Annotated in this window: 61 protein-coding genes and 2 tRNA genes (2 of these 63 running past the window's edge); 19 read left to right on the top strand and 44 right to left on the bottom strand. The window is 65.1% G+C overall.

What is annotated here, in order from left to right; genetic code table 11:
* The 3 genes in view from I6F17_RS21650 to I6F17_RS21640 are tightly spaced (at most 25 nt apart) and all read left to right on the top strand, a layout consistent with a single transcriptional unit that may run on beyond the window.
* Positions 1-10, top strand: partial view of a ChrR family anti-sigma-E factor gene (locus I6F17_RS21650; protein WP_036039862.1) — the 3' end only. It extends 632 nt beyond the left edge of the window; 10 of the gene's 642 nt are visible here — the last part of the coding sequence; the start codon falls outside the window, past its left edge; it ends in the stop codon at positions 8-10.
* A 25-nt stretch (positions 11-35) separates the two neighbouring features.
* On the top strand, positions 36-674 hold the full coding sequence (locus I6F17_RS21645) for a sigma-70 family RNA polymerase sigma factor (RefSeq protein ID WP_346656988.1): 639 nt from the start codon (positions 36-38) through the stop codon (positions 672-674).
* A gap of 18 nt (positions 675-692) precedes the next feature.
* Complete coding sequence (locus tag I6F17_RS21640) at positions 693-995, top strand: hypothetical protein (protein WP_109145369.1); 303 nt, start codon at positions 693-695, stop codon at positions 993-995.
* A gap of 59 nt (positions 996-1054) precedes the next feature.
* Here the strand turns inward: I6F17_RS21640 and I6F17_RS21635 are convergent, their stop codons facing one another.
* On the bottom strand, positions 1055-1456 hold the full coding sequence (locus I6F17_RS21635; protein WP_225124402.1) for a DUF2177 family protein: 402 nt from the start codon (positions 1454-1456) through the stop codon (positions 1055-1057).
* 121 nt (positions 1457-1577) lie between these two features.
* Positions 1578-2381 (bottom strand): DUF1295 domain-containing protein, encoded by an 804-nt coding sequence (locus I6F17_RS21630; protein WP_225124401.1) that lies wholly within the window; start codon positions 2379-2381, stop codon positions 1578-1580.
* Positions 2382-2751: 370 nt separating this feature from the next.
* Between I6F17_RS21630 and I6F17_RS21625 the strand changes: the two genes are divergently transcribed.
* From I6F17_RS21625 to I6F17_RS21615, 3 genes are read left to right on the top strand one after another with little or no spacing between them, the layout of a single operon-like run.
* Complete coding sequence (locus tag I6F17_RS21625; RefSeq protein WP_225124400.1) at positions 2752-4065, top strand: FAD-dependent oxidoreductase; 1314 nt, start codon at positions 2752-2754, stop codon at positions 4063-4065.
* Between the two features lie 44 nt (positions 4066-4109).
* A complete protein-coding gene (locus tag I6F17_RS21620) occupies positions 4110-4859 on the top strand; it encodes a DUF1365 domain-containing protein (RefSeq protein ID WP_225124399.1) in 750 nt (249 codons plus the stop codon).
* Positions 4860-4862: 3 nt separating this feature from the next.
* The gene (locus tag I6F17_RS21615) at positions 4863-6080 is read left to right on the top strand and encodes a cyclopropane-fatty-acyl-phospholipid synthase family protein (protein ID WP_225124398.1); all 1218 of its coding nucleotides are present in this window, start codon (positions 4863-4865) and stop codon (positions 6078-6080) included.
* A gap of 6 nt (positions 6081-6086) precedes the next feature.
* Here I6F17_RS21615 and I6F17_RS37770 read toward each other — a convergent pair whose 3' ends face one another.
* From I6F17_RS37770 to I6F17_RS21530, 15 genes are all read right to left on the bottom strand, one after another.
* Positions 6087-8654: an EAL domain-containing protein gene (locus tag I6F17_RS37770; RefSeq protein ID WP_276573235.1), complete on the bottom strand. Its 2568-nt coding sequence runs from the start codon at positions 8652-8654 to the stop codon at positions 6087-6089.
* Between the two features lie 351 nt (positions 8655-9005).
* Positions 9006-9785, bottom strand: a complete 780-nt coding sequence (locus tag I6F17_RS21595) for a DUF2182 domain-containing protein (protein WP_225190444.1) — start codon at positions 9783-9785, stop codon at positions 9006-9008.
* 60 nt (positions 9786-9845) lie between these two features.
* A complete protein-coding gene (locus tag I6F17_RS21590) occupies positions 9846-10478 on the bottom strand; it encodes a DUF1326 domain-containing protein (RefSeq protein ID WP_057027610.1) in 633 nt (210 codons plus the stop codon).
* A 249-nt stretch (positions 10479-10727) separates the two neighbouring features.
* A tRNA-Phe gene (locus I6F17_RS21585) sits at positions 10728-10803 on the bottom strand.
* A gap of 186 nt (positions 10804-10989) precedes the next feature.
* Positions 10990-11172, bottom strand: a complete 183-nt coding sequence (gene yacG / locus I6F17_RS21580; protein WP_225124396.1) for a DNA gyrase inhibitor YacG — start codon at positions 11170-11172, stop codon at positions 10990-10992.
* A gap of 166 nt (positions 11173-11338) precedes the next feature.
* Positions 11339-11968, bottom strand: coding sequence for a Maf-like protein (locus I6F17_RS21575; RefSeq protein WP_225124395.1), 630 nt, complete (start codon positions 11966-11968; stop codon positions 11339-11341).
* Between the two features lie 154 nt (positions 11969-12122).
* Positions 12123-12590: an arsenate reductase ArsC gene (locus I6F17_RS21570; RefSeq protein WP_036039833.1), complete on the bottom strand. Its 468-nt coding sequence runs from the start codon at positions 12588-12590 to the stop codon at positions 12123-12125.
* Between the two features lie 5 nt (positions 12591-12595).
* Positions 12596-13093 carry a UPF0262 family protein gene (locus I6F17_RS21565; RefSeq protein WP_225124394.1) on the bottom strand — a complete coding sequence of 166 codons (498 nt, stop codon included), beginning with the start codon at positions 13091-13093 and terminating at the stop codon, positions 12596-12598.
* The gene (hisD, locus tag I6F17_RS21560) at positions 13090-14385 is read right to left on the bottom strand and encodes a histidinol dehydrogenase (protein WP_225124393.1); all 1296 of its coding nucleotides are present in this window, start codon (positions 14383-14385) and stop codon (positions 13090-13092) included. The genes I6F17_RS21565 and hisD overlap by 4 nt, the downstream gene beginning before the upstream one ends.
* A 139-nt stretch (positions 14386-14524) precedes the next feature.
* Positions 14525-14968, bottom strand: coding sequence for a DUF2948 family protein (locus I6F17_RS21555; protein WP_225124392.1), 444 nt, complete (start codon positions 14966-14968; stop codon positions 14525-14527).
* Positions 14969-15109: 141 nt separating this feature from the next.
* On the bottom strand, positions 15110-15934 hold the full coding sequence (locus I6F17_RS21550) for an alpha/beta hydrolase (protein ID WP_036039828.1): 825 nt from the start codon (positions 15932-15934) through the stop codon (positions 15110-15112).
* 150 nt (positions 15935-16084) lie between these two features.
* Positions 16085-16594, bottom strand: coding sequence for a hypothetical protein (locus I6F17_RS21545; protein ID WP_036014365.1), 510 nt, complete (start codon positions 16592-16594; stop codon positions 16085-16087).
* Between the two features lie 191 nt (positions 16595-16785).
* On the bottom strand, positions 16786-17094 hold the full coding sequence (locus I6F17_RS21540; RefSeq protein ID WP_036014366.1) for an EthD family reductase: 309 nt from the start codon (positions 17092-17094) through the stop codon (positions 16786-16788).
* A gap of 126 nt (positions 17095-17220) precedes the next feature.
* On the bottom strand, positions 17221-18927 hold the full coding sequence (locus I6F17_RS21535; RefSeq protein ID WP_225124446.1) for an FAD-dependent oxidoreductase: 1707 nt from the start codon (positions 18925-18927) through the stop codon (positions 17221-17223).
* Between the two features lie 39 nt (positions 18928-18966).
* Positions 18967-19155, bottom strand: a complete 189-nt coding sequence (locus I6F17_RS21530) for a hypothetical protein (protein ID WP_036039820.1) — start codon at positions 19153-19155, stop codon at positions 18967-18969.
* Positions 19156-19472: 317 nt separating this feature from the next.
* On the opposite strand from I6F17_RS21530, the gene I6F17_RS21525 reads away from it, so the two are divergent.
* The 3 genes from I6F17_RS21525 to I6F17_RS21515 all read left to right on the top strand — a co-directional run bounded on the left by I6F17_RS21525 (position 19473) and on the right by I6F17_RS21515 (position 20944).
* Positions 19473-19547 (top strand) — tRNA-Thr (locus I6F17_RS21525).
* A gap of 63 nt (positions 19548-19610) precedes the next feature.
* Positions 19611-19961 (top strand): RidA family protein, encoded by a 351-nt coding sequence (locus I6F17_RS21520; protein ID WP_036039840.1) that lies wholly within the window; start codon positions 19611-19613, stop codon positions 19959-19961.
* Between the two features lie 779 nt (positions 19962-20740).
* A complete protein-coding gene (locus I6F17_RS21515) occupies positions 20741-20944 on the top strand; it encodes a hypothetical protein (protein ID WP_036039819.1) in 204 nt (67 codons plus the stop codon).
* Between the two features lie 125 nt (positions 20945-21069).
* On the opposite strand, the gene I6F17_RS21510 is transcribed toward I6F17_RS21515, so the two are convergent.
* The 4 genes from I6F17_RS21510 to I6F17_RS21495 form a co-directional block, all read right to left on the bottom strand.
* The gene (locus I6F17_RS21510; RefSeq protein ID WP_225124391.1) at positions 21070-21546 is read right to left on the bottom strand and encodes a cyclic nucleotide-binding domain-containing protein; all 477 of its coding nucleotides are present in this window, start codon (positions 21544-21546) and stop codon (positions 21070-21072) included.
* Positions 21547-21593: 47 nt separating this feature from the next.
* Entirely contained in the window at positions 21594-22406 is an 813-nt protein-coding gene (locus I6F17_RS21505; protein ID WP_225124390.1) for a class I SAM-dependent methyltransferase, read from the bottom strand.
* A 99-nt stretch (positions 22407-22505) separates the two neighbouring features.
* Positions 22506-23144, bottom strand: a complete 639-nt coding sequence (locus I6F17_RS21500) for a ferric reductase-like transmembrane domain-containing protein (protein WP_225124389.1) — start codon at positions 23142-23144, stop codon at positions 22506-22508.
* A 13-nt stretch (positions 23145-23157) separates the two neighbouring features.
* Positions 23158-23661, bottom strand: a complete 504-nt coding sequence (locus tag I6F17_RS21495; protein ID WP_225124388.1) for a Twin-arginine translocation pathway signal — start codon at positions 23659-23661, stop codon at positions 23158-23160.
* Positions 23662-23913: 252 nt separating this feature from the next.
* Between I6F17_RS21495 and I6F17_RS21490 the strand changes: the two genes are divergently transcribed.
* Together I6F17_RS21490 and I6F17_RS21485 are read left to right on the top strand one after the other, a co-directional pair.
* On the top strand, positions 23914-24921 hold the full coding sequence (locus I6F17_RS21490; RefSeq protein ID WP_225124387.1) for an LLM class flavin-dependent oxidoreductase: 1008 nt from the start codon (positions 23914-23916) through the stop codon (positions 24919-24921).
* Between the two features lie 116 nt (positions 24922-25037).
* Positions 25038-25766, top strand: coding sequence for a LuxR family transcriptional regulator (locus tag I6F17_RS21485; protein WP_225124386.1), 729 nt, complete (start codon positions 25038-25040; stop codon positions 25764-25766).
* 73 nt (positions 25767-25839) lie between these two features.
* Here I6F17_RS21485 and I6F17_RS21480 read toward each other — a convergent pair whose 3' ends face one another.
* The 6 genes from I6F17_RS21480 to I6F17_RS21455 are packed head-to-tail and all read right to left on the bottom strand — an operon-like array spanning position 25840 to position 30455.
* A complete protein-coding gene (locus I6F17_RS21480; RefSeq protein ID WP_225124385.1) occupies positions 25840-26715 on the bottom strand; it encodes an amidohydrolase family protein in 876 nt (291 codons plus the stop codon).
* Between the two features lie 12 nt (positions 26716-26727).
* Entirely contained in the window at positions 26728-27123 is a 396-nt protein-coding gene (locus I6F17_RS21475; protein ID WP_225124384.1) for a RidA family protein, read from the bottom strand.
* A 25-nt stretch (positions 27124-27148) separates the two neighbouring features.
* Positions 27149-27952 (bottom strand): 2-oxo-hept-4-ene-1,7-dioate hydratase, encoded by an 804-nt coding sequence (gene hpaH / locus I6F17_RS21470; protein WP_036039801.1) that lies wholly within the window; start codon positions 27950-27952, stop codon positions 27149-27151.
* Between the two features lie 3 nt (positions 27953-27955).
* Positions 27956-28816, bottom strand: coding sequence for a fumarylacetoacetate hydrolase family protein (locus I6F17_RS21465; protein WP_225124383.1), 861 nt, complete (start codon positions 28814-28816; stop codon positions 27956-27958).
* Positions 28817-28868: 52 nt separating this feature from the next.
* The gene (locus tag I6F17_RS21460) at positions 28869-29486 is read right to left on the bottom strand and encodes a flavin reductase family protein (RefSeq protein WP_225124382.1); all 618 of its coding nucleotides are present in this window, start codon (positions 29484-29486) and stop codon (positions 28869-28871) included.
* Positions 29487-29489: 3 nt separating this feature from the next.
* A complete protein-coding gene (locus tag I6F17_RS21455; protein ID WP_225124381.1) occupies positions 29490-30455 on the bottom strand; it encodes a tripartite tricarboxylate transporter substrate binding protein in 966 nt (321 codons plus the stop codon).
* Between the two features lie 131 nt (positions 30456-30586).
* Here I6F17_RS21455 and I6F17_RS21450 point away from each other — a divergent pair, with 131 nt between their 5' ends.
* The 4 genes from I6F17_RS21450 (at position 30587) to I6F17_RS21435 (ending at position 34303) form a co-directional block, all read left to right on the top strand.
* Entirely contained in the window at positions 30587-31396 is an 810-nt protein-coding gene (locus tag I6F17_RS21450) for an IclR family transcriptional regulator (protein ID WP_036039794.1), read from the top strand.
* 193 nt (positions 31397-31589) lie between these two features.
* Positions 31590-32885, top strand: coding sequence for an O-acetylhomoserine aminocarboxypropyltransferase (locus tag I6F17_RS21445; RefSeq protein ID WP_225124380.1), 1296 nt, complete (start codon positions 31590-31592; stop codon positions 32883-32885).
* A 4-nt stretch (positions 32886-32889) separates the two neighbouring features.
* Positions 32890-33672: an alpha/beta hydrolase gene (locus tag I6F17_RS21440; protein ID WP_225124379.1), complete on the top strand. Its 783-nt coding sequence runs from the start codon at positions 32890-32892 to the stop codon at positions 33670-33672.
* A 127-nt stretch (positions 33673-33799) separates the two neighbouring features.
* On the top strand, positions 33800-34303 hold the full coding sequence (locus I6F17_RS21435) for a DUF6496 domain-containing protein (RefSeq protein WP_225124378.1): 504 nt from the start codon (positions 33800-33802) through the stop codon (positions 34301-34303).
* A gap of 195 nt (positions 34304-34498) precedes the next feature.
* On the opposite strand, the gene I6F17_RS21430 is transcribed toward I6F17_RS21435, so the two are convergent.
* Genes I6F17_RS21430 through phnG form a run of 9 tightly spaced genes read right to left on the bottom strand, consistent with a single transcriptional unit; the run spans position 34499 to position 41482 of the window.
* On the bottom strand, positions 34499-35110 hold the full coding sequence (locus I6F17_RS21430) for a pyridoxamine 5'-phosphate oxidase family protein (RefSeq protein WP_036026947.1): 612 nt from the start codon (positions 35108-35110) through the stop codon (positions 34499-34501).
* Between the two features lie 28 nt (positions 35111-35138).
* Positions 35139-35735, bottom strand: a complete 597-nt coding sequence (gene phnN, locus I6F17_RS21425; protein WP_225124377.1) for a phosphonate metabolism protein/1,5-bisphosphokinase (PRPP-forming) PhnN — start codon at positions 35733-35735, stop codon at positions 35139-35141.
* Positions 35732-36880 (bottom strand): alpha-D-ribose 1-methylphosphonate 5-triphosphate diphosphatase, encoded by a 1149-nt coding sequence (locus tag I6F17_RS21420; RefSeq protein ID WP_225124376.1) that lies wholly within the window; start codon positions 36878-36880, stop codon positions 35732-35734. The genes phnN and I6F17_RS21420 overlap by 4 nt, the downstream gene beginning before the upstream one ends.
* A 12-nt stretch (positions 36881-36892) precedes the next feature.
* Positions 36893-37591 carry a phosphonate C-P lyase system protein PhnL gene (gene phnL / locus I6F17_RS21415; protein ID WP_225124375.1) on the bottom strand — a complete coding sequence of 233 codons (699 nt, stop codon included), beginning with the start codon at positions 37589-37591 and terminating at the stop codon, positions 36893-36895.
* Between the two features lie 22 nt (positions 37592-37613).
* Entirely contained in the window at positions 37614-38411 is a 798-nt protein-coding gene (gene phnK / locus I6F17_RS21410) for a phosphonate C-P lyase system protein PhnK (RefSeq protein ID WP_225124374.1), read from the bottom strand.
* Complete coding sequence (locus I6F17_RS21405) at positions 38404-39300, bottom strand: alpha-D-ribose 1-methylphosphonate 5-phosphate C-P-lyase PhnJ (RefSeq protein WP_225124373.1); 897 nt, start codon at positions 39298-39300, stop codon at positions 38404-38406. The genes phnK and I6F17_RS21405 overlap by 8 nt, the downstream gene beginning before the upstream one ends.
* Entirely contained in the window at positions 39297-40400 is a 1104-nt protein-coding gene (locus tag I6F17_RS21400; RefSeq protein ID WP_225124372.1) for a carbon-phosphorus lyase complex subunit PhnI, read from the bottom strand. Before I6F17_RS21400 ends, I6F17_RS21405 begins: the two co-directional genes overlap by 4 nt.
* Positions 40401-40404: 4 nt before the next feature.
* A complete protein-coding gene (gene phnH, locus I6F17_RS21395) occupies positions 40405-41013 on the bottom strand; it encodes a phosphonate C-P lyase system protein PhnH (RefSeq protein WP_225124371.1) in 609 nt (202 codons plus the stop codon).
* Positions 41014-41017: 4 nt separating this feature from the next.
* Positions 41018-41482, bottom strand: coding sequence for a phosphonate C-P lyase system protein PhnG (gene phnG / locus I6F17_RS21390; protein ID WP_109145401.1), 465 nt, complete (start codon positions 41480-41482; stop codon positions 41018-41020).
* A 118-nt stretch (positions 41483-41600) separates the two neighbouring features.
* Here phnG and phnF point away from each other — a divergent pair, with 118 nt between their 5' ends.
* Positions 41601-42332, top strand: a complete 732-nt coding sequence (gene phnF, locus I6F17_RS21385; protein ID WP_225124370.1) for a phosphonate metabolism transcriptional regulator PhnF — start codon at positions 41601-41603, stop codon at positions 42330-42332.
* A 131-nt stretch (positions 42333-42463) separates the two neighbouring features.
* On the opposite strand, the gene phnE (I6F17_RS21380) is transcribed toward phnF, so the two are convergent.
* From phnE (I6F17_RS21380) to phnC, 4 genes are all read right to left on the bottom strand, one after another.
* Positions 42464-43312, bottom strand: a complete 849-nt coding sequence (phnE, locus tag I6F17_RS21380; protein ID WP_036041660.1) for a phosphonate ABC transporter, permease protein PhnE — start codon at positions 43310-43312, stop codon at positions 42464-42466.
* Complete coding sequence (gene phnE / locus I6F17_RS21375) at positions 43309-44193, bottom strand: phosphonate ABC transporter, permease protein PhnE (protein ID WP_225124369.1); 885 nt, start codon at positions 44191-44193, stop codon at positions 43309-43311. Before phnE (I6F17_RS21375) ends, phnE (I6F17_RS21380) begins: the two co-directional genes overlap by 4 nt.
* 71 nt (positions 44194-44264) lie before the next feature.
* Entirely contained in the window at positions 44265-45200 is a 936-nt protein-coding gene (gene phnD, locus I6F17_RS21370; protein WP_036041662.1) for a phosphonate ABC transporter substrate-binding protein, read from the bottom strand.
* A 68-nt stretch (positions 45201-45268) separates the two neighbouring features.
* Positions 45269-46078 carry a phosphonate ABC transporter ATP-binding protein gene (gene phnC, locus I6F17_RS21365; RefSeq protein ID WP_036041663.1) on the bottom strand — a complete coding sequence of 270 codons (810 nt, stop codon included), beginning with the start codon at positions 46076-46078 and terminating at the stop codon, positions 45269-45271.
* Between the two features lie 174 nt (positions 46079-46252).
* On the opposite strand from phnC, the gene I6F17_RS21360 reads away from it, so the two are divergent.
* The 3 genes from I6F17_RS21360 to I6F17_RS21350 are packed head-to-tail and all read left to right on the top strand — an operon-like array spanning position 46253 to position 48832.
* The gene (locus tag I6F17_RS21360) at positions 46253-46924 is read left to right on the top strand and encodes a chloramphenicol acetyltransferase (RefSeq protein WP_036041664.1); all 672 of its coding nucleotides are present in this window, start codon (positions 46253-46255) and stop codon (positions 46922-46924) included.
* Positions 46921-48114, top strand: coding sequence for an alpha-D-ribose 1-methylphosphonate 5-triphosphate diphosphatase (locus I6F17_RS21355; RefSeq protein ID WP_036041665.1), 1194 nt, complete (start codon positions 46921-46923; stop codon positions 48112-48114). Before I6F17_RS21360 ends, I6F17_RS21355 begins: the two co-directional genes overlap by 4 nt.
* A gap of 19 nt (positions 48115-48133) precedes the next feature.
* The gene (locus I6F17_RS21350) at positions 48134-48832 is read left to right on the top strand and encodes a DUF1045 domain-containing protein (RefSeq protein ID WP_225124368.1); all 699 of its coding nucleotides are present in this window, start codon (positions 48134-48136) and stop codon (positions 48830-48832) included.
* A gap of 3 nt (positions 48833-48835) precedes the next feature.
* Here I6F17_RS21350 and I6F17_RS21345 read toward each other — a convergent pair whose 3' ends face one another.
* The 4 genes from I6F17_RS21345 to I6F17_RS21330 form a co-directional block, all read right to left on the bottom strand.
* On the bottom strand, positions 48836-49429 hold the full coding sequence (locus I6F17_RS21345) for a hypothetical protein (RefSeq protein ID WP_225124445.1): 594 nt from the start codon (positions 49427-49429) through the stop codon (positions 48836-48838).
* Between the two features lie 83 nt (positions 49430-49512).
* Positions 49513-50913, bottom strand: a complete 1401-nt coding sequence (locus I6F17_RS21340) for a selenium-binding family protein (RefSeq protein WP_225124367.1) — start codon at positions 50911-50913, stop codon at positions 49513-49515.
* Between the two features lie 390 nt (positions 50914-51303).
* Positions 51304-52242 carry a dihydrodipicolinate synthase family protein gene (locus tag I6F17_RS21335; protein WP_225124366.1) on the bottom strand — a complete coding sequence of 313 codons (939 nt, stop codon included), beginning with the start codon at positions 52240-52242 and terminating at the stop codon, positions 51304-51306.
* A gap of 127 nt (positions 52243-52369) precedes the next feature.
* Positions 52370-54084, bottom strand: the 3' portion of a protein-coding gene (locus I6F17_RS21330; protein ID WP_225124365.1) for a methyl-accepting chemotaxis protein. Its footprint extends 367 nt past the window's final position; 1715 of the gene's 2082 nt are visible here — the last part of the coding sequence; the start codon falls outside the window, past its right edge; it ends in the stop codon at positions 52370-52372.

Raw genomic sequence — 54084 nt, 5'->3', positions numbered from 1 at the left:
GCGGCTTTGATTCTCCTTCCGTCCTTTCAGTCGGAGTGATCCGGGCCTGTACCCGAAGCGTTCAGAAAGAAACGCAAGGGAGACAGGACATGGCCTGTTCAAGCCTGGCAAGTCAGGTGCGGAGCGAGAGGTTACCCGAACTGCTGGCGCGCGTTTCCTCAGGTGAGGTGCGAGCCTTCGCGGAGCTTCATGCGCTGACACGTGCCAGGTTGCGCAGGATCGTGCTGGCCGTTGGCGCCGCGCCTGACGACGCCGACGACATCCTTCAGGAAAGCTTTCTCAAGATCTGGCGCAACGCTGCGCGGTATGATTCCAGGCGGGCCCCGGCTCTTGCGTGGATGTCCGCGATTGTCCGCAATACCGCAATCGACCATTTGCGGATTCGAAGACAGCCGACTTACGAACTGGACGAGGCGCTCCTGTTTGCATCGGCGTCCACTGCCTCGCCCGCCGAGGATTTCGATTACGCCAGCGCCGAACCGATTGCACGCGCAGTGCTGGCGCGGCTTCCGGAAGATCGCCGCAGGCTCGTCGCTCTGGCTTACCTCAAAGGCGAGAGCCGCGAGAGCTTGTCGCGACGCTTCGGTGTGCCGGTCGGCACCGTCAAGACCTGGCTGCACCGGACCATCGCGGCAGTACGCAAGGATTGCCTCGCGGCATCGGCCGCGGCCTGAAGCCGGAGAAATGCTGGCATGGCCGCGGACATCATCGAGTTTCCCGAGCGTGGGCGCGAGGACCGGCTTGTCGCTTCCGTCGCGCGGCTCGAAGCCATCATCAGTGAGGTCGAGCGGTTTGCGCCCGACGATCCCAGGGCCGGCCTCGATGGACTCCTTGCCGCCATGGAGCGCATGGGCCATCAGCTGGTCGACCTCGCATGCCTCCTGCTCGACGATGAGACGAGAGCGCAGGCCCAGAATGCACTCATATCCTTGACCGACAAGATTGCGGAAACCAGGGACACGTTCGACCGGCTCGGAGGGCGAAGCTCGACCTGACTTGCCCTGCACGATTGACCGAAATCAACTCGGCTTTGCGCGCGGCAGGCGGCCCATGTTCAGTGGGCCAGCTTCTGGGCGACGAGAAATCCAACCAAGGAGCTGACCCCGGCCAGCAAGGATCCCCAACAAACGTCTGCAATCGTCAATCCGGTCGACCAATTCCGCAAGGTCGCCTGATTGGTGAGGTCATAGGTCGCATAGGTGAAGCAGCCGAGCAGCAAGCCGGACGTGAAAGCGCGCAGCGCGCTTCCGTCATGATGCGCCGGCAGCACGGCGAACCAGATCAAGCCGACGGGATACAGCAGATAGAAGACGGCGGCGGCCGCCAGGTTGGGCTCGGCCCGCAACATATCGCCAAGCACCGGCCGGTAGAGCCGCGCAACCATGATGTTGAGCCAGACCATGTCGACTGCAACGAAGGTCACGGCCACGGCAAGATAGATGAAGAGAAGATTCATGTCCGCATACCCCGTGCACTGCATCTGGCCGATTGGCGAGCCGGCCAGCAGATAACGCCTGTGGATTCAAGCCGGATCACACGAGCGCAGGCATGTCCGTCATGGGCGCAGCGGCGAAAAATCACAGCGCCTGTTTGGGTGGCCATGGGAAGAAAGCGTTGGTCCGGGCCTGATACTGCCGATACAGGTCGCCGCGCGATTGCAGCATCTGCTCCTCAAGCGGCGGTATCCCGGTCACATGCACAAGGATCCAATACATGATCGCTGGCGCCGCCAGGCTGGCCCAGCCCCAGGCGTATCCGGGCGCGAGCGCGATGACGGGGTAAGCCAGCCATCCCAGCCATTCGAAGAAATAATTCGGATGACGCGACCAGCGCCAAAGTCCGACATTGCAGACCTTCCCCTTGCTCGACGCGTCGTGTTTGAAGCGCCGCAGCTGCCGGTCTGCCAAGGCCTCGCCGGCGACGGCAACCAGGATGATGACCACCCCGACATAATCCTGCAGCCGCAGTCCCGGCGCCGGCGCGTGGCCTGCGAGGAACACGGCGAATGGCAGCGGCAGTGAGACCAGCGCCTGCGATTGCTGGAAGAAGAACATCCGGCGCGGGGCATCCGCCCCCCATTCGCGCGCATATTTTGCGTATCTGGGATCGTCGATCCCGGCCGCGGAGCGACGCGCGATGTGCGTCCCGAGCCGCAACGACCAAAGCAGCACCAGCCCTGCAACAAGCGCTTGGCGAGCCGGCAGGGAGCCGTCAAGCGGCCACAAGGCAGCGGCCGCGCCGATGAGGCCGGTCGCGTAGGACCATATCGCATCCACCCATCCGGAATTGCCGGTGCGCTGCTGGACGACCCAGGCCAGTCCCATCAAGAGACAGAAGGCCAGCGCAATGAAGCCGATCGCCTGAACCTGCATGAGAACCATGCTTCACCCATATTAACCTGCCCTCGATACGTCCGCAGTGCAAACCGGTTTCGCGCCGCAAGAGGTAGAGCACTTGTGGCGGCTGCCTGCGCGCACGCCTCGTCCTTCGAGACGGCGCTTACGCGCCTCCTCAGGATGAGGCTAGTCAGCATCAGCGCTCGTTGACACTGCTGCCGCGCACTCCGCCCTCATCCTGAGGAGCCCGCCCAAAGCGGGCGTCTCGAAGGATGGCCGCAGGGGAAAATTCTCATATGCGATAGCCCTGGGGCGCACCGGGCGAGGTGATCCACGCCGTCGCGGCGAACGTTTCTATCGAAACCGATTGTTTCAACGACCGTAGCTGGCGTTACAGCACTGGGGGCGACAGGGAATGCGTTTGGCCGTGATCGGGACGGGAATTGCCGGCAACGCTGCCGCGTGGCTCCTGTCGAGGCGCTATGCGGTGACGGTGTACGAGCGGGAGCTGCGGCCGGGCGGGCACAGTCATACCGTTCGCATCGACTATGATGGAGAGGCCATCGATGTCGATGTCGGCTTTATCGTCTACAACGAGACGAACTATCCGCAGCTGACGGCGCTGTTCGCGCATCTGGGCGTGAAGACTGTCGAGACCTGCATGAGCTTCGCCATGTCGGCCGACCATGGTCGGTTCGAATGGCGGGGTGGCGGCGAGACGGCCCTGCAAACGGCCTGCGGCCTGTTTGCGCAACCGCGCAATCTCGTCTCCCCGTCGTACTTCCGCATGCTCGGGGAGGTCGCGCGATTCAACCGGCAGAGCGTGTCCGACTTGCGCGCCGGCAGGCTGCAGGGCTGGACGCTCGGCGAGTATCTGCGCAAGCAATCATTCGGACCCCGCCTGTTCGCCGATTATCTCGGACCGATGGGAGCGGCCATCTGGTCGTCCTCGTCGGCCGACATTCTGTCCTTTCCGGCAGAGAACTTCGTCGCTTTTTTCGACAATCACCGGCTCTTGCACCTTGACCGGCCGCGCTGGCGGACCGTCGAGGGTGGCAGCCGGCGCTATGTCGACAAGCTCACTGCTTTGTTCAAGGACAACATTCGGCTAGGCTGTGCCGTGACGTCGGTCAACCGGGCGGAGCATGGCGTGACCATCCGCGACAGTCATGGCGGGGCGGAAACCTACGATGCCGTGGTAATGGCTTGCCACAGCGATCAGGCCTTGGCTGCGCTGTCGGATGCCGATGCCCGCGAGCGGTCCATTCTCGGCGCGATCAGGTATGCTCCGAACGCGATCTATCTGCATCGCGATCGCAGTCTCATGCCCAGGCGCCGGCAAGCATGGGCTTCCTGGAATTTCCTGCAATGGCCGCGACAAACGCCGGCCCAGAACGACGTGGCGGTGACCTATTGGATGAACCGGCTGCAGGGCATCGACGACCGCAAGCCATTGTTCGTCAGCCTCAATCCTCCTTTCGAACCGGCGGCCCACCTGACGTTTGCAAAGTTCAGCTTTGCTCATCCTCAATACGACCTGGCTGCGTTCGCGGCGCAGCGACGGCTCTCCGCAATTCAGGGCCGGCGCCGGACCTGGTTCTGCGGTGCCTGGACCGGCTACGGCTTTCACGAGGACGGCTTGCAGTCCGGTATCTCCGCTGCCGAGGCACTGGGCGGTCAGGTTCCCTGGCGGCCGTCGGACCCGCTCATGGTCCAAGCTGCCGAGTAGCCCCGATGGTCCGAACGAACCCCGACAAAGCGGACGATGCGACAATGCCCGCCGCGCTCTACTGGGGAAAGGTGATGCACGCACGCTGGCGGCCTGTGCATCACAGGTTCACCTATCGCGTGATGAGCCTCTTGATCGACCTCGACCGCTTGCATGAAGCACCTCGCCAGTCCTGGCTGTTTGATGTCAATCGAGCAGCCGCCTTCAGCTTCCACGAGCGCGATCATGGCGACCGCAAGGGCGCGGGCCTCAGCCAATACGTCAGGCGAATCGCCGCGGAGCGCGGCATCGACCTCTCGGAAGGCCGCATACTCCTGCTGTGTTATCCCCGGGTTCTGGGCTACGTGTTCAACCCGCTTTCGATCTACTTCTGCTATGGGGCATCGGGCGATCTTGCGCTGCTGATCTACGAGGTCCGCAACACCTTCGGAGAGATGCATTCCTACGTGCTGCCCGTGCAGGACGCGCGACCGGACTGCGCAATCAGGCAGAGCCAGGCCAAGGAGTTCTACGTATCACCCTTCATGGAAATGGGGACGCATTACCGTTTCAGCATTTCTCCGCCGGAGCAGAATGTAGCGGTCAGAATCGTACAGACGGGCGATCAGGGCGCGATGTTCGCCGCAGCGTTCCGCGGACGACGCCGGGCGCTCACCAGCCGCGCGCTGCTGGCGGCGCTCGTCGGTCTGCCCTTCCTGACGTTCAAGGTGATCGCAGCCATTCATTGGGAAGCGATGCGGCTGTGGCTCAAAGGTGTGCCGTACTTGCCTCGTTTGAAACAACGCGGGATTTGATCCATGGACCTGGCAGCCGCTCATCAAGCCGCTCAATTCGATGGTGTCCCATTCCTTGCCCGGCTGGCCTTGCGCCTCGCATCGCAGCTCCGGCGCGGCACCCTCCATGTGCGCCTTCCCGACCAGCGAATGGTCACGTTGCGCGGCCAGCTTCCGGGTCCGTCGGCCACGATCGAGCTGAAGAATTACAGGTTTGCCCGCAGCCTCGTCATCGGCGGCGATATCGGCATGGCCGAGGCTTACGTCCGCGGCGACTGGACCACGCCCGATCTCGCCCAGCTTCTCTACGTATTGTGTCTCAACGACGATCTGGTCGACAATGCCTTTGCCGGAAGCATGCTGGTGCGCCTGTGCCGGCGGGCGCTCCATCGCCTCCGCCGCAACACCAAAGGCGGTTCGCGGCACAACATCCACAAGCATTATGATCTCGGCAACAAGTTCTTCGCTGCGTGGCTCGATTCGAGCATGACCTACTCATCGGCTCTGTTCTCGGCCGAGACGCCCGACCTGCCGGCCGCGCAACGGCACAAATACGAACAGCTGGCGAAGGCGATCGAATTGCAGCCCGGCCAGACCGTGCTCGAGATCGGGTGCGGCTGGGGCGGGTTCGCCGAATTTGCCGCAAAGACTTACGGCGCCAGCGTATTGGCGCTCACCATCAGCAAGGAGCAGCACGAATTTGCCAGTCGGCGAATCCACCAAGCCGGGCTCGCCGAGAAGGTCGAGGTGCGGCTGCAGGATTACCGGGATCAGGAAGGCCGATTCGACCGCATTGCCTCCATCGAGATGATCGAGGCCGTCGGCGAGCAATTCTGGCCTGCCTATTTCAGCCAGCTGTACCAGCGCCTGAAACCGGGCGGTCTGGCGGGCATCCAGGCCATTACGGTCCGCGACGAGCTCTTCGGCCTTTATCGGCAGCGCGTGGACTTCATCCAGAGATACATCTTTCCAGGAGGGATGCTGCCTTCGACCAACATCCTGCACGGGCTCGGCGAACGCTTCGAGCTGCCCGTGATTCGCGAGCGTGTGTTTGGACAGGATTATGCCAAGACACTTTCACTCTGGCGGGACAATTTCAGCCGCGCATGGATCGACCTGACCTCTCTCGGCTTCGACGAGCCGTTCCGCCGGCTGTGGGAATATTACCTGTGCTACTGCGAGGCCGGGTTCAGGGCCGGAAAGATCGACGTCAGGCAGCTGGTGTTTGCACGGCGGGGGTGAGGCAACTCACGCCACCCGCCGCTTCCGGCGCGCCGTGGGGGCTTGCCAGGAGAGTTCGGTGAGCGGCACGGGCTTGCTGAAGTGAAATCCCTGGCCGAGCGGGATGCCGAGCGATTGGAGCCGTCTGACCTGTTCGGAGGACTCCACCCCCTCGGCGACGATCGACAGCTTCAGCGTCTTTGCGAGCTGCACGATGGATTTCAGCACGGCGACGGTCTCGCAGCGATCGACCCTGTCGATGAAGGATTTGTCGATCTTGACCTTGTCGAAAGGAAAGGCCGTCAAATAGGACAACGACGAGTATCCGACACCGAAATCGTCGAGGGCAATGGAGACGCCGAGCGCCTTGAGGCGCTGGAGCGTCCTGAGGTTCTCCTCGGTGTCGGCGAGAAATACGCTTTCGGTGATCTCGAGCTCGAGTCGGGTCTGCGGAAGCCCGCTCTGCGTCAACGCAAAGGTCACGGTGTCGACGAGATTGGCGCTGGCAAATTGCAGGGCGGAGAGATTGACAGCGACCTTGATGTCGCCCGGCATGTTCATCGCATCGCGGCAGGCCCTGGCGAGCACCTGGTGGCCGAGCTCGACGATCAGTCCCCCCGCCTCGGCAACCGCAATGAACTCCGCCGGAGGGACGTAGCCCCTGGTGCCGTGATGCCAGCGCGCCAGGGCCTCGACCGATTTTACCCGACCGGTGCCGAGCTCGATCACAGGCTGATAAAACAGCTCAATCTCCTCACGCCAGATCGCTTCACGCAGCTCGATCTCGAGCACGTTGCGTTGATCCGCTTCCGCCTTGAGCTCCGGTGAATAGACGTGGAAGCAGTTTCTGCCGGCATTCTTCGACCTGTAGAGCGCAAGATCGGCGTTGCGAAGGATCTCGTCGACCCGCGTGCCGTGCTCGGGCACGAGCGCAAGGCCAATGCTACAGCCGCTCACGACGGGGTGGCCATCGATGTGAAAGGGTTCGGCAATGGCCTCGACCAGCCGCGCGGCCAGGCTTTCAGCGCCCTCGCGCATCGCGGCCCGGCCGGGTGCCACGATGACGGCAAACTCGTCGCCGCCGATTCGCGCCGCCGTATCGGCATCACGGATCTGCGCCATGATCCGGTCGGCAACCTGCTTCAGCAACGCGTCGCCGCATTGATGGCCGAGCGCATCATTGACCGACTTGAACTTGTCGAGATCGAGCAGGAGCACGGCGAAAGCGGGCTCCAGCCGGCGCGGGCGGGCCAGCGCCTCGTCGATACGCTCCTTGAACAGGTTGCGATTGGCAAGGCCGGTGAGACTGTCGTAATGCGCGAGCCGCTCGATGCGGTCCGCCGACGCCTTGCGCTCGGTGATGTCCTCATGCGTGGCAACCCAGCCGCCGCCCTCGCGCCGGCCGTAGGAGATGTAGACGACCCGGCCGTCCGGAAACTGCACGGTGTTCGAGATCTGCTCCGACTGGGCGAGCCGGTTCTTCAAATCGACGAGGTACGCCTCGACGTCGAGCACGGCGGTCTGCTTCGCGAACACCTCCCGGAAGTCCATGCCGATCCGGATGTCTTCCGGCACGAGGTCGTAAAGTTCGAGCCATTGCCGGTTGAACGCGATCAGGCGGTCACGGCCATCGAACATGCTCAAGCCCTGCGGTAGGTTCCTGAGCGCATCCTCGAACTTGCTGGCGAAATCGCGCCGCTCGCGGTGGGCGCGATCCAGCGCCTGCTGCCGCCGCCAATGAAATGTGGTCGCGGCGAGGATGATGAACGTGAGCAGCAGCGCGCCGCCGAGATAGACCTTCTGCCTGAAGGCGGAGCGGGAATAGATCTCCTGCTCCGAAATGCCGACGGTGAAGATGAGCGGAAACGCGCGCGACCTGCGCGCCGTGATCAGCCGGTCGCTGCGGTCCGGTCGGTTCTCGTTCCAATATTGCGCATAGAAGCCGTCGCCCAGTTCGCCCGCGACGCGGCTCGGCGCGCTTTGTCCCAGCACTGACCCCTGGTCCACGCCCCGGGCGGCGAGCACGACGTGGCTCGCATTCCTGAGCACCAGCGTTCCTCCGACGCCGAGCTTTGCGGTGTCGTAGAACCTGCCGACGACGTCGACGCTGATCGAGCCGACAACAACGCCGACCCGATTGCCGGCGAGATCGAACAGCTTTCTCGCGAGCTGTATCGTCCACTTTTTGGACGCGCGGCCCAGCACTGGCTTCGCCACGTAAAGGCGATCGTCGGCCTGCGCCATGGTTTGAATGAAGTGCTCGCGATCACCGAGATAGAGCGGCGGACCGGAATAGCCCGCCGTCGTCTCGATCATGTATCCGTCCGATCCGATCAGAGCGAACTGGACCACGTCGCCGGTGGCGAGGCGGGCCTTGTCGGACCAGAACTTCAAGCTGAAGGCCAGCGGATCCTGGGCGTAGAGTGCCTGTACCACCAGCAACGACTGATCCACGCGCTCGAAGATGCGCTCGGTGTTCTCCTCGAACAATTCGGCGACGCTGTTGCCGTGCGACCGCGCTTGCTGCATCGCATCCATCCGCTCGGAGGCGGTGATTGCGAAATAGCCGATCCAGACCAGGGGGAGAAAGAACAATGCGATCTGCAGCGGAGCATTCCGCAGGATCGCTCTTCCGGCTTTGCGGACTGCCCCTGCGGGAATCACGACCCGCACCCCCGCTTCGGCCGCCAGGGCAGAACTGCGCTCGGCCGCAGTATTGGCATCGCTTGTCTCCGCCTCGACTGCACAGGGGCACCCGCGGCTCGAAGCCGGGCGCGGTGCTGTTCATGGCGCAAAGCTAGCTGAAACAGCCTTAAGTTTTTGTTTGGAGGAAGCTCAATTCTTAGCTCAAAGCATCCGTATCATCACGGAGGTCGGCCGGTTTTGAGCAATCAGGCACATCGGCATGTCGAAAGCGGCACATTTTAACCGTCTTTGGACCGCTTTTCACATCGCGCGCGCAACAACGATCGTGCCGGAAAGGACGAGGAGCGCGCCTGCCGCATAACTCAGTCGTTGGCCGAACGGCAGCAGCTTCTCGGCGGCGACATAGAGCGCGATGCCGATGATCCAGACCAGGTTCATCACGCCGCCGACGAACAGCAATACCATCAGAAACCAGCAGCAGCCGACGCAGTAGCTGCCGTGGCGAAGTCCCATCCGGAATGCGCCGCGCGTGCCGGGCCGCCAATGTCGGCTGAGAAACAACAGCGGACTGTCGCAATAGCGCAGGCAGGCCTGTTTGAGCGGCGTGAACTGATAAAGCCCTGCTGCAATCAGGACGGTGCCGCCCAGAATCGCGCTGGTGCTTGCCATCGCCATCGACAGCAACCCGAAGCGTTCGAATGCTCCTTGTACCAGGACTGCGACGAGACTGAACCCGGCCCACGTCACGAGATAGCCGACGAGAAAGATCCAGCTATCGATTGCGGCGCGGGAAGCAGCCTCCTGCTTGCGCTTCACGGTCGCATACAAGAGAACGGTGGGCACCGCGCTCGGCGCCATCATCGCGACCATCATCACCCACCACATCACGAACAGCAGCGCGCCATAGAACGGTGTCCACGGCATCGGCGCCATGTCGGGCATGTCGGCCATCATCTCGGTGTCCATGCCGGCGCCGGCGGCGAGATAGGCCCAGGCGAGCGCCACCACTGCGGCGGTTCCGATCGCGACGATCAGCCGCTCGCGGTGGAGCAAGTGTTCGAGTATCGAGCGCTCCTGCATCGACTTGTCCATGGCGACGAGGAGCTGACACCGAGATCTTGTGTCGGTGTCAGCGCCGCATCATGCCGCAACGCCCTTGGGCGTCTGCACGACGTTGGCGAGCGAGCTATGCGTAGCGCGGGTCTCGAACCGGATCGCGCCGGTCGAGCGGATGTCGGCGGATGCGACCTCGGCCGCCCGATGTTCGAACCCTTCGGGCATGACCACCTGGATGCGGTGCGGATCACCGGTCACCGGATTCTTGATCGGCTCGACATCGGTCTCGAGCACGCCCTTGGCGACGAGTCTTGCGACGCGTCCGTCCTTGTCGAAGGAGAATTCGAACGGCACGAACACGGGATCATGGATCTTGGTGACGATCATGCTGACGATCTGGAACAGCGTGCCTTCGGCCGAATGCTTACCGGAGAAGATATCGAACAACGCCTGTCGCTGCTCCGCCGTGGCGCGTTCGTCGATGATGGGCTGGATTGTCCCGTTGCCCTCATGCAGCGGCCCGGGGAAATCGACCGTGATCGCAAAGCAGAGACCATCGAGCCTGGTCCCTTCAAAGTGTCCCTTGGCGATCCGCATGGCGACCAATCCCTTGCAATAGCCTTGGGTCGGCCGTGCGTTGAAATCGCAGGGGCAGCCGAACGCACAGGTGCAGTTCTTCATCCATTCGCCTTCGAGACGCCAGTCCGATGCAGTCATGGCACATCTCCTGATATGAGCGGGGACGCGGCAGCCGTTGACGAATTTGTTCAGCGTTCTTGTCGAAGCAACGCGAAATGGCGCGAGCGGGATCGAGGTCCGATCAGAAGGCCGGCATCGCAGAAAAGTATGGTGGCGAGCTGCCGTTTACCGTCGGAGGATCATATCAGTGGCCGCCGGCTACGTATAGCGAACGAGGGGAGTGCCTTCGGGGGGCCACAGCTCGGGGGATGTCCGACGTTAGGAGAATGGTGCCCAGGGGCGGAATCGAACCACCGACACTGCGATTTTCAGTCGCATGCTCTACCAACTGAGCTACCTGGGCGTGCTCCAAGAGAGGGGCCAAAGCCCATCGAGCGGGCGGTTTATAGTGGGCTCGAGGCGGCCTGTCCACCCGGCTTCGCCAAGTGGCTGCGCCGGGCGCGGCCCGTCTGTGCACAAGGTGGGGCGGGGTTGCTGCGGCTGGTGCGGGGCGCCTCAGCAAGGCCATTAACATCTTGATACGGCTTGACTATTCGACGTCGTCGGCTTCGTCGTCGCGGCCGGGGATGACGTAGGAGCCTTTCAGCCAGCGGTTCAGATCGACGTCGCGACAGCGCGAGGAGCAGAACGGACGGGTGGCCTGCGCCTGCGGCTTGCCGCAGATCGGACAGGTTTTGAGCGGGCCGGTGGGCTTGGTGACCTGGTCGTCCATGGATGTCGGCAGCTTACACGAGGTAACGGGGTTCAAGCGCCCGCGGGGAAACGGGTTCCCGGTGCAGCCGCGCATGCGCCGCTGGTCGGACCCGGCGGGGCCATTCTACTGTGCATGGGGTTGTTTTCGAGGTTTTTGTCGGCGCGGCCCTTGGGCTCACTTGAGCTCACACCGTGGTGGTATTGAGCCAGCCGAAGCGGATCGGAAAGCCCTCGCCGCCGAGCAGTGTCGTGGTCTCGTAGAGCGGCAGGCCGACGACGTTGGTGTAGGACCCCACCATCTTGACCACGAAGGATCCGGCGATGCCCTGCACGGCGTAGCCGCCGGCTTTGCCGCGCCATTCGCCGGAGCCGATATAGGCCTGGATGTCGTCCTCGGAGAGGCGCTTGAAGCGCACGCGCGTCTCGACCAGGCGCTGGCGGAAGGCCTCGCGCGGCGTGACCAGGCAGATCGCGGTGTAGACGCGGTGGTTGCGGCCCGACAGCAGCCGCAGGCACTGCGCGGCTTCGTCGACCAGATTGGCCTTGGGCAGGATGCGGCGGCCGACCGCCACCACTGTATCGGCGGCGAGGATGAAGGCGCCGCGCAGCTCGTCGTCGAGCTGCACCGACTTCAGCGCAGCGTCGGCCTTGGCCCTCGCTAGCCGGTTGGCGCAGGCGCGCGGCAGCTCGCCCCGCTTCGGCGTCTCGTCGACGTCGGCCGGCCGGAGCGCATCCGGCTCGATGCCGGCCTGGTTGAGCAGCGACAGCCGACGCGGCGAGCCGGAGGCAAGTACGAATTTGGGGCGGCCAAGCATCAGGTGATTTGGGAGACGAGGCAGGGGTGAATTGCGCGCGGAACCTATCGGAAGGGGGCTGATTTCACAACCCGGGAACCGGAGTTTGGTGATTCGAGGTATCCGCCACGGCTGTGCCTGCTCTCTGTGACGCGGGTGTTACGGCGGGCTGATGCTACCCGCTCGCCGCGCCGACCTTGGCGAAGCGCCGCCGGATGCGCATCAGGAGCTGATCGCAGACCTCGCGATAGGCAGCCAACTTCTGGTCGCGGCTGCCTTCGATGGTGGTGGGATCCTGCGTCGGCCAGTATTCGACCTCGGCCGCGAGCGTTCGCGTCAGCTCCAGCGCCTTGTGATGCGCCTCGGGCGAGAGCGTGATGATGAGGTCGAAATTCAGCCCCTCCCAATCCTCCAGTTCCTCGAAGGTCTGCGGCTTGTGGCCGGAGATGTCCTGGCCGAGCTCGCCCATCACGGCGACGGCGAAGGGATCGAGCTCGCCCTTCCTGGTGCCGGCCGACTTCACATAGAGCCCTTGCGGAAACATGTGGTGCAACAGGCTCTCGGCCATCGGCGAGCGCACGCTGTTCATCGCACAGGCGAACAGCACCGACTGAGGATCGCGTGCGCGTGGCGGATCCGCCATCGCGCTCAGCCCTTCCAGTGCAGGACTGTAATGAGCGTGAACAGCCGGCGCGAGGTCTCGAAGTCGACCCGCACCTTGCCTTTCAGCCGCTCCTGCAGCGTGCGCGATCCTTCGTCGTGGATGCCGCGGCGGCCCATGTCGATGGCCTCGATCTTATCGGGGGTCGCGGTGCGGATCGCCTGGTAATAGCTGTCGCAGATCATGAAATAGTCCTTCACGATCCGCCGGAACGGCGTCAGCGAGAGCAGATGCGCGACGACGGGCGTGCCGTCCTCGCGGCGAATGTCGAACATCAGCCGGTTGCCGGTGATGCCGATATGCAGCGTGAACGGGCCCTTGCCGTCCGCGCCCTCGGGCGCAAACAGGTTCTGCTCGATCAGATCGTAGATCGCGATCGCCCGCTCGTGCTCGATGTCGGGCCCGGAACGGCCGATCGATTCCTCGTCGAGCGTGACGCTGACGATGCGATTGGTCGAGTCGTCCTGTGCGGGCGGCTTTGTCATGACAGATTGAGGCGCAATCCAATCGAGCGGGAATGGGCATCCAGCCCCTCCGCCTTGCCGAGCGTCATCGCGGCGGGACCCAGCGCACGCAATTGGTCGGGCCCGCATTTCAGGATCGAGGTGCGCTTCATGAAATCGTGCACCGAGAGGCCGGAGGAAAACCGCGCCGAGCGCGCCGTCGGCAGCACGTGATTGGAGCCGCCGACGTAATCGCCGATCGCTTCGGGCGTGTGCGGTCCGAGGAACACCGCGCCGGCATTGCGGATCTTCGCAGCGAGCGCGTCGGGATCGACGCTCATGATCTCGAGATGCTCGGCCGCGATGGCGTCGGCAAGCGGGACGGCGTCGCCCAGGTTCTTCACCATGATGACGGCGCCGAAATCGGCCCAGGACGCACTGGCGATCGCGGCGCGCGGCAACGTCTTCAGCTGCGCCTCGACCGCCTTTTCGACGTCGGTAGCGAGGCGCGCGGAGTCCGTGATCAGGATCGACTGCGCGCTGGAATCGTGCTCGGCCTGCGCCAAGAGGTCGGCGGCGATCCAGTCGGCATTGCCGGTGTCGTCGGCAATGACGAGCACCTCCGAGGGGCCGGCGATCATGTCGATGCCGACCTTGCCGAACACCAGCCGTTTCGCGGCGGCGACATAGGCATTGCCCGGGCCGACGATCTTGGCGACAGGCGCGATGGTCGCGGTGCCGTGCGCGAGCGCGGACACCGCCTGCGCACCGCCGACACGGTAGATCTCGGTGACGCCGCCGAGATGGGCGGCCGCCAGGACCAGCGGATTGAGCTTGCCGTCAGGCGAGGGCACCACCATCACGAGGCGCGACACGCCGGCGACTTTCGCCGGCACGGCATTCATCAGCACCGAGGAGGGATAGGCCGCCGTGCCGCCGGGGACGTAGAGGCCGGCGGATTCGATCGCGGTGTAGCGCCAGCCGAGCTCGACGCCGAGCGGATCGGTGAAGCGCTCGTCCTTCGGCAGCTGGCGGCGGTGATAGGTCTCGATGCGGTCGCGCGCGAGCTCGAGCGCATCCAGCGTCGCAGGCTCGCAGGCCTTCACGGCGGCCTCGATCTCGGCGGCGGAGACGCGCAAGGAGGATGCGTCCAGCTTCAGGCGGTCGAACTTGGCCGTCGCCTCGAGCAGGGCGGCATCGCCACGCTTGGCCACGTCGTCGACGATCGCGCGGGCGGCGGTCTCGACGTCGGCCGACGCCTCGCGCTTGGCGGCGAGGAAGGCGGCGAATCGCTGGTCGAAATCGGCGCTGCTGCGGTCGAGGCGAACGGGCATGTTTCGCTTGGCTTCCGGCTGGTCTTGAGGGGCGGGTCGGCGCACCAGGTCCCCTGCTCAATGGCGCGGCGGGAAAGCTGCGTCAACCCTCGGCAGATGCCATCCCAGCCAGGGCCCATTCGGCTGGTATACGGCCTCTTCACCCCTCCCCCTGGACTCCCGTGCCCAGCGTGTCAGCCCCGAGGTCGGTCAGCTCGCATTCCAGACACTCGACGTCCAGGCGGATGGCGCAGCCCTGGGCGAACAAAAGCAGGGCGCTGCCGCCGGGCTCCTCGGCTCGGCCGTCCTGGGGGTGAAATTCAATGCCGACGAGATCCAGGATCTTGTCCGGCGCGGCGAGGTCAATGTTGCGCGACTTGCAGGCGAGCACACGGTCGAAACGGAGCGCTGCGACCAGCCGGCGCGGCTCGGTCTCGCCCTCCAAGGTCTGCTCCCAGTCCAGCCGGCTCATTCCGACCACAAGCCGTTTCTCGCCCTGCCGCCAGATGATATCGGAAGCCTGGACGCGGGCGTCCTGGACATGGGTCGAGATCACGGCGAGGTCGTCGGCGTCGAGAGCGATCAGTTTGAGCTGGGGCGACATCGCCGCGCCTCTCCTTGACTGGACGGGGCTCAACGCACACGAGCCCCGAAATTTCCACACAAGTTAGGCCCTGGACCGGCTCGCCGCTATGCGGCGAGCCACCCTTTCCCACAGCAAGGGAAGGGTTAGAGTCGTGAAACCTCACTCCCTGAAGAACGCCAGGAGATCCGCGTTGATCGTCTCGGCATGGGTGGTCGGCATGCCGTGGGGGAATCCCTTGTAGGTCTTCAGGATGCCTTTCTTCAGCAGCTTGGCCGAGAGCGGCGCCGAATCCGCGTATGGCACGATCTGGTCGTCGTCGCCATGCATCACCAGAACCGGCACGTTGATCTTCTTCAGATCCTCAGTGAAATCGGTTTGCGAGAACGCGACGATGCCGTCGTAATGCGCTTTCGCGCCACCCATCATGCCCTGGCGCCACCAGTTCTCGATCACGGCTTCCAGCGGTTTTGCGCCGGGGCGGTTGTAGCCGTAGAACGGGCCGGCGGCGATGTCGCGGTAGAAGGCCGAGCGGCCGGCGGCGAGCTGGGCCTGGAAATCGTCGAACACGCTTCTGGGCAGGCCGCCGGGATTGGCCGCGGTCTGCACCATCAGCGGCGGCACCGCCGAGAGGATCGCGGCCTTCGCGACGCGACTCTCGCCGTGACGGGCGATGTAGTGCACGACCTCGCCGCCGCCGGTGGAATGGCCGACATGGAGGGCGTTCTTGAGGTCGAGATGCGCGGTGAGCGCGGCGAGATCGTCGGCATAATGATCCATGTCGTGGCCGTCGGCGACCTGCGCCGAGCGGCCGTGGCCGCGGCGGTCATGGGCGATGACGCGATAGCCGCGCGTGACGAAGTACATCATCTGCGCGTCCCAATCGTCCGAGGACAGCGGCCAGCCATGGCTGAACACGATCGGCTGGCCCGAGCCCCAGTCCTTGTAGAAGATCTCGACGCCGTCTTTGGTGGTGATGGTGGGCATGGTGGGGCTCCTTTCAATGAGAGACGTCATTCCGGGACGCGCGTCAGCGCGAACCCGGAATCTGGAGATTGATAAATCGGGATTCTCTGGTGCGCGATTGCGCACCAGAGTTTATCGCTGTGCGATGGCCGGAATGACGAGAGGGGCCAATCAGGCAAACGCCAGGGGCTTGTAGCGGCGCCAGGCGCCGATGGTCAGCACGACGAAGAACACCAGCACGATGCCCTGCACCACGGCGAAGACCGGCCCCGATGGCGGCGCCGGGGGCACGGCGGGCGCGAGCGCGGCAAGTGCGGGCACCTTGAGGAACGACTGGATCACCAGCACGAAGACGTTGAAATAGAGCGAGATCATCGCGGTGACGATGTAGACCGGGCGCCAGACGCCGCCGAGCTTCATGCCGTAGAGCGCGAAACAGGCAATCGCGAGCAGCACCAGCGAGATGATGCCGATGATGTGCGAGGGCAGCAGCTCCTTGAATGGAAACAGGAAACCAGTCGCGCTGGTGAGAATGGTGAACAGCAGGAAGATCGCAGTCAGGCCCGGCATCGACTTCGAGCCAAGCAGGCCGAACATCACGACAAGCCCGGCGACGATGGCAATCAGGCTGATGATGACATGGATCAGCGTAAGGGCGGGCAGGCTTAGGCCAAGCACCATGACATCTCTCCTACTCTCGGCGTTGAGGTGACGAGAATAGTATTACGGTCCTCATCGGATTACCACCTGCGTTGTCGTCACATGCATGAGCGCAGCCATGCGTCATCGTGCGAAATCGAAAAACGCATGGCTGAACTTTTTGCAGCGCTGTCACAAACGACGGCAGGCTTTCGACGAAAGTTGAATCGAACTCACACGTTCTTGGTATCGAAGATCAGGATGTCGGCACCGCCGCTGGCGAATTTCGGCACGTCGGCGCCGGTCGCCTTGCCTTCCGGGCTGGCAAAGGCGGCCTGAACGTCGGCCACGCTGTCGAAGGTGAGGATGGCGACGAGATGGATTCCGGAAGGGCCTGCCGGAGATGCGACCGGCCCTTTGCTGACGGCGTAGTTCTTCAGGCCGGGAAGTTTCTTGGCGAGTGGAATGTGCGTCTCGGCATAGTATTTGTCGAAGGCGGCAGCATCCTTGGGTGTCTTGTAGAGCACGACGACTTCAGCCATTTGGTCCTCCCGTTGAATCGTTGTTTTTTCCGCGCGCGATTTGCCTCGCGACGAGGCGATAGTCTCGCGGGACGCAGCGCAATGGCAAGTCCCTTGCGGCTTGCCATTGCCTTGCCTTGTCCTTGACTAAAGCGCCGGTTTTGCGGCGTCGCCGAGATAGCCATGCAGGGAGGCAACGACCTGCGCGCCCTCGCCGATGGCGCCGCCGACGCGCTTGACCGAGCCGGAGCGGACGTCGCCGACGGCGTAGACGCCGGGCACGGAGGTCTCCAGCGGCGCCACCAGCTTGCCCTGGTTCTGCTCCGACTGCGCGCCCGTGACCACGAAGCCGCCGCGATCGAGCGTCACGCCGCAACCGTCGAGCCAGGACGTGGCGGGATCGGCGCCGACGAACAGGAAGAGATTGCGGATGTCGGCGGAATCCTCGTCATCCGAGAGCCGGCTCTTCCAGCGGATGCGCCGCAGCAGCGAGGCCTCGTCGCCCTCGAGCGCGGTGATCTCGGTGTTGAACATCAGTTCGATGTTCGGGGTCGCTTCGATGCGCTCGATGAGATAGCGCGACATGCTGGCGCCAAGGCCGCCGCCGCGGATGATCATCAACACGCGTTTGGCATGGCCCGACAGGAACACGGCCGCCTGGCCAGCCGAATTACCGGCGCCGACCAGAGCCACCTCCTCGCCGGCGCAGAGTCGCGCCTCCACGGGCGATGCCCAGTACCAGACGCCGCGGCCCTCGAACTTGTCGAGGTTGGCGATATGGGGACGGCGGTAGCGCGCGCCGCTGGCGACCACCACCGAACGGGAGCGCAAGGTCTCGCCGCAATCCAGCGCCAGCGCGAAGGTGCCGTTGGCGCGCGAGCAATCCAGCGAGCTCACCGACATCGGAATCATGATGTCGGCGCCGAACTTCTGCGCCTGGGTGAAGGCGCGGCCCGCCAGCGCCTGGCCGGAGATGCCGGTCGGGAAGCCCAGATAGTTCTCGATGCGCGCGCTGGCGCCGGCTTGGCCGCCGAAGGCGCGGGTGTCGACGACCGCGACCGAGAGACCTTCGGACGCCGCATAGACCGCGGTCGCGAGCCCCGCCGGCCCGCAGCCGACGATGGCGACATCGTAGATGCGGTTGTCCTTGGCCCCGCCGATCATGCCGATGGCGCGGCCGAGCTCGGTCTCGCTGGGATTGCGCAGCACCGTGCCGCCGGCCGTGACGACGAGCGGCCAATCCTCCGGCTTCGGCGAATAGCGCGCGATCAGTTCGGCGGCGTCATGCTCGCTCTCGGGATCGAGCAGATGATGCGGCTGGCCATTGCGGGTGAGAAAGCCCTGCAGGCGCACCACGCCCGCGGAGTTCGAGGGCCCGATCAGCACGGGGCCGCCGATGCCGCCCTGGATCAGATTGACCCGGCGCAGGATCAGCGCGCGCATGATGCGCTCGCCAAGCTCGGCTTCGGCCACCAGCAGCGCGCGCAGCCGGTCCGGCGGGACGAGCAGCACCTCGACATTGCCTTCGGCGCGACCGTCGACCAGCGCCGGCCTGCCCGAGAGCTGGCCAAGCTCGGCCAGAAATTGACCCGGCCCCTGATCGATCACCGGAGTGACGTGACCGAGACCGTCGCGCTGGGTGATGGCGACGTGGCCCGCCAGCACCACGAACATGCCGGGCCCGGGCTTGCCGGTCTCGAACAGCAACTCGCCGTCCGCATAGGTGCGGATTTCGCCGAAGTGCCTGATCCGTTCGATCTCGGCGGGCGTCAGCGCCGGAAAGGTCTGCTCGGGGCGGGTGAACCGCAACAGCTGCGCATCACGGTCGGTTCGTTGTGTTTCGTCCTGCCCCATGGCCACTGCATGCACTCCAAAATTTCCAGCCGCCGGCGTTCAACGAGAGGTCTTGCCGGCGGCCCCCTCATTTAGGGAACCATCGTCGTTCTGCGAGGGGTCGGTGCTTGCGGCGCGTTCGCGCGCCTGCAACTTCCGCCGCTTCAGGTTTTCGCGCAGCGCCGATTTCAGCCGGTCGTCCCGGGACGCCCTCGCCTGCCTCGCGCTCTTGTCAGTCTCGTCGCCCATCGCGGCTCCATCACAGCAACCGGCCACAGGATGCCATCGAAGTGTGGCAGCTCAAGAGGGTGAGGCGATAGGACCCTTGCGAAACGCGAGATGGATCGAATCCGGCCCCCAGGCCAACTGCCCAGTTGGGCAGGGATATCAGACCCCGAATCGGCGTGAAGTCGGTCAGTTCGGGCGAAAACGGGGATTTTGGCGCCGATATCGGCCCGATTTTCTCGTTTTGGCGGGGCTAGCAAGCTTGCGCAGGAGGGGGGCTTGTGGCAGATATCGGCCCGCTTGGTAGGCCCCTCGGGCGGCCGATTCTTGTCCCAGCACATGCTGCCGTAGCTCAGTGGTAGAGCACTCCATTGGTAATGGAGAGGTCGACAGTTCAATCCTGTCTGGCAGCACCAGCTTTCCTCATCGACGCGAGCCCTCCTCCTGGCAGCGAGCCCGCAACAGCCACGGATGCGATCGTGATCACCCGTTCCCTGCCCTATGAAGGACTGCTCCACGAGATCGTCGAGCATAATGGCGTGCTCTATCTCGGCGGCATCGTTCCTGAAGATGCCGGGCTCGACATGGCCGGCCAGGCCGACGACGTGCTGCGCCAGATGAAGACCCTGCTCGAGGGCGCCGGATCCGATCTCTCGTGCGTTCTGCAGGTGACGATCTTCCTGGCCGACCTCACGGAGAAGGCCGCGTTCAACCAGGTGTGGAAGCGCTATTTCACCGCGGAGCATCTGCCGGCGCGTGCCGCGATCGGCGTTGCGGATCTCGGCCCGGGCGTCAAGCTGGAGCTGACGGCGATCGCCGCGCGCCGCTGATACCCAAGCGACATCGGCGAGGCGAGCAAGTTCGGTCGTTTCGCCAGTCTTCCACACATGGCTCGGCATTCTCGCGGCCCGAAACGCCCGAGTTTTGCTGGTTTCCTTGTCCCTCTTTGAAGAGAGGGCGCAGGGAAGGCCGGGTGCCGGCTGGCACCCATGGTCCGCTGTGCGACAGCACACGCAGAAAACTGCACAGCGGCATACAGGTGAAGCCCAACACACGGCCTTCCCTGCGCAGTGGTTTGACGGCTTATGCCTGCTCTCCCCGGAGCCGAGTTCCTTCTGGCCTCCGTCACCTCGCGAATTGACGACGCCTCAGGACCCGGTCGAGCCCAGAAGCATCTCCGCAAGGCTTGACCGTAGCAACGACGGTCAGGACCACACGGTTTTGCCGTACGCAGCTTCCGGCTCCGCCAAGAGGCTTCGCCGGATGTTGGCGCCGTCCGTTCCGCACGCTGTGAGACCCCCGCGTGCCCGACGCAGCCGCGTCCACCGCACCCTGGCCCTCGTTCGTGACGACGTACGATCGCCCCTCTCCCTGGGCCGGGATGGGCGATGGATACCGCAATTCCGAATTTCGGTAAAGTGGAATATATTTGCGGGAAGGGATTGACGGGGGCTGCGCGGGAGAGGTGGTGTTTTGCCCGACGGGCCAGAAGCGTTGCGATCGGTGTCCTTCCGGTTGCGCCTCTTCGAAAGGTTGCGGCCACACGGCACGTTGACCCCTCATTTCATGGTGCTAGTCTTTTCGCTTGCGACCTGTCCGGGAGGACACGATGGGATGGTTCGACCGCCTGTTTGGAAGGATGTCGGAGCCGACGATTCCTTTCATTGCGAGATTTCGGCGAAAATCAAAAGCACCGACCGATCCTGATCTTCTGAAAATCGCCAAGGACCGGAAGGGGCATGTTTCCCGCAGAGCCGTCAGGGACGAGTATAATCGGCTGGTCCTGGAGAAGTACGCGCACGACAAGTCGTGATGCGCGTCGAGGATCTCAGTAGCCCGTAGGATGGGTAGAGCGTAGCGAAGCCCATCTGCTCCTTGTCGAGCCACGAAACATGACGGGTTTCGCAGGGCACTACCCATCCTACGCACAGCGCACCATCAATGGTCGCCATTCTTCTGCAGCGCCGCGAAACGATCGTCGGCCCGGCGCAACCGCCGGCATAGCTCGCGATTGATGTTCTGCAGGACGATCACATAGGCGTGGATGTCGGCCTTGTAGCAGGCATAGAGCTTTTGGGCCGTCAGCTCGTACAGCACGGTCGGCGCCTCCGCGATAACCGTGGCGGAGCGGTTCTGCATTTCGATCAGCGTCATCTCGCCGAAGAAATCGCCAGGCTCCAAACGCGATATCGGGATGACCCTGCCCGCATGCGTGCGTTTGCTCACCGCCAGCCGGCCGGACTTGACGATGAACATCGAACGTCCCGGCTCGCCCTCGGCCACAACGGTCGCGGCGGCTTCGAAGCGGCGCTCGACCAGCATCGAGATCAAGAGGTCGAGGCCTGCCTCCGAAAGCCCGCCGAAGAACGGCGTCGCCAGCAGGAACCCTTTCAGATCGGGGGACGTGACGAGCATTGGGCCAAGATACGCCCCGCCGCAATCTGCGGCAAGCAAGGCGCCGTTCACTGTCCCGCGACACTCTCCGCGCGCAGCGCCCTTCGCCCCCTGATCGCGTGCGCGCGCGCAGTGCAGGTGATGCGGCCGTCCGCATGCGCCGGCAGACCCGCACGCACCCGCGCTATGAGCGTCTCGACGTCTGCGGGCCTCATGGCGGCAACGGAAGGCCGGAGCGCGGGGGACTTCAGACTGATTGCCCAGAAGTCGTCGAAACCTGAAAACGTCCGTTGCACCGTAATCTCTCGCGTTTGCACGTCCTCGAGACCTGCTCCTCGCCACAGGTCCCGCAACGCTTCCATGCGAGAGGCGTCCATCCGCGGCGGCCGCGTTGCCGGAATGCCCATTGCCTTCATCTCGTCATAGATCGGGTCGAGCGGAAAGCCGCCACCCAACATGTCCCACATATACGTCATGACCGCACCGCCGGGGACAACGACCCGCACCATTTCGCTGACGCCCCTCGCGGGGTCCGGAACGAACACCAGAACCAACGCCATCACAGCCGCATCGAAGCTGGCGTCGGCGAAAGGAAGTGCCATCGCATCGCCCTGGTGAAACTTTGCCACGCGCGCCGCAGGTCGTGTGCGCGCAAAAGCGAGTTGCTCGGCCGAGGGGTCAATGCCCTGGACCTCGGCAGGGCTGCAGCGCTCGACCAGGAGTTCAGTGAAGGCGCCGTTGCCGCAGCCGATGTCGATCCACCGCAAGCCGGTAGGAGGTGCCAGCCAATCAAGGAATATCTCGCCGGCGAACCGGCTCCAGATTCCCATCATCTGCTCGTAGGCGGCACCATCGTCGAAGCGAATGGTCTGCTCTGCCATTTCGAGATCCTCCCGGCCCGATGACGATGCTTGGCGCGCGCCATTCTGCGCACAAGAGATGGGACTGGGGAAGTCCCGGAGGTGACCTGATCCGCCGGATTATTGCCGCGCGACATTCTCCCCGCGCGGCGTCTTTCGCTTCCGCCACATCTGCAGGTCAATCATGACTTTCACCGTTGCGGCGAGGACGAGCGCACAGAGCGCCGCCTTCGAGATTGTCTCCATCGTCCCCTCGATCAGCAGGCAATGGACCACGCTGCCTGCGACGATGACGATGGCGAGGGGAATATGGATGATGCGCCAGGTTCGCGGGCGCAATCCCAACCGCCTTCGCAGTAGAGCCAGGAATGCAACCGCGAAGATGGCCCACATCGCGATCACGCCGAAGGGAGAGAATGGCGTCGGCGACGAGAAGGTCAGTGCGTCCACCATGTCGGGCGGGCTGGTGATCCAGAGCCCGGCGACGTGGATCAGAATCGCCAGAACGAGCGCGCCGCCGATCCAGTGATGGGCGCGCCTGCCGCGATAGGCCGACAATCGCGGCAGGTAGCCGCCGATCAGCAAGGGCTGCACGAGCACGAGACCGAGGGCGATGACCCCGGCGAAGCCGGCGATAATGTAGACAGGATCGCGCCATGCGAGCTGCTCGCTGGCTGCAGCAAGTGCAACCGGCACGCCGATCGCCAAGCCAAGGGCGACCCAGATCAGGGGCGCCCGGGCCGATCTCCATTGCGTCATCTGCAAGTCGGGTTCAAGCCGGCTGCAGCACGAAGTGCGCCTCGAGGCTGGTCTCCTTGGCGCTCCGCATCACCGGCCGCAGGAAGACGGTCTTGAACTCGCCGCTGTCATAGGCGAGGTGGCCGTGCGGCTGGCCGAAGATCGGAATGATCTGCGGCATCTCCAGCCGGAACTTGCCGTCCTTGTCGGTGAGCGTTGCGCCATGGCTCTGCGGCTCGTGCTCCCGCCCTTCGACGGTGTGCGCCCAGATCTGGATTCGTTGCCCGGCCAGCGGAGCCCCGTCGCCGGCGCGGCGCACGGTGCCGCTCATCCAGAAACCGCCCTTGCCGATCCGCTCCACGATCGCCGCGCCCTTGCGGTAATTGTTCGCGCCGCCCGACATCGACTCGGTCGGTGCGAGGCCCGCCGCACGGGCGGGCAGCAGGAGGCCGGAAGCGCCGGTCGCCAGAAGGCCCGTTGCGAGGACGGAGCCGCCGGCAGCGAGGAGGTTGCGGCGGTTGAAGACGACCATGGTCATGTCAGTTCCTCCTGGCAGCAGCGCAGCTGCTTCCCGCAAGCTACAATACCAGGTGTAAAACGCCCAGTTGGCGCGAGGGGCGCCAGGGCCTGCAATAACAGTGTTGTGAACGGCCGTCTTCGCGGCGTGCATCTCGCAGATGAGCTGATAAGAGGGGCCCGCAAGTGCTCTACCTATTCGGCGCGCTGCCACTACATGTGTGTCCTGCAAGCGCGCACCGTCACGCGGCCCCTCCACACCGGCAGCCCTCCCATGATCCCCTTCTCCGTGCTCGACCTCGCACCCATCTGCCAGGGCGGCGACGCGTCGCAGGCCTTTCGCAATTCGCTCGATCTGGCCCGGCATGCCGAGACGTGGGGCTTCAAGCGGTTCTGGCTGGCCGAGCATCACAACATGACGGGCATCGCGAGCGCGGCGACGTCGGTGGTGATCGGCCACATCGCGGGCGGAACGAAAACGATCCGCGTCGGCTCCGGCGGGATCATGCTGCCGAACCACTCGCCGCTGGTCATCGCCGAGCAGTTCGGCACGCTGGAATCGCTCTATCCCGGGCGGATCGATCTCGGGCTGGGGCGGGCGCCGGGCACCGACCAGTTCACCGCGCGGGCGCTGCGGCGCGACCTTGCCACCACGTCCGAGAACTTTCCGCATGACGTGCTGGAGCTGCAGGCGCTGCTCGGCGACGTCCAACCGAACCAGGCGATCCGCGCCGTGCCCGGCATGGGGACCAAGGTGCCGCTGTGGATTTTGGGATCGAGCACCTTTGGCGCGCAGCTTGCGGCGATGCTGGGGCTGCCGTTCGCGTTCGCCTCGCATTTCGCGCCGCAGATGATGATGCCGGCGCTGCGCGAATATCGTGCGCGGTTCGAGCCCTCGGCGCAGCTCGACAAGCCCTATGCGATGATCGGCGTCAACGTGTTCGCGGCCGACAGCGATGAAGAGGCACAGCGGATGTTCTCCTCGCTGCAGCAGCAATTCATCAACCTGCGCCGCGGCACGCCCGGCCCGCTGCCGCCGCCGGTCGACGACATGGACGCGCTGTGGTCGCCGGCGGAGAAGGCCGGCGTTGCGCAAGCGCTGTCGTGCTCGGCGGTCGGGTCGCCCGATGCGGTCGAAGCGAAGCTGAAGGCGCTGATCACTGAAACCGGCGCGGACGAATTGATGACCACGGGGCAGATCTACGACCACACCGCGCGGCTTCGCTCGTTCGAGATCGCCGCGGAGGTGCGCGACCGGCTGGCGGCGTCGCCCAATCGCTGAACTGGCTCCGGCTGAAAAACAGCGTGAGATTGCAGGCTCCGCAATGGCGTCCTAAACTCGGGATATGGAAGGGTAGCGCAGCGCCGATCCCTCAAGGCCAGATCGGAGGATCGACGATGGATGTGATCCGCACCCGCGCCTTCGAGTTCATCGAGACGGTGCAGGAGCTTTCCGACGCCGCGAGTGTCCTGGACGCCATGGGACGCATGCTCGGCCAGTACGGCGCCGACCAGTTCTGTTGCGCCTATGTCGCGCCGCTCTCGACCGAAGCCCCGCGCGAGGCCGTTCTCGCCCATCGGTTGCCGCGCGGCTTTCTGGATATGTATTCCGCCGAGCAGTTCGTCTGGGACGATCCGGCGCTGCGCCATTGCAAGACGACGCTACGCCCGTTCCGATGGCTCAGGGAAGCGCCGTTCGATCCGACCCGTGAGCCGCGCGCGGTCGAACTGGTGCGCCGCGCCCGCGACTTCGGGCTGAACGACGGCGTGATGGTCCCGATCGCTTCACCCGCCTACCGCATCGGTCATGTGTTCTTCGGCGGCCGCGAGATCGATCTGCCGGAGCGTGATCTGCCGGCTCTCCATCTCATGGCGCTTTATGCCTTCGACCGGGCGCTAACGCTGCGCGGCCAGCCCGAAGCGCGGACACTGGTGCTGTCTCTGCGCGAGTGCGAGGTACTGACTCTGGCCGCAGTCGGACGATCCACCGAGGAGATCGCCGACGCCCTGGCGATTACGCCGCGCACCGTGAAGGCGCACGTCAAGAGCTGCTGCAAGAAGCTCGGCGCGACCACCCGCACGCAGGCCGTGATGATCGCCATGCGCAACCGGATGATCTCGCCCTGAGGCGTCGTGCCGCGGGTCGTTGTTTGCGCATGATCTTCTCGGAAATCCGCACCGCACTCGTCCGGATCATGCTTTAGTCCGGAAACGCGAACAGCTTGGCCGGATTGTGCACCAGGATCTTCTCCAGCTCCGCCTGGTCGGGCGCGTAGCGGTACATCAGCTCCAGCAGATCGGCATCGTTCGGCGGCTGCTTTACCGAGACCGGATGCGGCCAGTCGCTGGCCCAGACGCAGCGATCGGGAGCCGCCTCGATATAGGCGCGCGCGATCGGGATCACGTCGTCGTAAGGCGGACCGGCCTTCGAGGTCTTCTCGCCGAGCGAGAGCATGACCCAGAAATTGCCCTTGGCGAGCAGCTCCAGCATCTTGCGCAGATTCGGATCGTTCCTGCCGGCATCGGGGTCGGGGCGCGCCATGTGGTCGATCAGCACGGGCACCTCGAGATCTTCGTATTTGGCGACGCTCGACATGATGCCGTCCTTCTCCGGCTGGATCTTGACGTACCAGCCGAGCTCGCGGATGCGGGCGATGGCGCGGGCGAAATCGGCGTCCGACAACACGGCGCCGAGCTCCTGGCGGAAGCTGAAGCGTGCGCCGCGCACGCCGGAATCATGCAGCTTGGCGAGATAGGCGTCGTTCGCTTCGGCGAACACCAGCGCATTGGCGCAGCCGCGATAGTTCGGGCCCATCGCGGCAAGGCCGTCGAGCACGACGGCATGGTCGGCGCCGTAGGTCGTGGTCTGCACGATGATGCCGCGCTCGATGCCGAGCGTCTTGTGCATGCGCAGCGCCGCTTCCCAGGTCGCGGTCGGCATCCGATAGGCGGCGCCGGGACGCTCCGGATATTTGTCGATCGGCCCCAGCACGTGGAACTGGCTATCGATGGTCTTCGGCGGCGGCGCCTTGATCGGGCGGCGCGGGTTGGGGTCGAACGGCAGATAGGTCGGCATGCGAGCGCTCCCTCAGTCGATCACGGCGGTGAAATCGCAACTTACCAGCGCGCCGCCATCCATGTTGTCCATCGGCAGCGCGTGGCGCGCGGGGCGCGAATGCTCGTCCGGAAACATCTTCAGCCACTCGACATTGAGAGGGCCGCGGTTGCCGCGGTCCTTCAGCCACACCGTCATCTTGATGATGTCGGAGGTCGAGCCGCCGGCTGCCTCCACCGTCGCCTTCATATGCGCGAACATGTTGGCGCATTGGGCATCCAGGCTTTCGGGCATCGCATTGGTCGCGGGATCGCGGCCGAGGATGACGCCCGACATCACGAGATTACCGATGCGGCAGGCGTTCGGAATCGGGTTGACGTGCTTAAAGCCGCCGATGTGGACGCTCTTGCGTCGCGTTTGACCACTCATGGTGCGCTCCCTGCTTGTTATTGCTTCAGACGAACTGGCACGACACCGAGCCGAAGGCACCGTAGTCGGCATGGAAAGTGTCGCCGCGGCGGATGTCGACGGGCCGCGTGAACGATCCCGCCAGCACGACCTCGCCGGCTTTGAGATGCTCGTCATGCGGCGCGAGGCGGTTGGCGAGCCAGGCGATGCCGTTGGCGGGGTGATTGAGCACGCCGGCGGCAAGGCCGGTCTCCTCGACCTCGCCGTTGCGGAACAGCAATGCGCCGATCCAGCGCAGGTCCGCATCCATCGGGCGGATTGGGCGGCCGCCGAGCACCAGCGCGGCATTGGCCGCGTTGTCCGAGATCGTGTCCATGACCTTGCGGGTCTTGCCGGTCTCAGGGTCGACGCGGTGCATGCGCGTCTCCAGAATTTCCAGCGCGGGCGTGACGTAGTCGGTGGCGTTGAGCACGTCGAAAATGGTGCAATCCGGCCCGCGCAGCGGCGCCTTCAGTACGAAGGCGAGCTCAACCTCGATCCGCGGCGCGTGGAAGCGGTCGAACGGAACAGGCGTGGCATCGGCGTAGAACATGTCGGCGAACAGTACGCCGTAATCGGGCTCGTTGATGCCGACCGCGTTCTGCATCGCCTTCGAGGTCAGGCCGATCTTGTGGCCCTTGATGATTCGGCCGCGGCCGAGCTGAAGTTTCGTCCAGGCGCGCTGGACCGCGTAGGCATCCTCGATGCTGAACTCCGGATAGTCCTTGGTGAACATCGGGATCAGCGTCTTAGTGCGCTCGGCTTCGTCGAGGCGCGCGGCGAGGCGTTCGATCGTGGCAATGTCCAGCATCGTTTACTGCTCCGCCGCCACGGTATTGCGCAGCACGCCGATGCGACTGGACTCGACCTCGACGACGTCGCCGTCCCTCAGCCAGCGTGGCGGATCGAACCGCGCACCCGCGCCGGTCGGCGTGCCCGTGACGATCATGTCGCCGGGCTTGAGGGTGGCGAAGGTCGAGAGATAGGAGATCAGGAAGTCGAACGGGAACATCAACCGCTCGGTGGTGTCCTGCTGGCGCACCTCGCCGTTGACGCGCGTTGTGATGTCGTGCGGGCCGCGCGGGTCGAGCTCGTCGGCGGTGACGATCCACGGGCCGATGCTGCCGGAACGATCGAAGTTCTTGCCCTGCGTGACGTTGAACTTGCCGTGGCGCAGCCAGTCGCGGATCGTGCCCTCATTGCACAAGGTCATGCCGAAGATGTGCGACCAAGCCTTCTCGCGCGGAATGTGGCGGCCGCCTTGCCCGATCACGATGACGAGCTCGCCTTCATAGTCAAGCTGATCCGAGACTTTGGGCTTCTCGATCGGCTGGCCGGAGCCCGTCATCGAGGACATGCTGCGCACGAACAGGCTGGGATATTTGGGAAGGTCCGAATTGTCTTTATACTCCGCATTGCGCTCGGCGTAGTTGACGCCGATGCACCAGAGCTTCTCCGGCGCCAGCACCGGCGGCAGCAGGACGAGCTGGTCCAGCGCATGATCCGGCTTTTGCCCCGCGACGGCCTCCTGCGCATCGGCGAGTGCGTTGGCCGCGATCAGCGCCTTCACATCCGAATAGTCGCGGCCGATTCGCCTGGTGAGATCGACCACGCCGCCGTCCACGGCCGCGCCGTAGCGCGCCTCGCCGTCCAAGAGATAGCTCAGCAGTCGCATTGTATGTCCTCCGATGATCTTCAGGCGGCGGGCGGCAATGAGGCCCGCGCGCTCAGTCTTTCGATTTGGGAGTCTGGAAGACGCTGCCCAGCGTCACGATCTCGCCGAGGCGGGCGTAGCGCGGGCCGCCGATGCGCGCGATCGGGTCGAGCGCTGTAGTCTCGACCTTGCCGTCATTGACGAGGCCGTCGCGCAAATGGAACATCACGACCTCGCCGACGATGAGCCGGCTCTTGGCGTCGCCGAATTCGAGGCACTGCCGGAAACGGCACTCCATCGCGACGGGGGCAGCGGCGAGCCGGCGCACCTTGACGAGATCGCAGGGCAGCGTCTCGAGCCCGAGATGCTCGACCTCGCTGATTTCAGGCGGATGCTCGACAGAGCTGTCGTGCACCGCATTCATCAGCGGCGTATCGGCGATGTGGATCACGTACTCCTCGGTGTCGAGGATGTTGTGCGCGGTGTCCTTGTAATCAGCGCCCTTGCGGCCGACGCTGATGGCCAGCATCGGCGGCTTTTGCGAGACGAAGGTGAAGGCGCTGAACGGGGCGAGGTTGAGCACGCCCTTGGCAGACAGGCTCGTGACCCACGCGATCGGGCGCGGCACCACGATGCCGGTCATCAGGCGGTAGATGCGCTCGGCGCCAAGCTCGGTCGGATCGATCCGCATCGATCAATCCGCCCTGATATTGGCCTTGCGCACCACCGGAATCCACTTGGCATCCTCGCGCTCGAGATAGGCCCTGAATTCGCCCGGCGTCATCGGCGTGGCTTCGCCGCCGAGCTTTTCGAACTTGTCGACCACGGCGGGGTCCTTGAGAATCGCGACCAGCGTCTCGTGCAGCTTCTCGACGATGGGCGCAGGCGTGCCAGCGGGCGCGAACAGGCCGGTGAAGGTCTGGCCGTCGAAGTCCTTGTAGCCGAGCTCGGCGAAGGTCGGCACGTCGGGCAGCGACTTCAATCGATGCGGTGAGGTGACGGCGAGCGCGCGGAACAGACCGGCCTTGATGTGCTGGAGACTGACGGTGAGCTGGTCGAAGGCGAACTGCACCTGGCCGCCCAGGAGATCGTTGATCGCCGGCGCATTGCCGCGATAATGCGCCGTGACCCATTGCAGCTCGAGGCTGGACTGCATCAGCTCGCTGAGCAGATGGTTGGTGGTGCCGGGGCCGGGCGAGGCCATGGTCAGCTTGCCGGGCTCGCGCTTGGCGAGGTCGAGAAACTCCTTGAGCGTGTTCGCCTGCACCGAAGGATGAACCTCGAGCACCAGCGGCGTCATCGAAATCGTCGAGATCGGGAGGAAGTCTTTCTTCCAATTATAGGCGTCGCGCTTGTTGATCTCGGTCGCGAACAGCACCGGGCCGTTGGCGCCGACGAACAGGGTGTAGCCGTCGGGCGCCGACTTCGCGAAGGCTTCGCCCGCGATCATGCCGCCGGCACCGGCCTTGTTCTCGATGACGAAGGGTTGGCCGAGCTTTTCCTGGAGCTTGTCGGCGACGATGCGCGCGGCGCTGTCGACATTGCCGCCTGCGGGATAGGGCACGATCAGCTTGACGTTGCGCGCCGGCCATTGCTGGCCCGACGCGGGTCCCGCCAACATTGCGGCTGCAGCAGCGATGGCAATCCAGATTAATCTCATGTTAACCTCCCGGCGGCGCTTCAAATTCCATATCGGGTGCAGATGACGTCGTGCATGGCATCCCGATCGGAGCGCAATCTCCAGATGCGTGCTTGCCCTGTCGAGGGAATTGTGGCGTTCTTGTCCATATTATGGACAAGAGACGCGCAACGAAATCGGCTCGCAGCGCCGTGGAACCGCGACAGGGCGCGCAGGCGATCCGGCGCGCACTCGCGGTGCTGCGCATCCTGGCCGCAGGACGCGAGGACGGTGTGCCATTGGCCGAGGTGGTCCGCACCACGGGCCTCACCCGCCCCACCGTGCATCGCATCGTCCACGTGCTGATCGAGGAAGGCATCGTCGAGCGGCACGGCCGGAGCGGCCGCTACGCGATCGGTAATCAGGTGCCGGAGCTGGCGCTGGCGCGTCTGCGGCCATCGCGGCTCCTGGTCGCCGCAAATCCGTCGCTGCAGCGCGCGTCCGCCGCGATCGGCGACACGCTGTTCCTGACGGTGCGCACCGGCAACGACACGCTGTGCGTCGATCGCCGGATCGGGGTCTATCCGATCCAGGTGCTGTCGATCGAGGTCGGCGCGCGCCGGCCGCTCGGCGTCTCCAGCGCCGGCGTTGCCATTCTCGCCGCAATGCCGGCGCAGGAGGCGCGAAAGATCGTCGCGGCGAACGAGAAGCGGTTCGAGGCCTACCGGACCGACGTCGCGACCGTGCTCGGCGAAGTCACCGCCGCCAGGCGGCTGGGATACGGCATGAGAGAGATCGGACTGGTGCAGGGGACGAAATCGATCTCGACCTGGATCAAGACGCCGGACGGGCAACCGGCTGCAGCGATGACGGTCTCCGCCGTTCGCACGAGGCTCGGGCCAAGGCGCGAGCAGGAGGTCGCGGAGATCCTGCTGCGGGAGGCGCGGATGATCGAGCAGGCGATCGGAGGCAATCTGAGCTAGGGCACGATCAACCCGCGACAGCGTCGTGGCCGGGCTTGTCCCGGCCATCCACGCGTTTCCAGCCGCACGAAGAACGTGGATGCCCGGGACAAGCCCCGGCATGACGACCTCTTGTGAGCGCTGTCAATGGGCTGACGTGCCGCTCCGTTTTATGGCACAACGCGCCATCACCGACCGACCAACGAGGCCACGCATGCCCGCGCCGAAACCGCCTGCCTTCGAGACCCTGAGCCTGCATGCGGGCCAGCATCCGGATCCCACGACCGGCGCCCGGGCGGTGCCGATCTACCAGACCACGTCCTACGTGTTCCAGGATTCCGACCACGCGGCCGCATTGTTCAACCTGGAACGCGCCGGCCACATCTATACGCGCATCTCCAATCCGACCACCGGCGTGCTGGAGGAGCGGCTTGCTGCGCTCGAGGGCGGCGTCGGCGCGATCTGCACGGCGAGCGGCCAGGCGGCGCTGCATCTGGCCATCGCCACGCTGCTCAACGCCGGCGACCACATCGTGGCGTCGAGCTCGCTCTATGGCGGCACCATCAACCTCTTGGCGCACACCCTGCCCCGCTTCGGCATCACCACAACGTTTGTGAAACCACGCGATCACGACGCGTTCCGCGCGGCGATCAAACCGAACACGAAGCTCGTGATCGGCGAGACCATCGGCAACCCTGGCCTCGAGGTGCTCGACATCCCGAAGGTTGCGGCGATCGCGCATGAGGCCAAGATTCCGCTTCTGATCGACAACACCTTCGCCACGCCCTATCTCAGCCGCCCGATCGAATTGGGCGCCGACATCGTCATGCATTCGGCGACCAAATGGATCGGCGGCCACGGCATCGCGATCGGCGGCGCCATCGTCGACGGCGGCCGCTTCGACTGGCGCGCATCCGGCAAGTTCGGCGTGTTGACCGAGCCCTATGGCGGCTATCACGGCATCGTCTTCGACGAGCAGTTCGGCACCGCCGCCTTCATCATGCGCGCGCGCACGGAAGGCCTGCGCGATTTCGGCGCCTGCCTGTCGCCGACCAACGCGTTCCAGCTGCTCCAGGGCGTCGAGACGCTCGGCGTGCGCATGGACCGGCATATGCAGAACACGCATCTGGTGTTGGAAGCTTTGAAGGCCAACAAGGCCGTGGACTGGGTGCTGCATCCGTCGCTCGAGGACCATGCGGACTACCAGCTCGCAAAGACGCTGCTACCGCGCGGCGCCGGCTCGATCGTGTCCTTCGGCATCAAGGGCGGGCGGCCTGCCGGACGCAAGTTCATCGAGAGCTTGCGCATGATCAGCCATCTCGCCAATGTCGGCGACGCCAAGACGCTGGTGATCCATCCGGCCTCGACCACGCATCAGCAGATGGACGCCGAGCAGCTCAAGGCGGCCGGCATCGGCGAGGAGCTGGTGCGGCTCTCGGTCGGCATCGAGACCGCAAGCGACATCATCGACGACCTCAACCAAGCGCTGCGCATCTCGCAAAAGGCCTGACACCATGAAGCTCTCCGTCAACGGCACCGATGTGTTTGTCGCAACCGGTGGCCGCGACTTCGACAAGTCCCTGCCCGTGGTGGTCTTCATCCACGGCGCCGGCTTCGACCATTCGACCTGGGCGCTGCACACGCGCTGGTTCGCCCATCACGGCTTTGCCGTGCTGGCGCCCGACCTGCCCGGCCACGGCCGCTCGGCCGGGCCTTCACTCGGCAGCATCGCGGAAATGGCCGACTGGACGGCGGCGCTGCTGGATGCGGCCGGAGCTGCGAAGGCGCATCTGATCGGTCACTCCATGGGCTCGCTGATCTCGCTGGAGACCGCCGCGCGACATCCCGACAAGGTGTCGGCGCTGAGCCTGATCGGCACCGCCGCGACCATGACGGTGGGTCCGGATCTCCTAAGAGCCGCCGAAGCCAACTCGCAGGACGCCAACGACATGGTCTCGATCTGGGGCCTCGGCTTCAACGCAGAGCTCGGCGGCAGCCTGGCGCCGGGCCTGTGGATGCATGGCGGCGCGCAGGCGGTGCTGAAGTCGTGCGAGCCGGGCGTGCTGTTCAGGGATCTGTCGGCCTGCAACTCCTATACGAATGCGCTAGCCGCGGCGGCGAGCGTGAAGGTGCCGACGACGCTCATCCTCGGCGAGCGGGACATGATGACGCCGGCGAAGGCCGGCAAGGCGCTCGCCGCTGCGATCCCGCATGCAAAGACCGTCGTGGTGCGAGGTGCCGGCCACATGATCATGGCCGAGCGCCCGGACGAACTGCTGGCGGCGCTGCGGAATTAAAGTTGTCTACGCATGATCTTTCCGGAAAACCGCTTCGCACTTTTCCGGATCATGCTTTAGGCGGATCAATCTTCCGTCTTGCGCGTTGCGGTCAGACATCCCTGTCACTCAAGAAGGGAACTGGACCATGCCGAGACAGGAAGTCATTCGCAAAGCCAGGCAAGACAAGCGCGCCGGCAAGTCGGCCAGCACGCAGGCCGGCGAATTCGTCAAGGACCAGATCGACAAGATTCGCAAGGGCAAGCACGGCGCGCGTTCGACCAAGCAGGCCATCGCAATCGGCCTCTCCGAAGCGCGTCGCGCCGGTGTCGATCTGCCGCCACCGCGCAAGGGAAGCACCAAGAAGTCGACGCGCCGTAGTGCCAAGTACGCGTATGAGGTTGGCCAGGGCAAACGCACGCCGAAGCGGCGGCCGAAAGTATCGCGCGCCGCCACGAACGTCCTGAAGAAGGAGCCGCGCTCGACCGCGTCGCGCAGCGCGCTGTCGAAGCAAGCCAAGCGCGCCGCAAGCCGCCGAACCGCATCGTCCCGCTCGGCCGCCGCGCGGAAAGCGAGCCATACCAAGGGTGCCAAGGTCCGCTCCGCGGCCGCGAAGAAGGCGGCACGCACCAGGGCGCGCCGCCAGAGTTGATGAGCTCAGGCGGCGTCAGGCGGATTCATCTGGCGCGGTCAGAAGTGGTCGGCACCACATCGCGGGCGTCTGTGGGGTGGGCAAAAGCGAGGCGTGCCCACGATTTCTTCGCCGCGTTGGGCAGGTCGTGGGCACGGCGCAAATGCGCCTTTGCCCACCCTACGATTCCGTCGATCGTGGAAAGAGACGGCTCACTCACCACATCGTCGCGGCGGCGCGCTCGGGCCAGATGCGGTCGTATTCCGCGCCGCCGACTTTGTTGTCGCTCATCTCCGCAAGAATCTGCCCCGGTGTCGGCAGCGTCTTCGGATCGACGCGCTTGTCGGGATTCCAGAGATCGGCGCGGACGATGGCGCGGGCGCACTGGAAGTAGATCTCGTCCACGTTCATCACCATGACGCTGCGCGGCGCCTTGCCTTCCACCTTGAACGAGGCCAGCAGCTCCGGATCGATCGACAGATGCGCGCGGCCGTTCGCCCGCACCGCATTGCCCGAGCCGGGAATCAGGAACATCAGCGACACGCGCGGGTCGCGCACGATATTGCGCAAGGAATCGACTCGGTTGTTGCCGCGGCGGTCGGGCAGCATCAGCGTCTTGGGGTCGTGGATGCGGACGAAGCCGGGCAGATCGCCGCGCGGCGAGCAGTCGATGCCTTCGGGCCCGATGGTGGCAAGCGCGGCGAACGGCGCCTTCTCGATGAAGATGCGGTAGAGCGGGGTGACGTGGTCGGCAACTTTGACGGTCGAGGCATCGTTCGTGACGCCGTAGATGGCCTCCAGCTGCTCGACCGTTTCAATCACCGTCATTCCGCTCTCTCCGTGTTATTGCCCGCAACTAATCTCGCCAGCCTTGATTCCTGATCACGCGCAAGAGCTGGCGGCTGTGATAGTCGGCGCTGCCGGCATTGAGGATGGTGACATCGGCGTGTGCCGAGGCGTCATCGACGCTGCGCGACAGCCGCTCGGCGATGTTGCCATCGCTTTTCCGGGCGCGCGCGGCAAGCCGCTGCGCCAATACGTCCGGCGGCGCCGTGATCGCGACCACCACGACGTTGGCATAGGCGCGGCGCAAGGCAGCGATCACGGTGCGTGAGACGTTGGCAACGATGGTGCGGCCCGCGCGGACGTCGTCGTTGATCTCGAGCGGCAGTGCATAGGAATGCCCATGCGCCTCCCAGTGCACGGCAAAGTCGCCGTGCTCGCACGCGCGGCGGAAGTCGTCGGGGCTGACCGCGATATTATCTTCATCGGCCGAGGACGCACGCGTCACGATGCGGCGCGGGAAGACGATGTCGGGATCGTCGCTGCAAGCCGCCTGGGCCAGCCGCAGCAAGGTATCCTTGCCGGCGCCGCTGGGGCCGACCACGAGCACGAGCCGGCCGGGGCCGATCGCACCCGTCTCGCCTTCGCCCATGGCCGCCATCTCGCTCATGCGACGCGGTGTCCTTCGCGCCAGACGCTGCGGACCACGGGAACGTGGCCTGCGACATGGACGCGGATCAGGTCGGCGCGCTTGCCGGCTGCGATCTCGCCGCGGTCAGTGAGGCCGACGGCATCGGCAGGCGCCTTGGTCACGGTGCGGACCGCAGCCGGAAGGCTGATCGCGGGCACATGCTCGGGCAATTGCAACGCGGCCATCAAAAGGCTCGACGGAATGTAATCCGACGACAGGATGTCGAGCAGGCCCTCGCGGGCGAGATCGACCGCGGCGATGTTGCCGGAATGCGAGCCGCCGCGCACCACGTTCGGCGCGCCCATCAGGATGTCGATGCCGGCCTGGTGCAGGCCGCGCGCGGCCTCCAGCGTGGTCGGGAATTCCGCGACGGAGACGCGGTCGCGCACGGCGTCCGCGACGTTCTCCTCGGTAGTGTCGTCGTGGCTTGCCAGCGGAATGTTGTACTCATGCGCCAGCGCTACGATCTCGCGCATGTTGGCCGCGGCGTAGAGCCTCTGATACTCGAAGCGCTTTGCGAATAATTCGTCGAGCTCGGCATCGGTCTTGCCGCCGCCCTTGCCGCGGTAATAGTCGCGCAGCTTGACCTCGTCGCGAAACTGGCGTTGGCCCGGCGTGTGGTCCATCAGCGACATCAGCTTGACGTCGGGACGGTCGATCAGCTCCTTGGCCTCCTCGACCACGCTCGGCATCGGGATCTCGCAGCGCAGATGCAGGAAGTGATCGGCGCGCAGCAGGTTGGCCTCGCGCGCGGTGGTGATCGCGGCGGCGAGCACGCCGGCGCGGCCATCGACCTCCTCGGCGCCGTCCTCGCGCCAGACCCGGAGCGAATCGAACACGGTGGTGATGCCCGAGGTCGCAAGCTGGCCGTCATAGGAGATGACGGCGGCGACAGGATTCCAGAACACCTTTGGCCGCGGCACGTAGTGCGCCTCGAGATGGTCGGTGTGGAGTTCGATCAGGCCGGGCATGATCAGATCGCCGCCGGCATCCTCGGCACCCGCGGGCGCAGTCCCCTCGCCGATCTCCGCAATGCGGCCGTCGGCAAGCGCGAGCCAGCCCTGTTCGATCACCCGGTCAGCCAGCACGATCCTGGCGTTGGCGATCACGGATTCCTTCTTCATTTCCCCATTCCTTCAGGCCGCGGCGGCAAAGCCGGTGACGTCGACGATGCGGTCGGCAATCAAATGACGGATTTCGTCGTCATGGACAATGGCAACCATGGCGACGCCCTGACGTTTCTTTTCAGCGACCAGCTCGACTACCACGGCGCGATTGACCGCATCGAGCGAGGCGGTCGGCTCGTCCAGCAGCAGGATCGGCAGCTTCGAGATGAAGCCACGGGCGATGTTGACGCGCTGCTGCTCGCCGCCGGAGAAGGTCGCGGGGGGAAGCTGCCAGAGCCGTTCGGGGATGTTGAGACGATGCAGCAGCTCGCCGGCGCGCGCCTGTGCCTCAGTCCGGCTCATGCCATTCGCGATCAGCGGCTCCGCGACGACGTCGATGGTGGCGACGCGCGGCACCGCGCGCAGGAACTGGCTGACATAGCCGATGGTGGAGCGGCGGATGTTGAGCACCTGGCGTGGCTCGGCGGTGGCAAGATCGACCACTTTGCCGCGATGGCGGATGCCGATGCAGCCGCTATCGCAGCGATAATTGCCGAAGATCATCTTCAGGATCGACGACTTGCCGGCGCCCGACGGCCCCGACAGCACGACGCACTCGCCTGGATTGACCTGGAAGGTCACGCCGCGCACGACAGGCAGCTCGATGCCGCCCTGCAGGTGCATCGTAAAGGTCTTGCCGGCGTCAGTGATGTCGATCATGGCGGTCATTGGAAAGCTCATATCGTAAAGTTCATGGCGGCAGGATCGAGGAGACGAGGAGCTGGGTATAGGGCTCGCGCGGGTCGTCGAGCACCTGGTCCGTGAGACCGGTCTCGATGACGCGGCCGCCTTTCATCACCATCACGCGGTGCGACAAGAGGCGCGCCACCGCGAGATCGTGGGTGACGATGATGACGGCGAGGTTCAGCTCGGCGACGAGGCTGCGCAAGAGATCGAGCAGGCGCGCCTGCACCGATACGTCAAGGCCGCCGGTCGGCTCGTCCATGAACACGAGCCGCGGCTCGGTAACGAGGTTGCGGGCGATCTGGAGGCGCTGGCGCATGCCGCCGGAATAGGTGCGCGGCGCATCGTCGATGCGCGCGACGTCGATCTCGACGCGCGTCAGCCAATCCGACGCGGTCTCACGGATGCGGCCGTAGTGATTCCACCCCACCGCCATCAGCCGCTCGCCGACATTGGCGCCGGCAGAGACTGCCATGCGCAGGCCCTGCGCGGGGTCTTGATGCACAAAGCCCCAATCGGTGCGGAACAGGAAGCGGCGCTCGGCCTCGCCGAGCGTCGTGAGATCGCGGGTGACGCCATCACGCATCCGATACGACACATGGCCTGCACTCGGCGCGAGCTGGCCCGACAGCATTTGCAGCAGCGTCGACTTGCCCGAGCCGGATTCGCCGACGATCGCCAGCACCTCGCCGGGATAGAGCGAGAACGACACGTCGCGGCAGGCATTGATGCGGCCGAAGGACTTGCTGAGGGATTTTGCGACCAGCAGCGGCTCGTCGTTCTCGATCAAATTTTGATCAGCCATTCGCGGCCTCCTGCGCCTTCTCCTTGTACGGCGCGGCACTGAGGCTGCCGTGATGGCCGGCGGCCTGGCGGCCCTCGCAATAATCGGTGTCCGAGCAGACGAACATGCGGCCGCCCTTGTCGTCGGTCACGATCTCGTCGAGGTAGGAATTTTCGGCGCCGCAGAGCGCGCAGGGCGCGTTGAAGCGGTAGGGCTCGAACGGGTGATCCTCGAAATCGAGCGACACCACCTGCGTGTAGGGCGGGATCGCGTAGATGCGCTTCTCGCGGCCGGCGCCGAACAATTGCAGCGCCGGGGAATTGTCCATCTTGGGATTGTCGAATTTCGGTGTCGGCGACGGGTCCATCACGTAGCGCGCGTTGACCTTCACGGGATAGGCATAGGCGGTGGCGATGTGGCCGAAGCGGGCGATGTCCTCGTAGAGCTTCACATGCATCAGGCCGTATTCGGCGAGCGCATGCATGCGCCGCGTCTCGGTCTCGCGTGGCTCGAGGAAGCGCAGGGGTTCGGGGATCGGTACCTGATAGACCAGCACCTGGTTCGCACGCAGCGCCGTCTCCGGGATGCGGTGACGGGTCTGGATCACGGTTGCCTCGTCCGTCGCCGTCGTGGTCGCAACGCCCGCGGTCTTGGCGAAGAATTTGCGGATCGAGATCGCGTTGGTGGTGTCGTCGGAGCCCTGGTCAATCACCTTCAGCACGTCCTGAGGCCCCAGGATCGCGGCGGTGACCTGCACGCCGCCGGTGCCCCAGCCATAGGGCATCGGCATTTCGCGGCTGGCGAACGGCACCTGATAGCCGGGGATGGCGATCGCCTTGAGGATCGCGCGGCGGATCATGCGCTTGGTCTGCTCGTCGAGATAGGCGAAATTGTAGGCGGGCGCGTTCATTCCGCGGCCTCCTTCATGGCATCGGGCGTGTTGGTCTCGGCAAACTCCTGACGCAGCTTGCGCAGGAGGCCGAGCTCGGACTGGAAATCGACGTAATGCGGCAGCTTCAGGTGCTCGACGAATCCGGTCGCCTGGACGTTGTCCGAATGCGACATCACGAACTCTTCGTCCTGCGCCGGGGCCAGCGCCTCCTCACCGAGCTCACGGGCGCGCAATGCGCGGTCGACCAGCGCCATCGACATGGTCTTGCGTTCGCTCTGGCCGAAGGCGAGGCCATAGCCGCGAGTGAAGCACGGCGCCTCGGTCGCGGAGCCCTTGAACTGGTTGACCATCTGGCACTCGGTGAGCTCGATCGCACCGAGCGGCACGGCGAAGCCGACGTCTTCCGCGACGAATTCGACGTCGACCTCGCCGAAGCGGATCTCGCCGACGAAGGGATGGTTGCGGCCGTAGCCGCGCTGGGTGGAATAGCCCATCGCGAGCAGAAAGCCTTCGTCGCCGCGCGCGAGGTTCTGCAGGCGCAAATCACGGTCCGCGGGGAAATTCAGCGGCTCGCGGGTGAGATCGCCGACGCTGGCGCCGTCCTCGGCTTCCGGCGATGATTCGATCAGCCCGTCGCGCCCGAGAATGTCTGTCACGCGCGGGGTCGGCGCGGTGGAGGCTTCGGCCGCAGCCGGCCTCTCCGGCACAAAACCTTGGGCGAGCGATGGATCGAGCAGGCGGTGCGTGTAGTCGAAGGTCGGCCCCAGGATCTGGCCGCCGGGAATGTCCTTGAAGGTCGCGGACACCCGCCGCTGCACCCGCATGGTGCCGGTGTCGACCGGCTCGCTGGCGCCGAAACGCGGCAGCGTGGCGCGGAAGGCGCGAACCAGGAAGATCGCCTCGATCAAATCGCCGCGCGCCTGCTTGATCGCAAGCGACGCGAGCTCGCGGTCATAGAGCGAACCTTCGCTCATGACGCGATCGACGGCGAGGCCAAGCTGCTCCGAGATCTGGTCGAGCGAGATTTCCGCAACGCTCTGGTCGCCGCGCCGCTTATGCGCGAGCAGCCGATGGGCGTTCTCGATGGCGCGTTCGCCGCCTTTGACTGCGACATACATGCTTCTAACTTCCCTTGCTCACAACGCGCGTGGTGCGGGGGATCGCGACCACGGCGTCATCGGCGACCAGCACCACATCGATGCCGCGCGGAAACAGCGCTTCGTTCATCTGCAGGCGCTCGAACAGGTCGAAAGGCTTGATCGACGCCTGCAGCGTGGCGACCCCGTCGATGCCGGGGCCGCGCAGCTCGAAGCTGCGCCCGGCGGCGAGGCCGTCGATCTGGACGATCACCGTGGTCGAGCGGTCCGGATACTCGCTGGTGCCGAACGCGAAGGATTCGAACGAGGGCAAGGCGCCGCCGTCACTGATGAGCGCGAAGGAAGCGATCGACGAATCCTGCACGACCGGCGCGCCGGTGTGGAACTTGAGCCACTTCGTCACGTCCGAGCTTTCCGCCATCCGCGCATCGAGCCACAGCGGCGTGTCGTGATCGAACAGCGTCAGCGCGATCGCTGCGGTGCCGCGCATCATCGTATCAGGCGCGCCCGCCATCGGCACGATGCGCTGGACCGAGCCCGGCCGTGCCATGGCGTCCATGACCGAGCGAAAGGTCGATTGCGCCGACAGCACCTTGTCGGCGAAACCCGGCGGCAGCTCCGCAATCGTGGTCATGATCTCACCCCTCACCGCGCACCATGGTGTAGAAATCAACCTTCGTTGCGGCGGCCGCTGCCGCCGCCTGCTTGCGCCTGACCATAAGCTGCTCGCGCAATGGCGCGATAACGTCGCGCTCCACCGCGCCGCCGAAATCGCGGGACTGCACCAGCGCGTCGCACAGCGCGATCAGCCGCGCCTTCTCACCGTCGCGCCCGAGCGTGTAGCCGAACCCGACCTCGCCGCTCGCAAGCCGCACCGCGGCGCGCGACACCGTGGCTTCGCCGAGATTGAACGGCGCGCCGTCGCCGCCGACCCGGCCGCGCAGCATGACGAGGCCGTTCTCCGGCGTGCGCAGATCGTGGTGATCCGGGAGAGACAAGTTGCGGAGGCGAGCGGCGATCTCGCCCGCCTCCGCGTGCGCCAGCACCGCCATTGCGGCCTTGCGCTGGGCTTGCTGGTCGTTGTGCTGGGTCACCTGGTCCACCGAACCTTCTACAGAACTTGCCGCACCGAAGTTGTCTATGATAGTAGACAACTTCATACGGACGCGCCATGACTGTTTCGTGACAATGCTGTGATTTCTGGAGTAGGTTTCCCGCGACATGAGCATGCAGGACACAGCCTCCTCGGGCGTCGCGCTATGGCGCCTCGTGGCCGATGGCATCGAGCGCGGCATCGCCGACGGTCGCTTTGCGGCCGGCGACAAATTGCCGGGCGAGATGGAGATCGCCGAAACCTATCGCGTCAACCGCCACACCGTGCGGCGCGCGTTGGCAGCCCTCGCCGAGCGCGGCCTGGTGCGCGCCGAGCGCGGCAGTGGAACCTATGTCGAGGCGCAAAAGCTCGCGTATCCCTTGCGCTCGCGCACGCGCTTCTCCGAGATCGTCGGCGCCGATGGCCGCGAACCGCATGGCCGGCTGATCGAGACGACCGATGACGTTGCGACGCGCGAGCTCGCACGAGAGCTGGGATTGAAGACCGGCGCGCCGCTGGTGCGGATCGAGGCGATTCGCCTCGCCGACCGCACCCCGATCTGTGTTTCCACCACCTGGCTCTCGGCTGACCTGTTCCCGGATGCGGGCGCCGTGTTCGCGGCAACGCGCTCCATGACCAAGCTGCTGGAGCATTTCGGCGTCCGCGACTATCGCCGCGGCGCGACCCGAATCACCGCCGGCATCGTCGACGCGAGCGACGCCGCACGGCTCGACCTGGCGCTGGGGCGGCCGATCCTGGTGGTCGACGCCACCGACCACGATCTCACGGGCAAGCCGCTGATGACGAAGCACTCGCGCTTTGCGGCAGAGCGGGTGGAGTTTTTGGTAGAGAACGGGTGAGGTTTATCCTCCCCTTCTGGAGAGATTCGTAGGGTGGGCAAAGGCGCACTTGCGCCGTGCCCACCATCTATTCTGAGTCGCGGCAGAAGTGGTGGGCACGCTTCGCTTTGCCCACCCTATGAGACCTGCGATCAGGCCACCGCCCGCCGCCCAATGATCGCAAAGCGTAGCTTGCCCGAGATGAAATCGATCGCAGCGACCGCGACCAGGATCATCAGGATCAGGAACGACACTTTCTGCCACTCCAGCACGCGGATCTGCTCGGCGAGCTGAAGGCCGATGCCGCCGGCGCCGACGATGCCGATGATGGTGGCCGAGCGTGTGTTGGACTCGATGAAATAGAGCACCTGGCCGGCAATCACCGGCAGCACCTGCGGCATCAGGCCGAAGCGAATCTCGTGCAGGGCGCTGCCGCCGGAGGCGCGGATGCCTTCGACCTGTTTCTGATCGGCGCCCTCGATCGCTTCCGAGAACAGCTTGCCGAAGGCGCCGAAATCCGCCACCGCGATGGCGAGCACGCCGGCGAACGGGCCGAGCCCGACCACGTTGATCCATACCAGCGCCCAGATCAGTGTGTCGACGCCACGGATCGAATCCAGGAAGCGGCGGACGGGAAAGCGCAGGATGCTCGAGGGCACGATGTTGCGCGCAGCGAGCAAGCTCACCGGCAGCGCGAACACCGCCGCCAGCGTGGTGCCAAGCAGCGCGATCGAGAGCGTTTCGCCGAGCGCCTGCAGATAGATCGGCAGCGAGGCGCCGGGATCCGGTGGGATCATCATCAATGCGATCCAACCGAGTTGGCTGAGACCGGCAAAGAAGCGCGACGGCGAGAAGTCGAGATCAACGAGGCCGTAAATCAGGATCGCGAATGCCGCGGCGATCATCGCGGGCGTCGCCAGCCGGGCCGAGGCCGGCCGGTCGAACACATCGGGATAGCGCGCGCGAATCTGCGCGGTGTCCACCTCCTGCGGCTTCGTCACGTCCGCGCCTCCCTGCCGAACAGGTGTCCTCGCAGCCAGCCCGTGGCGATGTCGATGATGAAGACGGTGACGATGATCGTGAGCATGATGGCGCTGACGTCCGAATAGTAGAACTTGCGGATGGCGACGACGAGCTCCTGGCCGATGCCGCCGGCGCCGACGAAGCCCATTACGGAGGCCTCGCGGACGTTGATCTCGAAACGCAGCAGCGCGTAGCTGGCATAGCCGGCGGTGACCTGCGGCACGATGGCGAAGCGCATGCAGGCGAGCCAGCTCGCCCCGGTCGAGCGGATGCCCTCGACCGGCTTCATGTCGGCATTCTCGACGATCTCCGAGAATAATTTGCCGAGCGCGCCGGTGGAGTGGATCGCAATGGCCAGCACGCCCGCCACCGGCCCGAGCCCGAAGGCAATGACGAAGACCAGCGCGAACACGATCCCCGGAACGGTGCGGGCGAATTCGAGCAGACGCCGCACGACGAAGCGCAGCCAGGGCGCGGGCGAGGTGTTCTCGGCCGCGAGGAAATTGAGGGCGAAAGCGAAGGTCGCGCCGATCAGCGTGCCGACATAGGAGATCAGCAGCGTCTCAGCCAACATGTTCAGCCATTTGCGCCAGCCCCAGAACCACTCGCCGACATCGGTCCAGACCCGCTGGCCGCTCTCGAGCGTGAGGATGCGGTCGAAATAGCTGACGAAATTACCGAAATAGGTGAAAAGCGTGCGCAGATTCACCTCCGCGCCGATCGCGGCGAGCAACAGCGCCGCGGCAAAGATTGCGGTTCCCCACAGCAGGCGGAGCCGTCGCCGCGAAACCGCCTGGCGATAGGCAGCATTCAGCGCGGCGAGCTGCTGCTCGGGGAGGATCGAAACCGCTGTCGTCATGGGTGGAACAGGTCCCGTCAAAGAAAGAGCCGGGTCCTCGGGACCCGGCTCAGATGCATCGTCCCGAAGACTCAGGACGCCTTCTTCTTACGCAGTGCGTCGACGAACTTGATCAGCTCGATCGTGCCGTCCCAGTCCTTGGTGGTGGCGGGTTGAAAACCCTTCTTCTGGCCATCGGAGAGACGGTCGAACGCAGCCTTGTCCTTGGCCGGCGCGTCGAAGAACGCCTTGGCAATGGCGGCCTTGGCGTCTTCCGGCAGGTCGGAATTGTAGGCATAGGGGCCGTTGATGATCGGCGCCGACTTGTGGACGATGCGGAAATCGTCCTTCTTCATCGCCGAGCCGTCGGCATTCTTCAGCATGCCCTTGGTCAGCATCTGCGCCAGCGTCGAATCATTGTCGCTGGTCCACTGGTTGGCGGCAACTTCGACCGTGCCTTGCGCCAGCGCCAGCATGGCGTTCTCGTGGCTGCCGGTGAAGACGACCTTGCCGAAATAGGTGTCGGCATCGTGGATGCCCAGTTTGTCCAGCTCGAAGCGCGGCACGTTGTTGCCCGAGGTCGAGTTCGGATCCACGAGGCCGAGGTTCTTGCCCTTGAGGTCATCGATCTTCTTGTAGGGGCTGTTCGCCTTGACGAAGAACACGGAATAGTAGCCGGTCGAGCCGTCGGCGTTGATGTCGTTGGCGAAGGCCTCGGACTTGACGCCGGTCAGGCGGGCACGCGCGAACGCGGCCGAGCCGTAGCTCGCGATGTGGATATTGCCGGCGCGCTGGCCTTCGATCACCGCCGCATAGTCGTTGGCGATGCGCAGCGTAACCTTCACACCGAGTTCCTTCGACAGATAAGTCATGAACGGCGCCCAGCGCTCGGTGACGCCGGACGCGTTCTCGGCCGGGACCACCGCAAAGGTCAGCTCCGGATATTTGGCCTTCCAGTCGTTCGCCGAAGCAGAGGCCGTGAACGCGAGCACGGCGGCGCCGGCAAGGATTAATCTGCGAGTGATCATGATACCCTCTTCATCGTTTGGGGTCGGTTGACGCAAAAAAACTGGCAATTGAACAGGTGCGACGCGGCTCAGGCAGCCGCGGCGGTTCCGAGCGCCGGCACGCCCTCGGGCGCCGGGACGGGCAGGCCACCCACGACGTCGGCGGCTTCGAGATCGTAGAGCTCGCGTGCGACGTGATCGGTCAGCGCGGACGGGGCGCCGTCGAACACCACACGTCCGGCCGCCATGCCGATCAGGCGGTCGCAGTAGCTGCGGGCGAGATCGAGCGAATGCAGGTTGCAGAGCACGGTGATGCCGAAATGCTTGTTGATGCGCAAAAGCGCATCCATCACGATCTTGGTGTTGCGCGGATCGAGCGAGGCGATCGGCTCGTCGGCCAGAATAATATCGGGCTGCTGCACCAATGCGCGGGCGATCGCGACGCGCTGCTGCTGGCCGCCGGAGAGCTGGTCGGCGCGCTGGGCGGCGAGCGAGGCGATGTCGAACTGCTCCAGCGCCGACATCGCCAGCGCCTTGTCCTGCTCGGGCCAGGCCTGCGACAGCGAGCGCCAGGCGGGCATCGTCGCAAGACGCCCCATCAGGACGTTGGTGAGCACGTCGAGCCGGCCGACCAGGTTGAACTGCTGGAAGATCATCGCCGAGCGGGCGCGCCACTGCCGCAGCTCCCTGCCGCGCAGCGAGGTGACGTCGATGCCGTCGAACAGGATGCGCCCTTCGCTCGGCGTCACCAGCCGGTTGATGGACCGCAGCAATGTCGACTTGCCCGCGCCGGATCGCCCGATCACCCCGACGAAGCCGCCGGGGGAAACCTCAAACGAAGCATCGTCCACTGCGGCTTTCGCGCCGAAGCGACAGGTCAGGCCTTCAACCACCAGCATACAGGAGCTCCAGAGTAGCTGGAGCCAACCGCTAACGCTCGTGCTTAACACTTGTGTGACAGCGCTGCTGCAGTGAGGCGATCCTACGCACATCATCCCCTGTCATCTGTTTGTCATGACATCGTCATCCGGCCGCTCGAAGAGAGACGCCCGCCCTCGCACTTCGGATGCAACATGGCCGCCAAAGCTCTTTCGGTTCAGCCGACCGTCGATCCCTCGGCCAAGCTGCATGAGACCAGGCTCGGCGCCTACACCGAAGTCGGCGCGCGCACGATCCTGCAAGAAGTGGCGATGGGCGATTATTCCTATGTCGTGAACGATGCGCAGATCACCTACGCCACCATCGGAAAGTTCTGCTCGATCGCAGCGATGACCCGCATCAATCCCGGCAACCATCCGATGCATCGCGCCACTCAGGCGCATTTCACTTACCGATCCAGCGCCTATTTCGAGGGTGAGAGCGACGATCTCGAGTTCTTCGACTGGCGCCGCCAGCATCACGTTCATATCGGCCACGACGTCTGGATCGGCCATGGCGCGATCGTGCTGCCGGGCCGCAACATCGGCACCGGCGCGGTGATCGCCGCCGGCGCGATCGTCACCAAGGACGTGCCGGCCTACAGCATCGTCGCCGGCAATCCGGCCCGCATCGTGCGGCGGCGATTCTCGGAGGAGATCGCCGGACGGCTCGCAAGGCTTGCCTGGTGGGACTGGGGTCACGACAAGTTGCGCGAGGCCCTGCCCAATTTCCGCAAGCTCGGGATTGAAGATTTCCTCTCGGCATACGAAGCAAAAGCGAGCTCATTCGCCAATTCTCCTGCCAGCAAACGAAGCGCGGTCGCGTGACAGACATATTCATCGAAGGCGGCCGGGCCCTGATCGGCGCCGAGCTCGTCGAAACCTCCCTTCTCGTCTCCGGAACCGACATTGCAGAAGTCGATGCCTCTCGCGGCCGGGCGCGGCTGGCGCTGGATGCCCGTGACCTCTTGGTGCTGCCCGGCATCGTCGATCTGCATGGCGATGCCTTCGAGCGCCAGATGATGCCGCGCGCCGGCGTCGACTTTCCGATCGACGTCGCGCTCGCCGACAGCGACCGCCAGGCGATCAGCAACGGCATCACTACCGTGTTTCACGCCACGACCTGCTCGTGGGAGCCGGGCCTGCGCAGCGTCGGCAATGCGCGCGGCCTGATGGAGGCGATCGAGCGGCAGCGTCCGCAATTCGCTGCCGACACCCGCTTCCACCTGCGGCACGAGACCTACAATCTCGATGCCGAAGCGGAGATCGCACAGTGGCTCAGCGAGGGCCGCGTCGACCTGTTCGCCTTCAACGATCATATGGACGGCGTCGTTGCCGACATCTCCAACCCACGCAAGCGCAACCGCATGGTGGAGCGCACCGGTCTGTCGAGTGAAGAATTCGACCGGCTGGTCGAGCGCGTGGTCTCGCGCGCCGACGACGTGCCCGCCTCGGTGTCACGCCTGGCCGCCGCGGCCCGCGGGGCCGAGGTGCGGATGCTCTCGCACGACGATTCGAGCCCGGCGATGCGCCGGGACTTTCGCGAGCTCGGCGCCTTGATCGCGGAATTTCCGATCAACGAGGAGACGGCGCAGGCTGCGGCCAGCCACGGCGATGCCATCGTCTACGGCGCGCCGAACGTCGTGCGCGGCGGCAGCCACACCGGCTGGACCAGGGCCTCCGACATGATCGCAAAGGGGCTCTGCTCGGTGCTGGCATCTGACTATTACTATCCCGCGCAGCTGCTCGCCGCGTTCCGCCTGGCCGCCGATGGCGTGGTGCCGCTAGCTCAGGCGTGGGATCTGGTCTCCGCCGGCCCGGCGCGCGCAACCGGCCTCACCGATCGCGGCCTGCTCGCGGAGGGACGCCGCGCCGACATTCTCCTCGTCGACGACAGCGTGGAGCTGCGGCCGCGACTGATCGCGGTGATCTCAGGCGGCAGGCTCGTGCATCTCACCGACGCGACGCGGCTGCTCACCGCAATGGCGGCGCCGCGCGAGACTGTCGTCGCGGCGTAAATTGGTTATGCTGAGGCAAATGACAGGTTTCCCCCGCTACGCGATCTATTATGCCGCAGGCCGCGACAGCGCCCTCTCCCGCTTCGGCGCCGAGCTGCTCGGCTATGACGCCTACAGCGGCGGCGAGATCTCGTTTCCAGAGCAGGCGCTGCACGCCGCGCCGGACTGGCGCGAGGTCAGCGCCGATCCCCGCAAATACGGCTTTCACGCTACCCTGAAGGCGCCGATGGCGCTGGCGCATGGCAAGACCGAAGCCGAGCTGCTGGCCGCCTGCGAGGCGTTCGCGGGCAGGACACGGCCGATCCCGGCGATCCGACCGGTGGTCGATGCCATCAGCGGCTTCATTGCCGTCATTCCGGCCGAGCCGGTCGAGACTCTCCAACAGCTTGCCGCCGATTGCGTTCGCGAGTTCGACCCGTTTCGCGCCGCGCTGACGGCGGAAGATCGCGCCCGTCGCAAGCCGGAGAAGCTCAGCGAGCGGCAGCGCGACTATCTCGACCGCTGGGGCTACCCTTACGTGATGGAGGAATTCCGTTTCCACATGACCTTGACGGGTCGGCTGGATGCGGAACGGCGCGGGCCGATCCTTCAGATGCTGCGGGCAAGGTTTGCGGCGCTGGGCATCGAGACGCTCGCGGTCGATCGCATCGCGCTGTTCAAGCAGGAGGATGCCAAGGCGCGGTTTCGCATCATCGGCGAATGGGCTTTGGTGCGGTAGACCTCAGCGCGAGGCCGCAAGATTGAAAGCGAGCGCCACCGCGCCAACCAGAACGAGGCTGATCGCCCAGACTGCATCCAGGTTGAACCAGCTTCGCGAGACGAACCTCAATCCCAGATGGCGGTAGACCAGCCACGCCAGACATCCGCCGGCGCCGACCATGGCGGCAACGTGCACCAGCGACACCAATACCGCCATCCCGAGATTTGCCGTCATCAGCGCGCCCGCCGCCTGATGGCCGGCGTCGAGCTCGAAGGCCTGGCAGAGCCCGAGATAGATCGGCACGAGCATCAGGGCAGCGCCGTGAGCGATGGCGACGGCAAATGACCAGAGCACCAATTGCGTCGGCGGAATTCGTGCCAGCGCGCGCGGATGACGCCGGTCGATCAGCCGGTAGACGCCAAAGCCGATGACGAGAAGACTCGCACCGATCTGGATCGGACGCTGCCATTCGGCCAGTACGAGCAGGAAGGCGAACGGCAGCAGCACGAGAAGTGTTGCCAGGAGGTGCCCGGCCGCCAGAGCCCACAATGCGCGGAAGAGCGCGAGGGGGCTCTTGTCCATGAGCCCGGCCGAAACGGCGAGCGGCCATCCCATTCCCGGATTGACGCCGTGGTAGAGACCGCTCGCAACAAGTGCGAGCCACAGCCAGCCAAGGGCCGGGCTCGCCTGCGTCCCATCTAGACCGACGGGTAGCAAAATGAGTCCGTCGAACAATCGCCGCCCTCGAGTCTGATCTGGTGCGCACGATATCCGTCGGGGAAGCTCACGAAATAGTCCTTGTCGAGCTCGAGACCGCCGTTGCGGCCGACATTGGCCATGACTTCCACGCCCGGAACCCCGTCGGGATAGAACTGGTCGTCCCAGGTGGAATAGAGCGAATTGGTCCAGTACACGCGCCGGCCGTCGCGGCTGATCTCGACCATCTGCGGGCCCGCCGCAAAGGCCTTTCCGTTCGGATGGGGCGTGCGCCGCGCGATGCCGCCGATGTGGACTGAGCCCGCAAGCTTCGGCTTTCTGGGATCGCTGACGTCGTACTGGCGCATCTCACCCGTCCCCCAGCACGAGACATAGAGAAACCGATCGTCCATCGACAGGTCGATGTCCGTCACCAGCGGCGGCACGGCGCCAAATCCCTGCAGCAGCGGCGGCAGCTTCTCCTTGGGCGCGGGTTCGGGAGGAATCGTCGCCGTCTTCTCGGCATGGAATTTTCCATCCTCGCGCCACCAGGTCCAGATCGACGCTTCGAGGTTGGTGGTGTCGACCACGACACCGACGAAACCATACTCGCGAACCGGATCGTGCGCCGGCCGCACCTCCAGCGCCATCTGATGATTGGCGCCGAGGTCGATGGTCTGGACGTTGCGACGGGCGCGAAGGTCCCAGAAGTGGAGACGATGGCCATATTTATTCGCAAGCAGATCTTCCGGGACGATCCCGTTCTCGAACTGCGGCGGTAACGCCCATTCGCTCGTCACCATGTAATCGCGCGGCAGATTCCACCAGAAATCATAATGCAGCGTCTGCGGGCCACGGTCGATCTCCCATCGTCCAAGAACTTCGAACGTCTCGCAATCCATGATGAAGACGCCCGGAGGTCCGTTGGTGCCGTCCTTGCCGCCGCCGCCCAGCGTGCTGACGTAAATGCCGTCCGGCCCGCAATGGATCGTGTGCGGCCGCGAGTAGCCGGTCTTCTTGAAGACCTCCTCTGGCTCGATGATCTTGTGGATCTTGGCTTTCGTCGGATCGGGCTTGGTGTCGATGATGTAGATCCGCGACGAGCGGAGCCCGGGGATGATGAGATAGCGCCGCTCGATGAAGGCGTGTCCGGCGAGCGGCGACAGGGCGGAGGAGCAAGCATTCCAGCCGAAATGATGAAACTCATCACCCTTGTTGGGCATCGTTACCGTGTGGACGATCTGGCTATAGGTCGGCGAACCCGGCTTGACGTCGATGACCGCAAGAGCATCCGGCTTTGAGAAATCCGGACTGAGCAGCAAGGTGTAAGCAAAGTTCTCCGCAGGCGCTTCCATCGCAAGCTTGGGCGATGCGTGAAAGGTGGGATCCGGCCTCATCGTCATGGCACTGCCTCCCTATTCTGTCGGTTTGCACCAACCTGGCTCGGGATAGTGGCAAAAGAAGAGCTGTTGCGAGATGTCTTGGGATTCTCCGCAAGGCGCCGGTTGGCACGCGTACAATATGCCATCGCCGGGCTGCGCGAAACTGGCGGAATCGCGTTGATTCGTCGCCGTCTGCCGGCGAAGTGAGGTTAGAGGGCGGCCTCTCTTTCGATGTCGTCCCCGCCTAGTGCGCAATTGCGCACGGGGCGGGGACCCATAACCCCAGGGAGTGGTTGTGAAGCGAGCTGCCAACTCCGAGTCTTCGTCAAACTTCTCCCTGTGGTTATGGGTCCCGGATCTGCGCGCGCTTGGGGCGCGCTTGTCCGGGACGACACTGAATGTTTGGCTCCGCTACTTCCCCCACCGGAGCGCCAGTGCGTCGCGCTCCTTGGCGAGCTCCAGCAGCCCCGCGCGCGTCGCCGGATGCAGCGGCTGCAGCGGATGGCGCACCGCCTCCGACTTGATCACGCCGCCGGCCTGCATCATGACCTTGCAGGCGATCAGGCCGCATTGGCGGTTCTCGTAGTTGATCAGCGGCAGCCAGCGCTCGTAGGCGACCTTCGCCTTTTCGCGATCGCCCGCGAAATAGGGATCGATGATCTGGCGGATGCCGTCGGGATAGCCGCCGCCGGTCATGGCGCCGGTGGCGCCGGCGTCGAGATCGGCGAGCAGCGTGATCGCCTCCTCCCCGTCCCAGGGGCCCTCGATGTCCTTGCCGCCCGCCTCGATCAGGCTGCGGAGCTTCGAGGCCGCGCCCGGCACCTCGATCTTGAAATAGCGGATGTTGGAAAACTCGCGCGACAGCCGCGCGAGCAACTCGACCGACAGCGGCGTGCCGGCAACCGGCGCGTCCTGGATCATGATCGGGATGTTGATCGCGCCGGAGAGCACCTTGAAGAATTCGACGATGCCTTTCTCGGGGACGCGGAAGGTCGCGCCGTGATAGGGCGGCATCACCATCACCATGGCGGCGCCGGCCGCCTCCGCCTGCTTGCTGCGCGCGGCGCATACGGCCGAGCTGAAATGGGTGGTGGTGACGATCACGGGAACCCGGCCGGCCACATGGTCCAGCACCGCATGCATCACCGTGTCGCGCTCGGCATCGGTGAGCACGAACTGCTCGGAGAAATTGGCGAGGATGCAAATGCCGTGCGAGCCGGCATCGATCATGAAATCGATGCAGCGGCGCTGACCCTCGAGGTCGAGCTCGCCGCGCTCGTCGAAGATGGTGGGCGCGACCGGGAACACGCCGCGATAGGGGCGTTGGGCCTTGTGTGGGGTGACCGGCATCGAACTCTCCATCCCTGATGTGTCTTGCGTCTGCCGCCGCGCCCGTGGGAGCGAGGCGGCACAGATGTACCCGCAGTGCCGAGCTGCGGCAATGCCCGCGCGACGTCCGATGGAAAGAGTACGAAAATCAGGCGCTCTTCACGGCGCCCAGGAAACCCTCGACCGCGACGCGAAGACGATCGGCATCCGCCGACATCTTCTTGACGGACTCCGACAGCACCGTGCCGGCATTGCCGGTCTCCTGGTTGAGCCTGGCGACGCTGCCGATGGTATCGGTGACCTCGCGGGTGCCCTGGGCCGCCTGCTGGAAGTTGCGCGAGATCTCCGTCGTGGCCGCGCGCTGCTGTTCGACCGCGGCGGCAATCGCCGTCATCTTCTCGTCGATGCCGCCGATGGCGCCGCCGATCAACCGGATCGCGGCGACCGCCTGGCCGGTCGCGCCTTGGATCTCCTCGACCTGGCGCGAGATCTCTTCCGTCGCCGTCGCGGTCTGCGCCGCAAGGCTCTTGACCTCGCCTGCAACCACCGCGAAGCCGCGGCCGGCCTCGCCGGCGCGCGCGGCTTCGATGGTGGCGTTCAATGCCAGCAGATTGGTCTGGGCCGCGATCGCGTTGATCATCTTCACGACCTCGCCGATGCGGCTCGCCGTCTGATCGAGGATCTCGACCGTCGCATTGGTCTGCTCGGCCTGGGCCACGGCCTCGCGGGCCTCCCGCGCGCTCGACTGCACCTGCGCGGAGATCTCGCCCACGGATGCGGAGAGCTCCTCCGTCGCGGCGGCGATGGTTTCGAGATTGTTGGTGGCCTGCTCGGCTGCCGAGGAGACTGCCGCGGTCTGGCTGCTCGATTCCGAGACCAGCGAGCGCACGCCGCTTGCGGTGGCGTCGAGCTCCCGCGTCGAGGCCGCGACGCTCTGGATCACCGCCTCCACCGTATCGTCGAAGCTGCGGCAGGCGGCGTCGACGGTGCCGGAGCGGGCGAGCTGCAGCGCCTGCTGCGATTCGCGTTCCTTACCCAGCCGCTCCGCGGTCGCCGCGCTCTCGCGCAGGCTTTCGAGCGCAGCCGCCATGGTGCCGAACTCGTCGGGATGCCGCGATTGCGGCACCGGCGTCGCATAGTCGCGGACGCTGATGCGGGCGATGGCGTCGAGGATGGCGCGCACCGGGCGCATCAGCCGGTTGCGCACCACAAACACGCCCGCGACAGTCACGGCCAGTGCGAGCAGGAAGCCGAAGGATTGCACGATGAGATTGGTGAGGGCTTTCGCCTGAACCGCCTCCGCGTGCGCGATCGACAGGTCGAGCGCCTTGCTCGCGACCGCGACGATCGACGCGAACGGAGCCTGGCACAACGTGTTCCATTCCGCGGCGGGCATCGCGGGCCGGCCGCTGCCGTCGAAGCCCTTGGTGATCTCGCCGATCTGCTTGAGGGCGCCGTCAGTCTTGGCCCTCGCCTCCTTGGCCGTGTTGACGAGGTCGGCCGGCACGTCAGGCGCAGCCAGCAGCTCCTCCATGCCGGTCCAGCCGGCGGCGACGACGCCGTTCCATCCGGCCACGGTCTGCTTCTGGGCATCGTCGAGCGGCTTGCTGGCGTTGACGTTCGGCCGCAGGGTCGAGCACTGGATGCCGTAGCGGTCGCGCACCTGCCAGGCGAGGCGACGGGCCTGGATCATGCGGGCGATGTAAGGATCGTTCATCCAGGCGCGGTTCGACACCGCGGTGGACGCGAGATTGGCGGTCTCGATCACCTTGGTGACCGCATCGTACCAGGGCGCGGTCCGCTCCAGCTTGCGCTCGGCGCGCGGCAGCTTGGCCTCGTCGTAGAACAACTGGAATTTTGGCG

The organism is Bradyrhizobium sp. NBAIM18, assembly GCF_020193825.1.
Classification (GTDB): Bacteria; Pseudomonadota; Alphaproteobacteria; order Rhizobiales; family Xanthobacteraceae; genus Bradyrhizobium; species Bradyrhizobium yuanmingense.
Note: the sequence above shows the minus strand (reverse complement) of the source record. Positions and strands in the feature narration are given on the sequence as shown.

Bases quoted from the DNA above. Each gene is read 5' to 3' on its own strand.
- I6F17_RS21640 (WP_109145369.1), top strand. From the start codon at position 693: ATGGCCGCGGACATCATCGAGTTTCCCGAGCGTGGGCGCGAGGACCGG.
- I6F17_RS21635 (WP_225124402.1), bottom strand. From the start codon at position 1,456: ATGAATCTTCTCTTCATCTATCTTGCCGTGGCCGTGACCTTCGTTGCA.
- I6F17_RS21630 (WP_225124401.1), bottom strand. From the start codon at position 2,381: ATGGTTCTCATGCAGGTTCAGGCGATCGGCTTCATTGCGCTGGCCTTC.
- I6F17_RS21625 (WP_225124400.1), top strand. From the start codon at position 2,752: ATGCGTTTGGCCGTGATCGGGACGGGAATTGCCGGCAACGCTGCCGCG.
- I6F17_RS21620 (WP_225124399.1), top strand. From the start codon at position 4,110: ATGCCCGCCGCGCTCTACTGGGGAAAGGTGATGCACGCACGCTGGCGG.
- I6F17_RS21615 (WP_225124398.1), top strand. From the start codon at position 4,863: ATGGACCTGGCAGCCGCTCATCAAGCCGCTCAATTCGATGGTGTCCCA.
- I6F17_RS21595 (WP_225190444.1), bottom strand. From the start codon at position 9,785: ATGCAGGAGCGCTCGATACTCGAACACTTGCTCCACCGCGAGCGGCTG.
- I6F17_RS21590 (WP_057027610.1), bottom strand. From the start codon at position 10,478: ATGACTGCATCGGACTGGCGTCTCGAAGGCGAATGGATGAAGAACTGC.
- yacG (WP_225124396.1), bottom strand. From the start codon at position 11,172: ATGGACGACCAGGTCACCAAGCCCACCGGCCCGCTCAAAACCTGTCCG.
- I6F17_RS21575 (WP_225124395.1), bottom strand. From the start codon at position 11,968: ATGCTTGGCCGCCCCAAATTCGTACTTGCCTCCGGCTCGCCGCGTCGG.
- I6F17_RS21570 (WP_036039833.1), bottom strand. From the start codon at position 12,590: ATGGCGGATCCGCCACGCGCACGCGATCCTCAGTCGGTGCTGTTCGCC.
- I6F17_RS21565 (WP_225124394.1), bottom strand. From the start codon at position 13,093: ATGACAAAGCCGCCCGCACAGGACGACTCGACCAATCGCATCGTCAGC.
- hisD (WP_225124393.1), bottom strand. From the start codon at position 14,385: ATGCCCGTTCGCCTCGACCGCAGCAGCGCCGATTTCGACCAGCGATTC.
- I6F17_RS21555 (WP_225124392.1), bottom strand. From the start codon at position 14,968: ATGTCGCCCCAGCTCAAACTGATCGCTCTCGACGCCGACGACCTCGCC.
- I6F17_RS21550 (WP_036039828.1), bottom strand. From the start codon at position 15,934: ATGCCCACCATCACCACCAAAGACGGCGTCGAGATCTTCTACAAGGAC.
- I6F17_RS21545 (WP_036014365.1), bottom strand. From the start codon at position 16,594: ATGGTGCTTGGCCTAAGCCTGCCCGCCCTTACGCTGATCCATGTCATC.
- I6F17_RS21540 (WP_036014366.1), bottom strand. From the start codon at position 17,094: ATGGCTGAAGTCGTCGTGCTCTACAAGACACCCAAGGATGCTGCCGCC.
- I6F17_RS21535 (WP_225124446.1), bottom strand. From the start codon at position 18,927: ATGGGGCAGGACGAAACACAACGAACCGACCGTGATGCGCAGCTGTTG.
- I6F17_RS21530 (WP_036039820.1), bottom strand. From the start codon at position 19,155: ATGGGCGACGAGACTGACAAGAGCGCGAGGCAGGCGAGGGCGTCCCGG.
- I6F17_RS21515 (WP_036039819.1), top strand. From the start codon at position 20,741: ATGGGATGGTTCGACCGCCTGTTTGGAAGGATGTCGGAGCCGACGATT.
- I6F17_RS21510 (WP_225124391.1), bottom strand. From the start codon at position 21,546: ATGCTCGTCACGTCCCCCGATCTGAAAGGGTTCCTGCTGGCGACGCCG.
- I6F17_RS21505 (WP_225124390.1), bottom strand. From the start codon at position 22,406: ATGGCAGAGCAGACCATTCGCTTCGACGATGGTGCCGCCTACGAGCAG.
- I6F17_RS21500 (WP_225124389.1), bottom strand. From the start codon at position 23,144: ATGACGCAATGGAGATCGGCCCGGGCGCCCCTGATCTGGGTCGCCCTT.
- I6F17_RS21495 (WP_225124388.1), bottom strand. From the start codon at position 23,661: ATGACCATGGTCGTCTTCAACCGCCGCAACCTCCTCGCTGCCGGCGGC.
- I6F17_RS21490 (WP_225124387.1), top strand. From the start codon at position 23,914: ATGATCCCCTTCTCCGTGCTCGACCTCGCACCCATCTGCCAGGGCGGC.
- I6F17_RS21485 (WP_225124386.1), top strand. From the start codon at position 25,038: ATGGATGTGATCCGCACCCGCGCCTTCGAGTTCATCGAGACGGTGCAG.
- I6F17_RS21480 (WP_225124385.1), bottom strand. From the start codon at position 26,715: ATGCCGACCTATCTGCCGTTCGACCCCAACCCGCGCCGCCCGATCAAG.
- I6F17_RS21475 (WP_225124384.1), bottom strand. From the start codon at position 27,123: ATGAGTGGTCAAACGCGACGCAAGAGCGTCCACATCGGCGGCTTTAAG.
- hpaH (WP_036039801.1), bottom strand. From the start codon at position 27,952: ATGCTGGACATTGCCACGATCGAACGCCTCGCCGCGCGCCTCGACGAA.
- I6F17_RS21465 (WP_225124383.1), bottom strand. From the start codon at position 28,816: ATGCGACTGCTGAGCTATCTCTTGGACGGCGAGGCGCGCTACGGCGCG.
- I6F17_RS21460 (WP_225124382.1), bottom strand. From the start codon at position 29,486: ATGCGGATCGATCCGACCGAGCTTGGCGCCGAGCGCATCTACCGCCTG.
- I6F17_RS21455 (WP_225124381.1), bottom strand. From the start codon at position 30,455: ATGAGATTAATCTGGATTGCCATCGCTGCTGCAGCCGCAATGTTGGCG.
- I6F17_RS21450 (WP_036039794.1), top strand. From the start codon at position 30,587: ATGGACAAGAGACGCGCAACGAAATCGGCTCGCAGCGCCGTGGAACCG.
- I6F17_RS21445 (WP_225124380.1), top strand. From the start codon at position 31,590: ATGCCCGCGCCGAAACCGCCTGCCTTCGAGACCCTGAGCCTGCATGCG.
- I6F17_RS21440 (WP_225124379.1), top strand. From the start codon at position 32,890: ATGAAGCTCTCCGTCAACGGCACCGATGTGTTTGTCGCAACCGGTGGC.
- I6F17_RS21435 (WP_225124378.1), top strand. From the start codon at position 33,800: ATGCCGAGACAGGAAGTCATTCGCAAAGCCAGGCAAGACAAGCGCGCC.
- I6F17_RS21430 (WP_036026947.1), bottom strand. From the start codon at position 35,110: ATGACGGTGATTGAAACGGTCGAGCAGCTGGAGGCCATCTACGGCGTC.
- phnN (WP_225124377.1), bottom strand. From the start codon at position 35,735: ATGAGCGAGATGGCGGCCATGGGCGAAGGCGAGACGGGTGCGATCGGC.
- I6F17_RS21420 (WP_225124376.1), bottom strand. From the start codon at position 36,880: ATGAAGAAGGAATCCGTGATCGCCAACGCCAGGATCGTGCTGGCTGAC.
- phnL (WP_225124375.1), bottom strand. From the start codon at position 37,591: ATGACCGCCATGATCGACATCACTGACGCCGGCAAGACCTTTACGATG.
- phnK (WP_225124374.1), bottom strand. From the start codon at position 38,411: ATGGCTGATCAAAATTTGATCGAGAACGACGAGCCGCTGCTGGTCGCA.
- I6F17_RS21405 (WP_225124373.1), bottom strand. From the start codon at position 39,300: ATGAACGCGCCCGCCTACAATTTCGCCTATCTCGACGAGCAGACCAAG.
- I6F17_RS21400 (WP_225124372.1), bottom strand. From the start codon at position 40,400: ATGTATGTCGCAGTCAAAGGCGGCGAACGCGCCATCGAGAACGCCCAT.
- phnH (WP_225124371.1), bottom strand. From the start codon at position 41,013: ATGACCACGATTGCGGAGCTGCCGCCGGGTTTCGCCGACAAGGTGCTG.
- phnF (WP_225124370.1), top strand. From the start codon at position 41,601: ATGAGCATGCAGGACACAGCCTCCTCGGGCGTCGCGCTATGGCGCCTC.
- phnE (WP_225124369.1), bottom strand. From the start codon at position 44,193: ATGACGACAGCGGTTTCGATCCTCCCCGAGCAGCAGCTCGCCGCGCTG.
- phnD (WP_036041662.1), bottom strand. From the start codon at position 45,200: ATGATCACTCGCAGATTAATCCTTGCCGGCGCCGCCGTGCTCGCGTTC.
- phnC (WP_036041663.1), bottom strand. From the start codon at position 46,078: ATGCTGGTGGTTGAAGGCCTGACCTGTCGCTTCGGCGCGAAAGCCGCA.
- I6F17_RS21360 (WP_036041664.1), top strand. From the start codon at position 46,253: ATGGCCGCCAAAGCTCTTTCGGTTCAGCCGACCGTCGATCCCTCGGCC.
- I6F17_RS21350 (WP_225124368.1), top strand. From the start codon at position 48,134: ATGACAGGTTTCCCCCGCTACGCGATCTATTATGCCGCAGGCCGCGAC.
- I6F17_RS21345 (WP_225124445.1), bottom strand. From the start codon at position 49,429: ATGGGATGGCCGCTCGCCGTTTCGGCCGGGCTCATGGACAAGAGCCCC.
- I6F17_RS21340 (WP_225124367.1), bottom strand. From the start codon at position 50,913: ATGACGATGAGGCCGGATCCCACCTTTCACGCATCGCCCAAGCTTGCG.
- I6F17_RS21335 (WP_225124366.1), bottom strand. From the start codon at position 52,242: ATGCCGGTCACCCCACACAAGGCCCAACGCCCCTATCGCGGCGTGTTC.